The 47,397-nt window shown below is 37.2% G+C and carries 43 protein-coding genes (1 of these 43 cut by a window edge); 24 read left to right on the forward strand and 19 right to left on the reverse strand.

Translation table 11 applies throughout. From position 1 onward, the window contains the following. The 6 genes in view from ABXG98_RS16575 to pspF are tightly spaced (at most 2 nt apart) and all read right to left on the reverse strand, a layout consistent with a single transcriptional unit that may run on beyond the window. Window positions 1-572, reverse strand: partial view of a peptide ABC transporter ATP-binding protein gene (locus ABXG98_RS16575; protein ID WP_353539810.1) — the 5' portion only. 223 nt of this gene lie to the left of the window's left edge; 572 of the gene's 795 nt are visible here — the first part of the coding sequence; the start codon lies at window positions 570-572; its stop codon lies beyond the left edge, outside the window. Between the two features lies 1 nt (window position 573). Continuing rightward, window positions 574-1,614: a peptide ABC transporter ATP-binding protein gene (locus tag ABXG98_RS16580; protein WP_353539811.1), complete on the reverse strand. Its 1,041-nt coding sequence runs from the start codon at window positions 1,612-1,614 to the stop codon at window positions 574-576. Next, window positions 1,614-2,507 carry an ABC transporter permease subunit gene (locus tag ABXG98_RS16585; protein ID WP_353539812.1) on the reverse strand — a complete coding sequence of 298 codons (894 nt, stop codon included), beginning with the start codon at window positions 2,505-2,507 and terminating at the stop codon, window positions 1,614-1,616. The genes ABXG98_RS16580 and ABXG98_RS16585 overlap by 1 nt, the downstream gene beginning before the upstream one ends. A 1-nt stretch (window position 2,508) precedes the next feature. Next, the gene (locus tag ABXG98_RS16590) at window positions 2,509-3,525 is read right to left on the reverse strand and encodes an ABC transporter permease (protein WP_353539813.1); all 1,017 of its coding nucleotides are present in this window, start codon (window positions 3,523-3,525) and stop codon (window positions 2,509-2,511) included. Window positions 3,526-3,527: 2 nt separating this feature from the next. Further along, window positions 3,528-5,231, reverse strand: a complete 1,704-nt coding sequence (locus ABXG98_RS16595; protein ID WP_353539814.1) for an ABC transporter substrate-binding protein — start codon at window positions 5,229-5,231, stop codon at window positions 3,528-3,530. Beyond that, window positions 5,224-6,345, reverse strand: coding sequence for a phage shock protein operon transcriptional activator (gene pspF / locus ABXG98_RS16600; RefSeq protein WP_353539815.1), 1,122 nt, complete (start codon window positions 6,343-6,345; stop codon window positions 5,224-5,226). Before pspF ends, ABXG98_RS16595 begins: the two co-directional genes overlap by 8 nt. 257 nt (window positions 6,346-6,602) lie before the next feature. Between pspF and pspA the strand changes: the two genes are divergently transcribed. The 3 genes from pspA (at window position 6,603) to pspC (ending at window position 8,013) form a co-directional block, all read left to right on the forward strand. Next, entirely contained in the window at window positions 6,603-7,262 is a 660-nt protein-coding gene (pspA, locus tag ABXG98_RS16605; protein ID WP_353539816.1) for a phage shock protein PspA, read from the forward strand. A gap of 62 nt (window positions 7,263-7,324) precedes the next feature. Continuing rightward, entirely contained in the window at window positions 7,325-7,552 is a 228-nt protein-coding gene (gene pspB, locus ABXG98_RS16610) for an envelope stress response membrane protein PspB (RefSeq protein ID WP_353539817.1), read from the forward strand. Continuing rightward, the gene (pspC, locus tag ABXG98_RS16615) at window positions 7,549-8,013 is read left to right on the forward strand and encodes an envelope stress response membrane protein PspC (RefSeq protein WP_353539818.1); all 465 of its coding nucleotides are present in this window, start codon (window positions 7,549-7,551) and stop codon (window positions 8,011-8,013) included. The genes pspB and pspC overlap by 4 nt, the downstream gene beginning before the upstream one ends. A gap of 87 nt (window positions 8,014-8,100) precedes the next feature. Here pspC and ABXG98_RS16620 read toward each other — a convergent pair whose 3' ends face one another. Further along, window positions 8,101-9,129, reverse strand: coding sequence for a LacI family DNA-binding transcriptional regulator (locus tag ABXG98_RS16620; protein WP_353539819.1), 1,029 nt, complete (start codon window positions 9,127-9,129; stop codon window positions 8,101-8,103). A gap of 568 nt (window positions 9,130-9,697) precedes the next feature. On the opposite strand from ABXG98_RS16620, the gene pgi reads away from it, so the two are divergent. Continuing rightward, a complete protein-coding gene (gene pgi, locus ABXG98_RS16625) occupies window positions 9,698-11,338 on the forward strand; it encodes a glucose-6-phosphate isomerase (protein WP_353539820.1) in 1,641 nt (546 codons plus the stop codon). An 87-nt stretch (window positions 11,339-11,425) separates the two neighbouring features. On the opposite strand, the gene epd is transcribed toward pgi, so the two are convergent. Both epd and tkt read right to left on the reverse strand, forming a co-directional pair. Then, window positions 11,426-12,472, reverse strand: coding sequence for an erythrose-4-phosphate dehydrogenase (gene epd, locus ABXG98_RS16630; protein WP_353539821.1), 1,047 nt, complete (start codon window positions 12,470-12,472; stop codon window positions 11,426-11,428). Between the two features lie 96 nt (window positions 12,473-12,568). Next, window positions 12,569-14,557 (reverse strand): transketolase, encoded by a 1,989-nt coding sequence (gene tkt, locus ABXG98_RS16635; protein WP_353539822.1) that lies wholly within the window; start codon window positions 14,555-14,557, stop codon window positions 12,569-12,571. Between the two features lie 318 nt (window positions 14,558-14,875). Here tkt and ABXG98_RS16640 point away from each other — a divergent pair, with 318 nt between their 5' ends. The 5 genes from ABXG98_RS16640 (at window position 14,876) to ABXG98_RS16660 (ending at window position 19,915) form a co-directional block, all read left to right on the forward strand. After that, window positions 14,876-15,010: a hypothetical protein gene (locus ABXG98_RS16640; RefSeq protein ID WP_353539823.1), complete on the forward strand. Its 135-nt coding sequence runs from the start codon at window positions 14,876-14,878 to the stop codon at window positions 15,008-15,010. 222 nt (window positions 15,011-15,232) lie between these two features. Next, window positions 15,233-17,062, forward strand: a complete 1,830-nt coding sequence (locus tag ABXG98_RS16645; protein WP_353539824.1) for an SLC13 family permease — start codon at window positions 15,233-15,235, stop codon at window positions 17,060-17,062. A 353-nt stretch (window positions 17,063-17,415) separates the two neighbouring features. Continuing rightward, window positions 17,416-17,709 carry an ArsR/SmtB family transcription factor gene (locus ABXG98_RS16650; protein WP_353539825.1) on the forward strand — a complete coding sequence of 98 codons (294 nt, stop codon included), beginning with the start codon at window positions 17,416-17,418 and terminating at the stop codon, window positions 17,707-17,709. Between the two features lie 64 nt (window positions 17,710-17,773). Continuing rightward, window positions 17,774-18,721: a permease gene (locus ABXG98_RS16655; RefSeq protein WP_353539826.1), complete on the forward strand. Its 948-nt coding sequence runs from the start codon at window positions 17,774-17,776 to the stop codon at window positions 18,719-18,721. A 48-nt stretch (window positions 18,722-18,769) separates the two neighbouring features. Next, window positions 18,770-19,915: a M14 family metallopeptidase gene (locus tag ABXG98_RS16660; protein WP_353539827.1), complete on the forward strand. Its 1,146-nt coding sequence runs from the start codon at window positions 18,770-18,772 to the stop codon at window positions 19,913-19,915. A gap of 17 nt (window positions 19,916-19,932) precedes the next feature. Here the strand turns inward: ABXG98_RS16660 and ABXG98_RS16665 are convergent, their stop codons facing one another. Continuing rightward, window positions 19,933-20,802 carry a LysR family transcriptional regulator gene (locus ABXG98_RS16665; RefSeq protein WP_353539828.1) on the reverse strand — a complete coding sequence of 290 codons (870 nt, stop codon included), beginning with the start codon at window positions 20,800-20,802 and terminating at the stop codon, window positions 19,933-19,935. Between the two features lie 217 nt (window positions 20,803-21,019). Between ABXG98_RS16665 and ABXG98_RS16670 the strand changes: the two genes are divergently transcribed. The 3 genes from ABXG98_RS16670 (at window position 21,020) to ABXG98_RS16680 (ending at window position 21,942) form a co-directional block, all read left to right on the forward strand. Beyond that, window positions 21,020-21,442 (forward strand): rhodanese-like domain-containing protein, encoded by a 423-nt coding sequence (locus ABXG98_RS16670; protein WP_353539829.1) that lies wholly within the window; start codon window positions 21,020-21,022, stop codon window positions 21,440-21,442. A gap of 62 nt (window positions 21,443-21,504) precedes the next feature. Further along, a complete protein-coding gene (locus ABXG98_RS16675; RefSeq protein WP_353539830.1) occupies window positions 21,505-21,705 on the forward strand; it encodes a hypothetical protein in 201 nt (66 codons plus the stop codon). Window positions 21,706-21,720: 15 nt separating this feature from the next. Beyond that, a complete protein-coding gene (locus ABXG98_RS16680; RefSeq protein WP_353539831.1) occupies window positions 21,721-21,942 on the forward strand; it encodes a GNAT family N-acetyltransferase in 222 nt (73 codons plus the stop codon). Window positions 21,943-22,156: 214 nt separating this feature from the next. Here ABXG98_RS16680 and ABXG98_RS16685 read toward each other — a convergent pair whose 3' ends face one another. The 6 genes from ABXG98_RS16685 to ABXG98_RS16710 all read right to left on the reverse strand — a co-directional run bounded on the left by ABXG98_RS16685 (window position 22,157) and on the right by ABXG98_RS16710 (window position 29,120). Continuing rightward, window positions 22,157-23,206 carry an OmpA family protein gene (locus ABXG98_RS16685; protein ID WP_353539832.1) on the reverse strand — a complete coding sequence of 350 codons (1,050 nt, stop codon included), beginning with the start codon at window positions 23,204-23,206 and terminating at the stop codon, window positions 22,157-22,159. A 16-nt stretch (window positions 23,207-23,222) separates the two neighbouring features. Next, entirely contained in the window at window positions 23,223-24,605 is a 1,383-nt protein-coding gene (locus tag ABXG98_RS16690; protein WP_353539833.1) for an O-antigen ligase family protein, read from the reverse strand. 138 nt (window positions 24,606-24,743) lie between these two features. After that, the gene (locus ABXG98_RS16695; RefSeq protein ID WP_353539834.1) at window positions 24,744-25,196 is read right to left on the reverse strand and encodes a hypothetical protein; all 453 of its coding nucleotides are present in this window, start codon (window positions 25,194-25,196) and stop codon (window positions 24,744-24,746) included. Window positions 25,197-25,443: 247 nt separating this feature from the next. Further along, window positions 25,444-27,411 carry a bifunctional diguanylate cyclase/phosphodiesterase gene (locus tag ABXG98_RS16700; RefSeq protein WP_353539835.1) on the reverse strand — a complete coding sequence of 656 codons (1,968 nt, stop codon included), beginning with the start codon at window positions 27,409-27,411 and terminating at the stop codon, window positions 25,444-25,446. 36 nt (window positions 27,412-27,447) lie between these two features. Continuing rightward, window positions 27,448-28,065, reverse strand: coding sequence for a transglutaminase-like cysteine peptidase (locus ABXG98_RS16705; protein ID WP_353539836.1), 618 nt, complete (start codon window positions 28,063-28,065; stop codon window positions 27,448-27,450). Between the two features lie 377 nt (window positions 28,066-28,442). Further along, entirely contained in the window at window positions 28,443-29,120 is a 678-nt protein-coding gene (locus ABXG98_RS16710) for a PEP-CTERM sorting domain-containing protein (RefSeq protein ID WP_353539837.1), read from the reverse strand. A 454-nt stretch (window positions 29,121-29,574) separates the two neighbouring features. Between ABXG98_RS16710 and ABXG98_RS16715 the strand changes: the two genes are divergently transcribed. The 7 genes from ABXG98_RS16715 (at window position 29,575) to ABXG98_RS16745 (ending at window position 37,686) form a co-directional block, all read left to right on the forward strand. After that, window positions 29,575-30,975, forward strand: coding sequence for an MATE family efflux transporter (locus tag ABXG98_RS16715; protein WP_353539838.1), 1,401 nt, complete (start codon window positions 29,575-29,577; stop codon window positions 30,973-30,975). A 137-nt stretch (window positions 30,976-31,112) separates the two neighbouring features. Continuing rightward, on the forward strand, window positions 31,113-32,246 hold the full coding sequence (locus ABXG98_RS16720) for a glycosyltransferase (RefSeq protein ID WP_353539839.1): 1,134 nt from the start codon (window positions 31,113-31,115) through the stop codon (window positions 32,244-32,246). Continuing rightward, on the forward strand, window positions 32,243-33,466 hold the full coding sequence (locus ABXG98_RS16725) for a glycosyltransferase (RefSeq protein ID WP_353539840.1): 1,224 nt from the start codon (window positions 32,243-32,245) through the stop codon (window positions 33,464-33,466). Before ABXG98_RS16720 ends, ABXG98_RS16725 begins: the two co-directional genes overlap by 4 nt. Continuing rightward, entirely contained in the window at window positions 33,459-34,796 is a 1,338-nt protein-coding gene (locus tag ABXG98_RS16730; protein WP_353539841.1) for a hypothetical protein, read from the forward strand. Before ABXG98_RS16725 ends, ABXG98_RS16730 begins: the two co-directional genes overlap by 8 nt. Before the next feature lie 159 nt (window positions 34,797-34,955). Then, window positions 34,956-35,525 carry an LbetaH domain-containing protein gene (locus ABXG98_RS16735; RefSeq protein WP_353539842.1) on the forward strand — a complete coding sequence of 190 codons (570 nt, stop codon included), beginning with the start codon at window positions 34,956-34,958 and terminating at the stop codon, window positions 35,523-35,525. Further along, window positions 35,525-36,445: a glycosyltransferase family 2 protein gene (locus ABXG98_RS16740; protein ID WP_353539843.1), complete on the forward strand. Its 921-nt coding sequence runs from the start codon at window positions 35,525-35,527 to the stop codon at window positions 36,443-36,445. Before ABXG98_RS16735 ends, ABXG98_RS16740 begins: the two co-directional genes overlap by 1 nt. Continuing rightward, complete coding sequence (locus ABXG98_RS16745; RefSeq protein WP_353539844.1) at window positions 36,442-37,686, forward strand: WcaI family glycosyltransferase; 1,245 nt, start codon at window positions 36,442-36,444, stop codon at window positions 37,684-37,686. Before ABXG98_RS16740 ends, ABXG98_RS16745 begins: the two co-directional genes overlap by 4 nt. A 22-nt stretch (window positions 37,687-37,708) precedes the next feature. Here ABXG98_RS16745 and ABXG98_RS16750 read toward each other — a convergent pair whose 3' ends face one another. Beyond that, window positions 37,709-39,112: an undecaprenyl-phosphate glucose phosphotransferase gene (locus ABXG98_RS16750; protein WP_353539845.1), complete on the reverse strand. Its 1,404-nt coding sequence runs from the start codon at window positions 39,110-39,112 to the stop codon at window positions 37,709-37,711. Between the two features lie 258 nt (window positions 39,113-39,370). Between ABXG98_RS16750 and ABXG98_RS16755 the strand changes: the two genes are divergently transcribed. The 5 genes from ABXG98_RS16755 to ABXG98_RS16775 are packed head-to-tail and all read left to right on the forward strand — an operon-like array spanning window position 39,371 to window position 44,934. Further along, complete coding sequence (locus tag ABXG98_RS16755; protein ID WP_353539846.1) at window positions 39,371-40,654, forward strand: outer membrane beta-barrel protein; 1,284 nt, start codon at window positions 39,371-39,373, stop codon at window positions 40,652-40,654. A gap of 8 nt (window positions 40,655-40,662) precedes the next feature. Beyond that, window positions 40,663-41,205, forward strand: coding sequence for a polysaccharide biosynthesis/export family protein (locus ABXG98_RS16760; RefSeq protein ID WP_353539847.1), 543 nt, complete (start codon window positions 40,663-40,665; stop codon window positions 41,203-41,205). 12 nt (window positions 41,206-41,217) lie between these two features. Continuing rightward, window positions 41,218-43,470 (forward strand): GumC family protein, encoded by a 2,253-nt coding sequence (locus ABXG98_RS16765; RefSeq protein ID WP_353539848.1) that lies wholly within the window; start codon window positions 41,218-41,220, stop codon window positions 43,468-43,470. Continuing rightward, a complete protein-coding gene (locus ABXG98_RS16770) occupies window positions 43,467-44,201 on the forward strand; it encodes a tyrosine-protein phosphatase (RefSeq protein WP_353539849.1) in 735 nt (244 codons plus the stop codon). The genes ABXG98_RS16765 and ABXG98_RS16770 overlap by 4 nt, the downstream gene beginning before the upstream one ends. A 16-nt stretch (window positions 44,202-44,217) precedes the next feature. Beyond that, window positions 44,218-44,934 (forward strand): VpsP family polysaccharide biosynthesis protein, encoded by a 717-nt coding sequence (locus ABXG98_RS16775; protein ID WP_353539850.1) that lies wholly within the window; start codon window positions 44,218-44,220, stop codon window positions 44,932-44,934. Between the two features lie 18 nt (window positions 44,935-44,952). Here ABXG98_RS16775 and fcl read toward each other — a convergent pair whose 3' ends face one another. Together fcl and gmd are read right to left on the reverse strand one after the other, a co-directional pair. Beyond that, window positions 44,953-45,918, reverse strand: coding sequence for a GDP-L-fucose synthase (fcl, locus tag ABXG98_RS16780; protein WP_353539851.1), 966 nt, complete (start codon window positions 45,916-45,918; stop codon window positions 44,953-44,955). A 24-nt stretch (window positions 45,919-45,942) separates the two neighbouring features. After that, a complete protein-coding gene (gmd, locus tag ABXG98_RS16785; protein ID WP_353539852.1) occupies window positions 45,943-47,061 on the reverse strand; it encodes a GDP-mannose 4,6-dehydratase in 1,119 nt (372 codons plus the stop codon). Window positions 47,062-47,397: the final 336 nt, after the last annotated feature.

Below are 47,397 nucleotides of genomic sequence, written 5' to 3' on the forward strand. Positions count from 1 at the left end.
AAGTTGATCATTTGTGAACGAAGCGATGGATCTAAAGCGGCCAAGGCTTCATCTAAAATAATCACTTGTGGTTGCAATATTATTGCTCTTGCTAAAGAGATACGTTGTTTTTGACCACCAGAAAACATATGGGGATAAAAGTTCATATGATCGCCAAGCAAGCCGACCTTTTGTAATGTAGTTCTGATCAATTCTTTACGTTTGTTGACATCAAAAGACGTGTTTAACTTCAGCGGTTCATCTAATAACTGCAAAATCGTTAAGCTAGGATTGAGAGTCGTGCCAGAATCTTGAAAAATCATGCGAACATGCTGACACCTATGCTTAAAGCTGCCTTTTTTTAATAGCTGGTCATTGAGATAAATACTTCCGCCACTTGGACGCTCAGCGCCCACTAAAATTTTGGCAAGTGTTGATTTTCCCGATCCAGCTTCACCAATAATGGCTAAGGTTTTATGGGCTTCCACACTAAATGAGATGGGTGACAATACAGTGGTTGACTTGCGGTTTAACCAAAAGCCCTGTTGTCGATAGGATTTACTTAAGGCGTCTACTTTAAGGAGTGTTGTCATGTTAGCAAGCTCCCTTGACTGCTTTAGCAGATGATTTAACAGCCTTAGCGGACGATTTAATTGGCAGTAATGGGAAATGACAACTTACCTTATGACCATGGAAATTGGTGACAGTAGGCGCTATTACGCAAGCTTTTTGTGCTCTTGGGCAGCGTGGACCTAATCGACAACCAATAGGTAAGTGTTGCAAAATAGGAATACTTCCGGGTAGCGTCATTAATCTTGACTTTGCTGGTAAATGAAAGTTAGCACTGGGACTACTATCAACCAATGCTTTGGTGTAAGGATGTAAAGGTTTGTTAAATATTTGCTCAGTGGTGCCAGCTTCAACAAATTGTCCGCTGTACATCACAGTGATGGTATTAGTCCAATGAGTGATATTTTCAAGGTCATGGCTAATAAGTAATATCGACATTTTTTTTAACTGATTCAAGCTGGCTAGTAACCTAAAAATTTGACCTTGGTTAGTATTTTCCATTGCGGCTGTAGGCTCATCAGCGATTAATAACATAGGTCGCCTAGCTAGCGCTATTGCTATCATTACCCGTTGGCATAGGGTTTCTGTTAATTGATGTGGATAACTATCAAGACAAGTATCAGGTTTTTTTATTCCTACTTTATGTAGTAGTTTGACAGCAGCTTGGTTGCGTTGTTGTTTTTTTTGCCAAAAAAAGCCAGTTAATGATTGTTCGTCGATTGCCTCTGATAATTGTTCACCAATGGTTGTGGTTGGATCTAGGCAAGCCATCGGCTCTTGAAAAATCATTGCGATGTCACGAGAAAGAATAACTTTACGTTCTGCTATCGATAATCGTAATAAATCAACGCCGCGCCAATGAAACCTATCGGCATGCACATGCCATTTATCGTTTAACACACCTACAATAGCTTGTGCTAGTAGAGACTTTCCTGAGCCGGACTCACCTACTAATCCTCTTACCTCGCCTTCTTTCATTGATAAACTGACTTTATCAACAGCCAAAATCCTTTGTTCGTCATGTAGTAGCTCAATAGATAAATTTCTGATATCGAGTAAATTCATTATCTGTCCTTGCGTAGCTTTAATGCATGACGGATGCCTTCACCAACTAAGTTGGTGGCAACAACAGCGAATAAAATCGCTAATCCAGGTAAATATACTGTCCATGGGGCAATGTAAAATAAATCTAAGCCGTTCGCTAAGGTTGCTCCCCATTCAGGTAATGGAATTTGCGCACCTAAACCCAAAAAGCCTAAGGTAGCAATATCTAAAATAGCAGCCGATTGTGCTAGGGTGGCTTGACTCATGATCCGGTCGACAATATTAGGAAAAATAGAGTAGTACAGTATTCTAAATTTACTCGCGCCATCAAGGCGTGAAGCAAGCACATAATCTTTTCGAGACTCTTCTTTAACAGCATAACGAGTGATATGGATAAACTGTGGAATTAAAACCATAACGACTGCCCACACCGTATTATTAATACCAGGCCCCAAGATAGCCACAATAATAATAGCAAGCAGCAGTGATGGTATAGAAAGAATTACATCAAGAAAGTGGTTTAAAAAACTAGACTTTAACCCTGTGGTTAAGGCAGATAAAGAGCCTATAACCACACCAACAATAAGCGAGGTAATAACCACAACAAAACTTAAGCCAAAAGTTAGTGAAGTTCCATACATTAATCGAGAAAGCATATCTCGGCCTAGCTCATCTGTGCCGAGTAAATAACTAACGTTGCCGTCAGCATGCCATGCTGGAGGTAATAACAGCATATCCAATTGGCCTTCAACAGGGGAATGAGGTGCCAAAATGGGACCAAATATTGCTAACACTATAAGAAAGATAAAGCAGCTAAATCCAGCCATTGCCACTGGTGTTTTACGAAAGATTTGCCAGTGCTGCATAAATGGAGAAGGGAAAACCTCTTCTAGATAAATTTTATCACGAGCCATCTTATTTGCCTCTAGCGAGTGGGTTGAGTGCTGCATAAATAAAATCGGTAAAAATATGCACAACAAAGATAAAGCATGATAATACTAACAACCCACTTTGAATTGCTGTGTAATCACGATGATAGATACTTTCGATTAACCACCGACCAATGCCTGGCCAACTGAAAATTACCTCGGTTACCATGGCAATAGTGATTAAATTGGCAAATTGTAAACCAACATGGCGTATTATTTTTATTAAGGCATTTCGTATCGCATGACGAAAAATAATTTGTTGAAATGTCAAACCTTTAGCATTTGCTGCTTTAATATAGCTCGTTTCTAAAACCTCTATCATGGACGTTCTTGCTAATCGTATAAAGATAGTGGCGGGTGCCATAGCAACAACAAACGCAGGGAGAATTATATGAGCAGTGGCATCGCTGAAGGCTTGCCATTTATAGGGACTATCGCTTAACAATATGTCAATAAATTGGATACCTGTGATGAGTTCAATTTCAAATAATAAACTAATTTTTCCGGCAGAAGGGAACCAACCTAAAGTAATTGAAAAGGTTAATATTGCTAATAGACCTAACCAAAAAACAGGTATTGAATACCCTAGCATAGATACCGATAAAATAATGTTGTCTGTGGCTTTATTATGTTTAATGGCCGCTATAAAGCCTAAAGGTATTCCTATCAACATAGCAACGAATAGGGCGGCAAGACTTAGCTCAATAGTCGCGGGTAATAAACTTAGAATTTCTTTGCCGATATCTGACTGGCTTGCCATTGAAATGCCTAAATTACCATTGATTATGTGTTCAAGGTAGACGATATATTGCCAGAAAATATTGCTCTGTGTTTGATAACTTTGCTGTAGATTGGTTAGTTGAGCAGGGGTGGCATTTATCGCACCAGACATATTGACTAAGGCGTCGCCAGGAAATAGAAAGCTTAAACTAAATGATAATACCGTTAACAGTATCATAGTAAAAATAAATAAACTTAATCGACGGAGGGTAAAAATGAGCATATTTAGTTTTCACCTACTTCAGTGTCACTATCATTGTGGTGTTCAACCTCGTCAAAATCATCATCATCTGACTCAATGATTCTGTTGTTTTGTAGGACGCCGTTTTTTGCTACGGGATAAAAATTTATGCCACCAAACGGTGCTAATACTTGCCCAGTGACGTTATTTCCCCTAGCCTGATAACGTTTTGAGTGTGCAATAGGGATCAAAGGTACCTCTTGCGCTAGGATCTTCATTGCTTGGGCATAATGCTTTTTTCGAACCTTAGTGTTAGTCGTTTGCAATGCTTTTTGAATAATATCATCATATTCTTGATTACACCAAAAGGTTGTATTGCTGCCGGTCTGTGTTGCAGAGCAACTTAGCATAGGTGAGAAAAAATTATCGGGATCAGGATGATCGGCTGACCAGCCTAATAAAAAGCTTTGATGTTCGCCTAATTGCAGTCGGTGTAAAAAAGCATTCCATTCATAGCTGACAATTGTGACCTTGATACCAATATTTTTTAAATCGGCTTGAATAAGTTTAGCCATAGTGATGGCATTGGGGTTGTAAGGACGTTGCACGGGCATTGCCCATAAGTCCATGCTGAACCCTTGTGCATAACCAGCAACTTCAAGTAAACTTTTCGCTAAGATCGGGTTAAACTCTTGTTCTTGTACGTTTTCATTATATGCCCACGATGTTTTAGGCAATAAAGAATTAGCTAATTCAGCTTTGCCTTGGTATACAGCGTCAAGTAATACTTGCTTATTAATCGCATAACTGACGGCTTGTCTAACAAGTTTATTATCAAATGGCGGTTTGTTCACATTGAAGCCAAAATAACCAACATTAAGTGCTGTGACAGCTTCTAGCGTTAAGTCTTTATGTTGTGTTATTTTTTCATGGGCAATGGGGTAAGCGGTAACATCGCATTCTTTGGCTAATAGTTTAGTTAATCTGCCAGTATTACTGGGAGTGATATCGTAAACTAACTGTTCAATTTGTGCTGGTGGCTGCCAATATTGCTCATGGCGATAAAAGCGAATGAGCGAACCCACGCGATATTCTTTGAGTTTAAAAGGACCCGTGCCAATGGGAAAGGTATCAATATTAGCTTTCACCTTTTGCTGCATGAGTTGCTGTGCGTACTCGGCAGATAAAATAATGGCAAAATCGGTAGCAAGGTTTGCTAAAAAAGAGCTGTCTGCATGAGAGAGATGAAAGCGAACAGTGTACTCATTGATTTTTTCAACATCCTCTATAAGATCGTTCAACCCGATATTTTGAAAAAATGGGTAATTGCCACCAGAAACCCAGTGAAAGGGATGTTGAGAGTCTAAAATACGATTAAAACTAAACATAACATCATCAGCGTTGAGAAAGCGACTGGGAGTGAAATATTCGGTTTGGTGAAAGGCGACATTTTTGCGTAAGTAAAAGGTAACCTTTTTGCCATCTCGGGTAACATGCCAAGACTTTGCTAAAGCGGGCACAAGCTTGTTTTCTTTGCCTTTGTAGGCAATTAACCTATCGTATAGTTGATTTGAGGTCGCATCTATTGTGGTGCCCGAGGTCACTAATTGTGGATTAAAGGTTTCGGGAGAGCCCTCGGCGCAATATATCACACTGTGTTCACTTAACGACACAATGCTCTCGTTGTTACAACCAAGCAATAACAATGCGCCCAGGCAAGAAGATAGTAAGTTGGTGACGTTATTCATCGACTTCATTGCCATCGAGTAAATTATATTTTTTTAAGTAGCCTCTTAATTGATGATAAGTTAACTCTAACGCTTGCGCGGTTTTCTTTTGGTTATATTGGCAATGAGCCAGTGCTGATTTTATTAGATCTATTTCATAGGTTTGCGATAAAGACTTTAATGACTGTGGAAATTCAGTATGAGCAAAAGACGCTGAGCTAGAAGTTATAGGTGATTCTGTATCGGTATTGCGGTTTGGCTCATGGGCAGTTGACATAGGCGCGGCACTTTCCTCTTGCACTTTTTCTGAGACATGCACACGATCATGGGTTTTAATTCGCTGGCTTGGTCTAAAGGGCGATTCAAAGGGATCAACCACTAAATTATCTACCGGCAGGTGCGGATTGTTACATCGATAAACACTACGCTCAACCACATTTTTTAATTCACGTATATTACCAGGCCAATGATATTCAAGCATGGCGCGTTTTGCTTTTTCAGTAAAGCCACTAAAGAGTTCAAACTCTAATTCACGAGCCATATTCACAGCAAAGTGTTCAGCTAACATTAAAATATCATCTAGACGCTCTCGCAAAGGCGGTAATGTGATGACATCAAAAGCTAAACGATCGAGTAAATCTGCTCTAAATTGCCCTGAGGCGGCTAGAGAGGGCAAATCTTCATTAGTAGCTGCTACCAGTCGAACATCAGTTGTAATGGTACGAGAGCCACCAACACGTTCAAATTCACCGTATTCTACAACACGTAATAGCTTTTCTTGTATTAATCCTGAAGTATTGGCAATTTCATCTAAAAAGAGCGTACCGTTGTCGGCGCGTTCAAATCGACCTTCATGACGCTTACTTGCTCCAGTGAATGCTCCTGAGTCATAGCCAAATAGCTCAGTTTCAAGTAAATTTTCATTCAACGCCGCACAATTAAGTTTTAAATAGCTCTGTTCCCAGCGCTTAGATAAGTAGTGCAAGCGAGCGGCGACGAGTTCTTTACCTGTGCCTCGTTCGCCAATGATCAATACTGGTTTACTTAGCTGTGCAATTTGAGATATTTGCTCTAATACTTCGAGAAAACTGTTTGATTGTCCAAGAAGATTGTCTTGTTTATTAAACCGCGACATGCTCTGACCTAACTTTTGGTTTATTTCACTAACAAATAGTGTATTTCATTAATCGATTAGATGGTAGTACTTTTTAAGTATTTAATAAATTCTTTTATAACAGTGATTTATCATGTTTTGTCAAATTGGCGCAAATCATGAATATAACTTAGGTATAAATTTATATTTAAGTTTATGGCCGATTTCATACTCTTTAAACAAACTTCATTGTTTTTAGGGTAAATGAAAACGTTAATTATAGTCGAGAGGAAGTAGTTATGGGTATTTTTTCAAGGTTTACCGATATTATAAATTCTAATATCAATAGTATATTAGACAAAGCTGAAGATCCTGCCAAAATGGTACGATTAATTATTCAAGAAATGGAAGATACTTTAGTTGAGGTACGTTCAAGCTCTGCTAAAACCTTAGCAGATAAAAAAGAGTTAACGCGTCAGGTGACTCGCTTTGAAAACGAAGCACAGCAATGGCAAGACAAAGCTGAATTAGCGTTGAGCAAAGACCGTGAAGATTTAGCTCGTGCGGCTTTATTGGAAAAGAAAAAAAGTACTGAAAACTCACAAGCTTTAGTAGAAGAACTTGTTCATGTTGAATCGCACATAACGAAGCTTCAAGATGAAATTTCACAACTACAAGAAAAGCTTGCTGATGCAAAAGCTCGCCAAAAAGCCATTGTTATTCGTGAAAAAACAGTTAACTCTCGTTTAAAAGTTAAACAAAATATTGATAGCACAAAAGTCAATGATGCCCTCAACCGTTTTGATCACTATGAGCGAAAAATTGACGATCTAGAAGCGCAAGTTGAATCTCATGATTTGGGAAGCAAGTCATTGTCAGATGAAATTGCAGAGCTTGAATCAAATGAGAAAATAGATGATGAATTAGCGTCATTAAAAGCTAAAATGAAAAAGAAATAATATGTAATATGCGTTTAAAGTTTTAAGCAAGTAGTTGAAGGCATAAGTAAAGGAGAAGTATTTTGGAAGAGATTATTGTAGCACCGTTGATTATTTTTATGGGCTTGGTTGCACCTATTTGGTTAATATTACATTACCGTAGTAAAAGACAAGTAGGCCAAGGCTTAAGTGAAGAAGAATATACTCAGTTATCGCAATTGTCTGAAATGGCCGATAAAATGTCTGATCGCATTCAAACGCTTGAAGCCATTTTAGATGCAGAAACCCCGGATTGGAGAAGTAAATTATGAACACCAAACGAGGAGAGCTATACCGAAACTCTAGCCGAGGAAAAATAGCTGGTGTTTGTGCTGGCATTGCTGATTATTTTGGTTGGGAGGCATGGTTAGTTCGAATATTGGTGGTCTCAGGTGTTTTATTTGGTATGCCTTTCTTAATCTTAGGGTATGTTGCTGCATGGTTTATATTGGATAAAACCCCCGTTAATAAAGTTCATGCAAAATTTGGTCACGCTGACAGTACTAGCCAATATTCAAAAAGTAACAGTTCACATGTAACTGGAGAGCACTTTCAATCAGATAATGAGTCGATAAAAGTGAAGACTCGGGTTTGGCAGTCAGGAGAGCCGCCTAAACAAGCTTTTCACGATATTCGTAAAAAGTTCACCTTGTTAGAAAAGAAACTGCAAGGTATTGAGCAATACGTTACATCGTCTGAATTTACCGTAGCAAGAGAAATTAATAAACTTTAAAATTAGTTAGCTTTAAATTAGTCGGAAATTTTAATTTTATCAAAGGATTAGTGTTTAAAAATGCTAATCCTAAGCTTAATTACCCCTTCAGCTGTGTCGGCCAGTAGAGTCACGAACCATTAGTTGTGGTACATATTGGCTGGTTTCACTTTTTCCTTTTTGTTTTCTTATTTGGCTGATTAATAAACTCGCTGCATCATGTGCAATTTGTTTATTGGGCTGATCCGCCGTGGTAAGTTTAGGCCAAGTTTGACGAGAGAATGGGCTATTTTCAAATCCCGCGATGGCTAATTGCTCAGGAATATTTATATTCATGAGTCGCGCTGCAAATAAAGCGCCTGCAGCAATTTCATCATTACATGAAAAAATAGCAGTAGGACGATTTTCTGTTGTGACCTTTTCAGCGATCAATTTTTTTGCACCATTAACACCGGATTCAAATGAGTATTCACCTTCGATAATTAAATTGTGATTAAAAGCAATATTATTAGCTTTTAATGCTCGCCGGTAACCTTTATAACGCTCAATTGTTGACATGTGCGCTGCACCACCGGCAATGAACCCTATTTTTGTATGGCCTAGGTCAATTAAATGTTGTGTTATGGTTTGAGCGGCATCTCTATCGTTAACCATAACACAGGGGCTTAACTCATCAGGAGCAACATCTCCAGACATAATGCGCACTACTTTAATATCCTGGGCAAGAATTTGTTTAACAAATTCAGGACGTTCTGAAAATGGTGGGGTTAAAACCAAACCTGCCACGCGCGCATGCTTAATGGTATCGATAATGTCTTCGGTAATGTTTTCTTTTTGCGAATCACATGGATTGATTAATAACTCAAAACCTTGTTGACGACATGCCGATAAAATACCTTCTTGCATGTCAATAACATAATAAGCATTGGGGTTGTCGTAAACATAAGCAATAGTGAAGGATTTGGTGCCGGCTAAGTTTCGTGCAGCAAGGTTGGGTTGGTAATTTAGCTCTTTGACCGCTGCTTGTACCTTTTCACGCGTGAGCTGACGAACAGATGGCTCTTTGTTCATCACCCGTGAGACGGTTTTAATTGATACGCCAGAGAGTTTAGCGACATCATTAATTGTTGCTTTCATTTATCCTATCAGCCTTTTAGTACTTATTATGTATTGTTCAATGCAATTGTTACAACACCGCTAGAGTAGTGGTTCTTTTGCTTTGCAGCAATAACTAATGCTATTTTTATCTAATTAAATGAGCTAAAAGTAAATCTCGCCTGATTGACAGCGTTGTCATTATTTAATAGAGTAACAAATTCACTAGGGTCTGTTGACCTTTCATGTTTAAATTTTGTTCGAATTAAATGCTTTTTGATCGCGGCGCTAGGAATGTAGCATAGTTATTCTATTTAAATTCCTCGCAACAAAGAGCAAGAAGCATTTAAACGAATCCGTAGGACAGCGTTTATTAGCCATTTCTACTGCGTTATCGCTTATTAGAGTAGAGCAACTACACAACATAAGCTCTGCCTTGTATAAAAGGCTAATAAACTGCTGCAAAAATAATCAGCAAAGATCAACAGACCCTAACATAAATGAATAATTAATATTCTTATTAAAAGTGTCATCATAATGCAGTATTATTTGCGGGTATTTTAAGTAACCGCTTTTTTACTTCTTTCCCAAGGTATATACAGGAACCACTATGTCAGATCGCCAATCATTAGCGAGTTGGAAAAAACTACAACAGTTAGCTTTAGATAAAAAGTCTCAACACATGAACACTTTGTTTGCCAATGATAGTGAACGCTTCGATAAATACTCTATTGAATTACCCAACCTGCTGCTGGATTACTCAAAAAATTTAATTGATGGTGAAACTATCGACTGTTTATTAGATTTAGCTGAAGAAACGCAAGTAAAACAGTGGCGCACAAAAATGTTCTCTGGCGATAAAATTAATAAAACCGAAGAGCGTGCAGTATTGCATACCGCTTTAAGACGCCAAGAGAACGAGCCATTAATACTTGATGGTGAAAATATTACAGAGCAAGTACAAAACCAATTAGAGAAAATGGAAGGTTTTGTGAATAAGGTGCGCCAAGGCCACTGGTTGGGCTATTCAGGTAAACGTATAACAGACATTGTCAATATTGGCGTGGGTGGTTCAAATCTTGGCCCACAAATGGTCACTGAAGCCTTAAAACACTATAGCGATGGCAGTATGAATGTTCATTATGTGTCTAATGTAGATGGTGCACAAATTGTTGAAGTTTTACGTCCATTAGATCCGCAAAAAGTTTTGTTTATTGTTTCTAGTAAAACCTTTACAACCACAGAAACTATGACCAATGCAAAAACCGCAATGAAATGGCTAACCAGCTCATCGTTTGATGAAAAATCGGTAGCAAAACATTTTGTTGCGGTTACTGCCAATAAAGAAAATGCTATGAGCTTTGGAATTGAAGCGGAAAATATTTTTGGCATGTGGGACTGGGTTGGTGGTCGTTTCTCACTGTGGTCTGCTATCGGTTTAGCCATAGCCTTAGATTTAGGTTTTGATAAGTTTAAAGAATTACTTGAAGGAGCTAATGAAATGGACCAACATTTTATCAACGCTCCTTTAAGAGATAATATGCCAACGATTATGGCGTTGATCAGTGTTTGGAATACCACTTTTTTAGGTGCTCGCTCTCAGGCTATTTTACCTTATGATCAAACGTTGCATATGTTGTCAGCCTATTTACAGCAAGCCGAAATGGAAAGTAATGGCAAGTCAGTTTCTTGGGATGGAGATGATGTTGACTATGCAACCGTTCCGTCTATTTGGGGCGAGCTAGGCATTAATGGGCAGCATGCTTTTTATCAATACCTACATCAAAGCAATAACGTTGTGCCAGCTGATTTTATTGGCTCAGTTGAAAGTGTTACCCCGGTACAAGGACATCATGAAACACTGATGGCAAATTTCTTTGCACAAACTCAGGCCTTAATGGCTGGAGTTAATGAAGTGCAGGTTAGGGCGGATCTTAAAGCAAAAGGTCGTACTGCGGATTATATTGAAAAAGTCGCGCCTCATAAAGTACATAAAGGTAATCGACCAACAAATACTATCTTACTCAAGCGTATCGACCCAAAAACCCTCGGTAGCTTAATCGCTGCATATGAGCATAAAATATTTGTGCAAGGGATTATTTTACAAATATGTTCGTTTGATCAGTGGGGCGTTGAGCTGGGCAAAGGGTTAGCGGCTGAGATCCAAGAAGAGCTTGATAGCGGTCAAATTACCGATAAACATGACTGCTCAACGGCAAGTCTAATGAAGTTTTATCTTGATGCTAAATAACTTACATAGCTTGTAAGTTAGTACATAAAAAAGCAGCCAGATATTTGGCTGCCTTTATCACTTTATCAATAGAGTGAGGGATCTTTGTTAAGCCATTTGTTGTGCTGTATCTAGCATTCTATTGGCAAAGCCCCATTCATTGTCACTCCACACTAGCATTTTAACTAAACGTTTATGACTGACGCGGGTTTGGTTACCATCAACAATACAAGAGTGTGCATCATGATTAAAATCAACTGAGACTAACGGCTCCTCCGTGTAATCTAAAATACCTGCTAGGCCATGGTTGTTTAATGATTTGGCTCGTGCCTCTTTGATAACTTGATTAATATCATCAATAGTCACGTCTTTATTGACTGTTACACTTAAATCCATCGCCGTTACGTTAAGAGTAGGCACACGTACCGCAATGGCTTCAAATCGACCTTTAAACTTAGGCAAAATACGTTCAATGCCAAGGGCTAACTTAGTATCTACTGGAATAATAGATTGACTGGCGGCACGGCTTCGGCGCAAATCGGGGTGATAAGCATCGATGACTTGCTGATCGTGCATTGATGCATGAATAGTCGTAATGGTACCACTTTCAATACCAAAAGCATCATCTAGCACTTTTATTACCGGGACTATACAGTTTGTGGTGCAAGAGCCATTAGAAACAACAACATCATCTATGGTTAACTGCTGATGATTAATGCCATAGATAATAGTAGCATCAATATCTTGAGCACAAGGGTGTGAAAATAGCACCTTTTTTGCGCCTTGATTAATATGTGCCAAACCATCGGCTTTGCTGCCAAAAATACCGGTGCAATCAAGCACTATATCAACTTGGTGTTTATGCCATGGTAGCTCTTCAATGGTGTCAACGTGGTACAAAGCAATTTCGTCATATTGATTTGCATCTTTTTGGGTATGGCACTGAGATAAGTACAGGGTTTCGTTTTCTGCTTTAACACAAAAATCAAAACGACCATGAGTCGAGTCATATTTTAATAAATGAGCTATACCACTCGCAGGGGCAAGATCATTAATAGCAACAATCTTAAATTGATCAGTTTTCCCGCTTTCATAAAGCGCTCTAACTATACTGCGGCCGATGCGGCCAAAACCATTAATAGCAATGTTTATCATAGGCTGGTATGAGTAATCATATTCGAAGTGGAAGGGGTAAAGATGGGCAATTATTCTTGCCCATCAAAATCTTACTAACGGTTATTAAATTGCCAACTAAAGCGCATTAACCGTGTTAACTACATTGTCAACGGTGAAACCAAAGTGCTCTAGTAATACATTACCAGGTGCAGATTCTCCGAAAGTTGTCATCCCGACAACAGCGCCGTTTAAACCAACATATTTTGCCCAGAAATCGACATGAGCTGCTTCAATTGCCACACGCTTAGTGATGTTTGCAGGTAAAACAGATGCTTTGTAATCACTGGATTGTGCATCAAAAATGTTAGTCGATGGCATAGATACAACACGTACTTTTTTACCTTGCTCAGTTAAAGCTTTAGCTGAATTAATCGCTAAGGCAACTTCAGAGCCTGTTGCAATTAAAATAACCTCAGCGGTGCCATCACAATCTTGTAAAATATAACCGCCTTTTGCAATATCGCTCACTTGTGTTTGATTGCGGGCAATAGCTGGTAAACCTTGACGTGAAAATATTAATGCCGTAGGTGCTTTTTGATTTTGTACCGCAGCTTTCCATGCAACAGCTGATTCAGTTGCATCACAAGGGCGCCATGTCGTTAAGTTAGGCGTTGTACGCAAGTTAGTTAATTGTTCAATAGGTTGATGTGTCGGTCCATCTTCGCCTTGACCAATAGAGTCATGGGTGTAAACAAAAATATTTTGAATGCCCATTAGCGCTGACATACGTACTGCGTTGCGTGCATATTCCATAAACATCATGAAGGTAGCACCATAATTGATAAAGCCACCATGTAAAGACACGCCATTCATAATGCCGCTCATACCGAATTCACGTACACCGTAGAATATGTAGTTACCTGCAGCATCGTCTTGAATGCCTTTAGAGCCAGACCACAGTGTTAAATTTGAACCAGCTAAATCAGCAGAGCCACCTAACATTTCAGGTAACACTTTACCGAACGCTTCAATGGCGTTTTGCGACGCTTTACGCGAGGCAATATTATCAGCATTTTCATGGCACTGTTGAATAAAGGCATTGGCTTTATCTTCAAAATCTTGTGGGAGTTCACCTTTAATCACACGTCGTTCAAATTCACTTGCAAGCTCAGGGTAAGCGGCTTGGTATGCACTAAATTTTTCATTCCAGCTTATTTGACTGGCACTACCTTTTTCTTTTTGATCCCATTGTGCATAAACATTGTCAGGAATTTCAAATGGCGCATGCGACCAATTTAAAAATTCGCGGGTTGCTGCTATTTCATCATCACCTAGCGGCGCACCATGACAATCATGACTACCTGATTTATTTGGCGAACCAAAACCAATAATTGTTTTACAACAAATCATACTGGGTTTGTCAGTAACTGATTTTGCTTCAGCAATAGCGGCAGCAATTGCTTCGCTGTCATGTCCATCAACGTTAATAACATGCCAACCATAAGAGTCGAAACGTTGTGGTGTATTGTCAGTAAACCAACCTTCAACATGACCATCAATCGAAATTCCGTTGTCATCCCAAAACGCAATTAACTTTCCTAAACCTAATGTGCCTGCCAGTGAACAAGCTTCATGAGAGATCCCTTCCATTAAGCAACCGTCTCCTAAGAAACAATAGGTGTAATGGTCAACAATACTGTGATTGTCACGGTTAAATTGTGCGGCTAAGGTTTTTTCAGCAATAGCCATACCTACTGCATTAGATATACCTGCACCTAGAGGCCCTGTTGTTGTTTCTACACCGGGTGTATAGCCATATTCAGGGTGACCGGGTGTTTTAGAATGTAATTGGCGGAAATTTTTTAAATCTTCAATCGAGAGGTCATAGCCAGATAAATGTAATAATGAGTATATTAACATTGAACCATGACCATTAGATAAGATGAATCGGTCTCGATCTGGCCAGTTAGGATCGGTCGGGTTATGTTTTAAGAAATCGCGCCATAAAACCTCTGCGATATCTGCCATACCCATAGGGGCACCCGGGTGTCCTGATTTTGCTTTTTGTACGCCATCCATGCTTAAAACACGAATGGCATTGGCTAGTTCTTGACGCGATGACATATTAGCTCCAGATCTACTATAAATTAATGAGGGATAATTGAATTGCGCGTATTTTCCCCTACCACAAGGCATAGCGCAAATTAAATTGCGTTATTTATTATATTTTATTTGATTTCGCGTTAAGTGCTTAGTTGAAAAGTGAAATTAAAGCTAGAAAAATCAAGTATTCGCTTGAATTTTTGTTATAGATGGTTTACTTTTTAATCAGGTTGCAAATCGGTAATGGTAAACGACTCTTTTGTCGTACGATTATTGATAAAATAGTCGTTATTGAAATAACTGGCAATCGAATAAAAAAAATAAAATTAGGTAATTAAAATGCGTAAGTCATCCCCGAAAGGGTTAAAGCTGACTACGGTTATTTTTGCAGTATTTATTATGACCGTTTCAGCAATATTGAGTAATAACTCGGTAGCTGATGACATGGAAGTAAAAACAGCTCAATCAGAATAATGAAAACAAATTATTGATTAAAAATCACGTGTCAATAATGAAAATTTAAGCCCTGAACTCAGTAAGAGTTACAGGGCTTTTTTCTTTTTATCATGGGATTAGCTCTACTTTTGATGACCCAGTAGTAACAAGAAAAATGTATTACACTGTAGAATTATCCATATCATTGTATAAAGCTAGAGAGTAGGATAGAAGCTTACATTACGTAGCGTTAAGGTATTTATGAATTTTCCGGACTTACCCAATAACCACGCAATCATTGTTTTATTAATTACAGTATTTGCGCTTTATTTATTTCGTCGTGATGACTTCCCATTAGAAACATCGTCTTTGGTAGTTATTGCCATTTTATGCTTAATATTTGCGCTATTTCCCTTTTCAGTGGATGGCGTTCACTTTGAACCCAGTTCTTTATTTTTTGGCTTTGGCCATGAAGCGCTAATAACGGTTTGTGCTTTAATGATTATTGGTCAAGGTATTGTCAATACTGGAGCACTAGAGCCTATAGGGCGATACTTGGCTAAATTGTGGAAAATAAGCCCGTCGTTGTCATTGTTGTTAACCTTGGTGCTAGGGGCTACTCTGAGCGCTTTTGTAAACAATACCCCGATAGTGGTTTTATTATTACCTATTTTGATTAGTGTTTCACTGAGAAACAAAACTGACGCTTCACCGATGTTATTACCTATGGGCTTGGCTACCTTAGTTGGCGGTATGACAACCACTATCGGCACCTCAACAAACCTATTAGTGGTCAGTATTGCCAAAAATATGGGAGAAGTTGAGTTTGGCTTATTTGACTTCGCAAAACCTGCATTAATTGCTGCAATAATTGCTATTTTCTACCTGTGGTTAATCGCACCAAAATTATTACCTAAACGCGCTGCATTTATGACAGATACATCACCGCGTTTATTCAGTGCTTATTTGACTATTAATGAAGAAAGTGACGCGCTAGGTAAAACCATCGCACAAGCGATTGATATGACCGATGGTCAAATGAAAATAGAAGGCATTCAGCGAAGCCCTGATTATAGAAACGTGATGCTGTTACCTGATACTGAATTAATTATCGGGGATAGGTTAAAAATTCATGACTACCCTGATCGCTTAAAAGAATACGAAGCACTGTTAGGCGCTACGTTATTTTCAGGTAAGTCTAAGGTTGAAGATGAAGAAAAAAGTGAGCCAGAAACCGAAACATTAGCAGAGATAGTCATTATTGCAGGTTCAGGTGTTGAAGGCAGAACGTTAAAACAAGCAAACTTCATCAACAAACATAATATATCGGTGATAGCCTTGCATCGCGCCGGAAAAGCAATGGAAATTGGCAAAAGTAGTATAGGAAAAGTTACCTTACGTATTGGTGATATATTGTTGGTTCAAGGCGAAGTTAAGCAACTTGATGTTTTGAAAACTAAGCCGGGTTTATTGGTTATTGATGGTGCAGAGGCTTTACCGCAAACCAGCAAAGCCCCTATAGCTTTAGTGACCTTACTTACGGTGGTTCTATCATCAGCGTTGGGTGTTTTACCCATTGAAATCAGTTCATTATGTGGTGTTTTGGCCTTGCTAGTTACTAAGTGTTTAAGCTGGAATGAAGTATCATCTGCATTAAGTACTCCAGTGATTTTGATCGTGGTTGCATCATTAGCGCTAGGTGAAGCTTTAATGAAAACAGGTGGGGCAGAATATATTGCCCAAGTTTTTGTTGCCTCTTCGTTTAGTTTGCCTCCAACGGGAGTGTTATCCGCCTTAATGTTACTGCTTGCTATTCTAACCAATGTTGTTTCCAATAATGCTGCTGCGGTTATTGGTACACCCATTGCTATTTCGGTTGCCCATCAATTGAATTTACCTGCAGAGCCTTTTATTTTAGCGGTATTATTTGGCGCAAACTTAAGTTATGCAACCCCTATGGCCTATAAAACGAATTTGCTAGTGATGAATGCTGGAGGTTACCAATTCTCAGACTTTATGCGTATTGGCATACCTTTAGTGTTGCTGATGTGGGTAACCTTGTCTTTTTTACTGAGTTGGCTTTATTTTTAATTTATTAAACGGTAGGTTGTCTGGCTAACATTGAAAACTCATTACTTAATCGTTTGCCTATTAACGTGGGTAAAACGAATCACAGAGACTATCCATAAATCCAGGTATTATCGTTTTTTATGTTACTTAGATAATACTGTAAACTTTACTGTCTTTAACGTGCTTAATATCATTAATATGATTAAATTTCTTCCCAACTCAGAGCTATGCTCGATGTTCAATAACAAGGCTAATGTGTTTAGGTCTTGTCATGCTAAATCAAACGAATTTGGTTTAGGTTTAAACAGATAAAAATATATTTTTATAATTCTAGAAGTATTGATTCTTTTTGGTTTTTGTTTTATAGTCTGATAATGAAAATTGAATACGCAGCAGCACAATTGGCCGAGCTAGGCCACACCACTCGATTGGGCATATATAAAACATTGGTAAAAGCCGGTGTTGATGGCTTGCCAGTTGCCCATATTCAGCAAGTACTGAATGTACCTGGTTCAACTTTGTCGCATCATATTACGAGATTGGTACGCGTTGGTTTGCTTAAACAAATAAGGGAAGGACGTGTACTGCGCTGTTTTGCCCAATATCAAGAGTTGAATAAATTAATGAACTTTTTATCAGAAGAATGCTGTATTGATGAAAAGAGGTAATTTTTTTTATTACCTATATTTCGATTATACTAGAAATATAGGTTTATTTTTTGAGGGATAAATTATGTTTGATTTTAGTACATCGAAAGAGCTGGCTAAAGCGGTTGATTTTTTTATTGGCACATTTACAGAGCTGGCTTTACTTTTTGTTGGTATAAGTTTTATCGTGAGTTTTATCAATCAAAAGCTATCTGCCAATAAAGTGAAAAGCTTACTAAGCGGGAATCGTGGTTACAGTGTTGCTGTTTGTTTAGGTGCGGTCACACCGTTTTGTAGTTGTTCAACCTTGCCGATGACAATAGGTTTGATTAAAGCACGTGCTACTTTTGGCCCTATCATGGCGTTTTTATTTACCTCGCCGTTACTCAATCCATTTATTGTTGGTTTATTTTGGGTGAGTTTTGGCGCAAAAACCACCCTGATCTACGCTGTTTTTGTTATTACACTTGCTGTTTTAAGTGGTTATCTTTTGCAACAGCTAAAATTTGATCGTTATATTCGAAAAGAGCTTCTTGCCCCGCCTTGTTCAAACGAGGCTACTACCCTTGATTGCCAGAGTGATGAGGGTAACACACTTAGTGAAGAGGATAGGGGGAGCCTTGAAAAGCTAAAAGGGCTTGCTATGTTAAAAGACACGCTAAATCAGTTTATCTCATTTATGCCTTACATGATATTAGGTGTAGCGATTGGTGCTTTATTACATGGATATGTACCGACAAGCTTTTTTGGAAAACTCGCAAATATTGCCAGTTATTGGTTGATTCCTATAACAGCAATTATTGGTGTTTTTCTTTATGTAAGGGCTTCAACTATGGTGCCAATTGCTGCCGCTTTAGCTGCAAAAGGAATGAGTATGGGGGCAATTATATCACTTACTATAGGTGGGGCTGGTGCGAGTTTACCTGAAATGATCATGATGAAAAAAATGTTTCATTGGCCACTTTTACTTGCTTTCATCTTCTTGGTGTTCGCCACCGCTTGTTTAACTGGGTTTGCGATAGAGTACATGTAACCGCACACTGGAATCAATAATAAAAGATAAAATAGACCGGAGGTATTTATGAAAATTAGCAGTGAATTTGACAGTGGTAATATTGATGTTGTAAGTGTGGCTTCTCCAACAAATATACAGCTCAAGCTTAAAAAAGATAACAATGCCTGCACGCGACAGTGGTTTCATTTTTGTTTAGACACAAGTGCTAATGAAGTTCATAAAATCACTATTGTTAATGCTGGTGAAAGTAGTTTCAGTAACGCTTTAACTGGTTATAACGTGCTAGCATCATATAATAAAGAGAATTGGTTTCGAGTGGAAAGCTATTACGATGAACAAGCATTGATAATTCATCATACACCCACATCTAGCCGGATTTTTTACGCCTACTATGTGCCTTATTATTATGAAAGGCATCAAGCATTGATGTCAAAAATTATGTGTTTAGATTTTTTCGATAAAAAGAATTTAGGCACTAGTTTAGATAATCATCCTATAGAATTAGTTGTCATTGGCGAACAAGCCGCTCATAAGAAAAAGGTTTGGATTGTTGGCCGTCAACATCCTGGAGAAACTATGGCGCAATGGTTTATTGAGGGAATATTAACCCACTTTATAAATAAAGCCCCTTCTTCACTGCAATTATTATCCTCCGCAGTGTTTTATCTTGTGCCAAATATGAACCCCGATGGCAGTGTGCGAGGTAATCATCGTACCAACGCAGCGGGAATTAATTTGAATCGACAATGGCATCATCCATCAAAGTTGGAATGCCCTGAGGTTTATTATGTCCGAAGAGCTATGCATGAAATTGGCGTCGATTTGTTTTTAGATATACATGGTGAGGAAGAAATCCCATATGCCTTCATGATGGGAGGGAGTTCATCTTTAAAACTCAAGCAACAAGCTGATGAGTTTAAGGGTAGGTTTGCTCAAAGTAATACTAACTTTCAAACACTTTACGATTATGACAATTATCAATCAGGTTGTGGTGTAGGCTGTTGTGGTTCAACGTTTAATCAACCACATGAATTAGCAAAAGCAACTGACTATGTTGAACATAACTTTGGTTGTTTATCGTTACTACTAGAATTACCGTTTAAAACACCGTTGAGTGTGGAGGCAAAAACCGCTAATAATCCTCAGGAGCAATGTATCGCTTTGGGACAATCAATTTTAGACCCAATTGCACACTATATAGCATTAAAATAATAGGTTAGCGTTGAGGACTAATTTTTAATATTCCATAATATTTTAATCTCTTGCATTAAGGCTTTGATTAATGGTTCATTAACTCTACTTTTAGCAATAACAAAGTGTAATGATGTAGTGAAGTCTAGAAAAGGTAAAACGTTTACTTGCTTGTTGTTTTCAGCAATGATGGCCTCTTCTTTTTCTAAAAAGCTCAACCCTAAGCCATTTTTCACTAGCTCTAATCGAGTGCCATCATCACTCGTTTTCGTAACTGAAAGAACGTCACTACCCAGCTGCTCTTTCAAAAATATATCAAAAGGGCAATAATCACTCATCATAACCCATTGATGAAGGCAGAGATCAGACACACTCAATATTTTACTGGAATCAAATGTTATTGGTGCGATTGTTGTTATGGTTTGCTCCATCACCTTGATGGCGATAAAATCTTTGGGAATATCACCGAAAATATAACCACCACATATTTGATGTTCTCTAATTTCATTAATTGTTTTTCCAGTTGATTGCTGGTGGATATCTAAACTGATACCGGGACAGTTTTCTTGTAAGTTTTTTGCTAATTCAGTAAGTTTTAATTGCTCGGCAGTTAGATTAATGGCTAGGTGGAATGTACCCATAATTTCATATTGATTATCGGCAGCAAGGTTTACTATGTCGACAGCACTATCCAAGGTGTTTTGTGCTTTAGAAAGTAATATTTCACCTTTTTCGGTTAAAGATATACCTTTGCTAGAACGAATGAATAATAACGTAGAAAGTTCTTCTTCTAGTGTCTTTATGTGAGCACTTATTGCAGGTGGGGTTGTATATAGCCGTTTAGCTGCTTGAGTTAAATTTCCTGTTTGAGCAACCGCAACGAAAGAGCGTAAGTGATAAAATTCCAAGGTGTTGTCCTCAAATTAGTTTAATTAAATGCCCAGTGTTTTTTACTTTATTATATACCTTTTATGACTCTAACTTAACAATTTCACCATTCAGTTTTATCGAACTGAGACTTCAGTAATGATGAATATTCAAATATTTTTAATCGCGATAAATTAATGAAACCGGCAATGAACGATATTATTTTGTTCAAGATAACTCAAAATACGAGGAGTATTTATGCACAACACCACCAACGCATTTTATAACCAAGCGGCACCGGCTCAACAAGCACATAGTTTCTTTATGGCCAAACTTACATGTGAAACAGACTGCTCTGATGTTTATGCAGATATGAAAGAAGGAAAGAAACACTATATTTTATTAGATGTACGATCCAAAGAAGCTTTCGATAAAAGTCATGCTATAACGGCATTAAGTATGCCACACAGTGAAATAAATAGTGATTCATTTAAAAAGTACCCGCAAGACACATTGTTTGTGGTTTATTGCTGGGGCCCTGGGTGTAACGGTGCTACAAAGGCTGCAGGAAAAATATCTAGTTTAGGCTTTCAGGTGAAAGAAATGATCGGTGGTATACATTATTGGGAAGACTTTGAACGTTATCCTGTTAACCGTAGAGTAGCTGAAATTCAAAAATAACTTTTAGTGTTTTAAATATCTTGGTTATTCAACGTAACTTTTTAAGTACTTTAGGATATTAGATGGAATATTGTATTCGTGTTGCAACAGATAACGACAAAAAACCTTTATCATTACTGATGAAAGAGCATGCTCTTTATGAAGGAGGTGATATTGAAATCCACAAACATCAAAAAATGAACAATTTAAAGGCTCTGCCTGTAATCATTTACGTTGTCGAAAGGAAGGATAATCTTATAGGCTATATGTCGGTGATAAAATAGTTTTCAACATGGGGGATGAATTGGTACCTTTACCTTGATTGTTTATATTTGACTGAAGCAACTAGAGGGTATGGGATCGGCTTGAAATTAATGCAAAAATTAAAAGAGGTTGCAGAGTTTGAAAACATTAATGTTATTCAATGGCAAACCCCAGAGGATAATCACCAAGCGATTAAGTTTTATCACAAACTAGGTGCCATTAACAAAGTAAAACAACGTTTTTTTTGGTCGATTTAGCGGTTAAAGGGGAAGCTTTATATGATGGTGTTACTGAAAATAGACATTGTCAATATAAAGTCAAATAGAGGAAGTTAATATTAACTCCCTCTATTTGGTAACTGTTGCAGTGCTAGTAAAATGAATAGTGGCTTTCATAAGCAAGTAACAAGTCACAGATCCGCTAATAATATCCTTGAAGCGCCGTTAAAACTCAAGCATAGCTTGTGTTAAATTATCGTTTTACTGGGACTTTTTTTACTAATTCTACTGTAGCCATGATTCTGCGGTTTTGAGCATGAGCCATTGCAGAGTTCTCTGGATTGATTAACCTCTCTTCACCAAAACCTACAGCAGATAGTCTGTTTGATGATATACCATGTGTTGAGATCAACACCTTGACTACTTCGTTGGCTCGTTCTTGTGAAAGGGTTTGGTTATATTGCTTGCTGCCCAAACTTGAAGTATGTCCTTCAATGGTTAGTGTAAGACTAGGATTAGCTTTTAGAAAGCGTGCCATTGTTGCTATTTCATCATCAAACTCTGGTTTGATTTCTGTTTTGTTGTGATCGAAGTTAACTAATAATTGTTTTGAGATTGATTGCCCTTCAAATAGGGTACAACCATTAATATCGACTTTATCGATCATTGGTGTTCTTGGACATTTATCTTTCGTATCTATCACACCATCTTTGTCGGTATCTAGCGGAGCGATTACTTTAGGTTTAGCTGGTTTAGCACTCTCGCCAAAGAAATATACAAACCCTAGTTGGCTGGATAAATCATCATAACGCTCTGAGAACTGGTAATTGTATTTTGATTCGAAATAAAGTGCTGCTCTTTCACTAAAATAATGACGATAGCCTGCACCTAAATTACTTGAGGTTTGCGAGTTAACAATGTCTAAATTGTTAATTCCAGCTAACAAATAAAAGTTTTGTTCGGAAGGAAAAAATAACACATCTACCGATGTTGTTGCACCATTTGGTTCTTGAAATCCAGATTTCGCTGCATTGAGATCAAATCGACTATAAGACAACCTAAACTCTGTTGATGGTAGCCAGCGATAACCAATTTCACCACCAATACCTGTTCCATAGTCCATATAGGATGCTGGATCAGTTGTGGTTAATCGGTCGTTATCTGTTTGTATATAAAGGCCATGTATGCCGCCATACATTTTACTAACTAAATCTTCAGCTTTTGGTGGCTCAATAGCGAATGTCAAAGTACAAAATGATGACACTAGTAATGTAGCAGCACATTTAAATTGAAATTTGAACATGAGTAAATGGTCCTTTTTATTTTTTTTGTTGATATCTTAATAAATAGCGTGATTGCCATGCAAGCGTAATGATGAGAACAAAATAAACAGCATTAGCTGGTGCTTGTAAGTTAAAGTCAACACTGATATGAATTATCATCCCCGTAATTGCCATCATACAGCCAAAGGCGGTACCTTTCATCAAATTATTTCGCCGATGTCTCATGGTGTAGCCTGTTTGCCACAAGCTCCACAAGACAATGACCCCAAGTAACAACGTGCTTGGCAGGCCGTATTCTATCGCGAACTGTAAATAATCGTTGTGAGCGTGGTCATAGTAAATATATAGGTTTTCTTGTTGTACCATGGGGAAAACGGTGTAAAAACTACCTGCACCTGTGCCCGAAATAGGAAATTTTTTTATTAATTCAAGGCCGTAGATGTTAACTTCGTCACGTGTTTCTCTGCTGAAACTAGTTTCTTCCATTCGTTGTTTGACTTTATCAAGTCCAAACCAAGAGCCAAGTATGAAAGTATCAATAACAAAAAGGCTGATCAGCAAAAAAGACAAATTTTTGCTACGATTTTTGAAATAGATGAAAGCAAAAATTCCTGTCAAGGTCATAGCAATAAAAAAAGCGGCGTTACCCATACGAGAGCGCGACATTACTAAAGCTATCACCATAATAGCAAGCGCAATCCTAATGACCCCTTTACCATCAAGAAGTGAAGCCACTAACTGTCTGAGTTTTGCACGGCCAGTGGTCATTTTTTGCTTTGACAAATAGGTAACTAGCAGACCTATGCCGATAGCAATACAAAGTAATAAAAAGTTGGCGAAATGATTTTTATAGATAAAACCACCCGTGGCGATGTTGCTATTAGGCACCTCAAGTACCCATGATAAATTGTTACCAGAAAGCGCTTGTAAACTACCATATACCGCTTGAAAAGTACCCGACAATACCATGACCGTTAGCATTAATTTTAGCCTTTTTTCGTTGGTTATCAGAAAAATGGACAGCAACATTATACAAAAGTAAGCAAGCCCTTTTAATGAAGCTACTTTGGTTTGTGCGGGGTCTAACGAAAGGGTGGTTATTTTGTCAGGGAAATACCGATAAATATCGTGTAGATTTGGACTCATTGTGTATAAAATGGCATCAGGAAGGGGCAAATATTGTAAAACCAGCCATAATTGTACTGTTAAAAAGAGCAATAATAATGGTTTGTAATAATGAAGTTTATCGCTAAATTTTTCATTACTTTTGATGGAAGTCATTAAATAGATTGCCAACAAAGTAAAAGCAACAATTTCTATAATTGACCAAGCCCAAGGGCGATTAGACCCTAGAGGAATAGGCACCCAAAAAATAAGCGTAAGAAAGCAGTAAAACAGTGCGTTATTAAGTTTTTCCATAGAGTTGAGTCATTTTATGTTTGGTGCGCTATAGTTATAACACGTTGTGATGCAATGATAAGAGATTAAGCCACAATGATAAAGTTGTTATAAAAAAGGCCCTGAGAGGGCCTTTAAAATTTTGTATGTCATCAAGTTTTAATTATCAGATGCTGGCCCAGTACCACCATTACGACCACCAATTACTGGCGGTGCAGTTGCTGCTGAAACAGGGATGATAGAAAGGTTACCACCGGCAGTAGGCTCAGATAGTGTGGCAGGATTACCACCACCAGCTATAGCGGCAAGTAAAACATCAGTTGGCGCTATCAGACCTGTATCTGCGGCTGCTTGCATCAAATCTTGATGGTTATTTGCAGGTACTAAAGACACTGACTTTTCGATGATTTGGTCAGCAATAGCTGGGCAGCTTACAATCAATTGTGCAACACTTTCATTAAATACAGATGCTTGGGCTGAAGGTGTTTCAGACAAAATAGTATTAAAGTTAGTACAATTTATATCGGCAACAGGCGCATCAGCTTGTTCAACTGCTGATACCATATTAGTCAAACTCAGACCTAGGGCAATCCCTAATATTACTTTTTTCATTGTACTTCTCCTACCAAACTTAAGTTACTTAAACGTAACATAGACCACATTATACTAAGATTAATTTTGTGTATTATTTTGAAATTAAACTATTAACTTTTAAATTGAGGTTTGCTCAATTTATAAACACATGTTACCAGTATAACCCAAGGTTAAGCTTAACACCACAAGCATCTTTAATTTTGATTTTTTACCCTTGTTTTTACTCATTTGACTGACTCATTTGACTGACTCATTGATAAAGTTTTCAATCCTTGTGTATTAATGATGGTTTATCAATATAGAAGCCTTGAAAATAATCCACAAATAACTCTGCTAATTGAGTATGTTGTGCTTGAGTTTCTATCAGCTCAGCAATAACAGTAATTTGTAGACTGTGAGCGATATTAACTAGAGACTGCACGAATAATTGGTTTTCTCTCGATAGATCAATTCGTTGGCAATAACTGCCATCTATCTTTACATGATCAGGTTTTATTCTCATCAAGTGTGTAAAAGATGAGGTGCTAGCACCAAAATGCTCTAGGGTTATCTTACAACCAAGTTGTTTGATTTTATCTGTAAACATACATACATTATCAGCATATTGAATAAGCGCTTGTTCACTGATTTCAAAGGTCAGGTACTGGCAAAGCGGCTTAACTGTTTCGAGGAGATTAATTAACCATTGGCAAAATTGTGCTTGCCCTAAAGACGCGGGGCTCAAATTTAAGGCTATTGGTCTCGGAGCACTGTTTAGGTACTCTAGCGCTTTATTGATAACTAATGTATCAAACGCTTGGGTTAAATTATGTTGTTTAGCCACTAACATCAGTTGCGACATAGGAATAGGTGTAAGCGCTTTTATATGGCTAAAACGAGCAAAAAGTTCATGGTAAAGGACATCTCCTTTTTTATTATGTATTGCCTGTGCGGCAAAAACGACTCTGTCTTGTTGTAATAATTGATCTAATTCCTTTTTCCAAGTTATGTTACCTTGGTCGGGTAGTGTTTGATCAGACAAACACCAACCAAGCTCATTAGTTGAAGCTTCTAACAGCGCGTTGTCAGCCTGAACCAGTACTTGGCTCATTTCGCTATTTGTTGAATAGTTTGTTATGCCAATATGCGAAAACTTAGTTGCTATCTCCGGCGCTTGATTGTTATTTGATGTTGGAAAAGGCGTCTGGTTAAACTGAGCTAGTAACGAGATAACTATTTCCTGGCATTGCTGTTCACTGCATTCTTGTATGATAACTGCAAAATCTGCCCCTGCCAGCCGATATGTTTTATGATTGTGGTGACCTTTAATATCCTTAAAAACTTTATGAAGGGTTGCTACAGCTTCGGTAACATAAGCATCACCGGCGACATATCCTTGAGATTTATTTACAGAGTCCAAGCTAGATAATCGTATAATCACCAGAAAGCCTGTACCGTTATGTTCTTTATTTGCTAAAAGAGACTCAAATTCATTGTTAAATGCCCGCCTGTTGGCAATGCCCGTGAGTTCATCAATATAAGCAAAGCGCTGGTATTTAGATGTTTGTTGAGTCAATTCATCAAACATCTTTTGCAAGATGTTAGACATTCGATTCATGGCATTGACAAAAAGGTTTAATTCTATTGGTTTTGGAATATCAGTAACTTGAACAAAGTTACCTTGGCAAATTTCATCCGCCTGCTTTGCTGCTCTTTTTATTGGGTCAGTAATGGTTTTAAGTACTAAGTATACCATGGCACCGGCAACTAAAAATAAAGCTAAAATCATCCAAGTACTATTTTTGGCACTATCCCACAGTTTTGCATAGGCAAAGCCTGGGTGGCTGATGATCTCAAGTGTTTTTGGTTTTACCCATCCCGCATGAACTTCTGTTGTTCCAATGGGCGGCGATAAAGGAAAAAGTTTCATAAACCAAAGTGGTACGGCATCAATTGCTTTTGGGTTTACTTTCTCAATAATCACTTCACCCGTATTACTTTTTAATATCACTTGCTGGTAGTAACCATGATCGAAAATGGCATTGATCATACCATCGACCATAGGCAAATCATCAGGGTTTGCGATGAAAGGTTTAATTGAAAGCCCTAAAGAGGTTGCCGTATCTTGGGCATGGGAAGCAAGTTGTTTATTAATATAGTCACTCGTATTGACAACATTAATCCACAAGGTGGAAATAAATACCAAGGTTAATACAAAGATCAATCCCAAATATAATTGTTTAGATAAACTCATAAATATCTTCTTATTTTTACTTTGTTTTAAAATTAATTACTGGCCATGTTCAATTTTATTAATAATATTTTCCCATAAACTATGACCACCTTTATCTTGAATTTTTCTACCACGTCCTTGTGCTTTTGCTGCCCACAAACCATCACCATTAAAACTATAAATTGGTTGAAGATCGTTACGATAATTTGCAGGAAGTATTTTTTTATTGATGTTGTCGAGTACTAGCGGCATAGAATCTGGCTGTTCGAAGTAAGCCAATACCATATGAGATTGTTTAAGTCTTAATGCTCTGACATACATCAAGCGTAGTTTTTCTGAAGGTACACCCAAAGCTCGTAAGGTAAAATATTTAGCGATAGTGAAGTCTTCACAGTCGCCAGCGTTTCGTCCCAAAAACTCGACTGGAGTCGCCCAGTAGTCTTCCTGCTGCCAAACCCTGATATCATCAACAAAACGAATACGATTAAAAAAACGGTTTACCTGATGCAGTTTATCTTTTTCTGAACCCGATTGGTTTTCATTAACTAGTGTTTGCCAGTTCTTGACGCGTTTTCTAGCATCTTTACCGTATTCCTGTTCTACGCGGTCGAAAAGACCAGGGGGGAATATGTCAAGAGGGGAGTCGGCTTGAGCAAACAGAATAAAAGAGCACAAGAAAGAATACAGCATCAAGCATGATGTGAATGAGCATACACATTGTATTCGAATTAATATCCGTTGCTTCAATTACTTCAATTTCCAATGTTAATTGATCAGTTGTAGAGAAATTGTCAGTGTTAGATATCTTTGAATATATAAGAGATCTTCACAACATAGACTTCAGGAAGAGTTTTTATTTAAATATACGATAGAAGAGCGGTATAGGCAAGAAGGTTTAAACAATGGGAAAAATAGTGCCACAATGTAATATAAATCAATGGAACTAGGAGTGAAAGAATAAAGTTCTATCTAAAAATAAGTGAGGATAATCTGAGAGAATTAAAAAGCCGAGTACGAAATACCCGGCATAATATTGTTTCTAACTAGAAGAGTTATTTGATTTTTCTTAGTTTTCTCGAAGATAATCCTAATAGGCCAAGAGCTAATAAAGCAATAGAGCTAGGTTCTGGTACTTCAACTAAATTAGTACCAAATCCGACATAATCTAGAAAATTACCAATAGTGTTATCACCTGTAGCAGTGTTTATTGAGGTATAGGCAAAACGTAAAGTATTACCAGTCGCTGTTGCAACGTCATTACCAGTGTAAAGTTGCCACTCTAGACCTGTTCTATAGTTTTGTGAAAATAATATACTTCCAGTTACAACATCTGAGATGGATAGCTGCATTTCATCAAAAACAGAGTTTGGATCTACTTGACTATCCCAGTGAGCTCTAGCACGGTGAGCGAAGAAGAAATCTAGTAAACTCCCTGAAGCAATACCAGAAACATCTTGAAATAATGTTGAACTTTCATTTGCGTTTAATTCAACATGCTGCTTCCCGTTAAATGCGTTTACACCCTGAAAGCCATTATTCCAAACTTCAATTTTGTTGTCAGAAGCTGTTGTTTGCCAATCATCAACTAAAGATGCATCTACAGAGAGAAACTGGCTTGGTCCTATGTCTTGGGCTTCAAATGAGCCATTTAGAAGTAAACCTGCGTTGGAATTGGCAGAGCTTATAAGTAATAACAGCGAACTAAATACTGTGATAGCAAACTTTTTCATTCTAAGTTCCTTAATAATAGCTAATATTTAGCTAAAAAATACAATAACAAAACTGATTGTATACATGCAATAAAAAGGCCATGTCTTTAACTTGTTGTTTTTGCTTGTTATTTTTTTAAAAGATGTTTAACTCTGTAAAAATATCTGACATAAACAAACTAACGTTTATTTATGCTGGCTGGTTATTTTCAAATTTAAGCATCACATCCTACAATTATGAGCTGAAAATACCCACTAGTCAAATTTCATTAACTATTAGATATGAATAATTTTAATAAAAACAACTTAAATTTTAAGTTGTTGTGTCAATAAGGTATGCTCTTGCTACTATTGTTGTGAAGGATTAACTCATGATGAAAAAAATTCTTAAATTGTCTGTGCATTGATCCTCAGATCGTTTGTTTAAATTACCTTAATGTTTACAACCTCTATCGTTGAATAAGAGCATATATAAATGAGTTTTATTGGAAAAACAAAATCTTTGGTCACCCTTATTTGCTCAAAACCCTATGACATATCTACAAAGGAAGGTCAAAGGAATGAAAGGGCTAGAAGAATTGCACAAACTGCTGCAATGGGAACCCTTGCCAAAATTATAAATGTATTAGCGGGCTTAATCACTGTACCGTTAACATTACCTTATTTTGGGGCTGAAAAATTTGGGATTTGGATGGCATTAACCGGGTTTGTGGTTTTTCTGTCTTTTGCAGATTTTGGTATGTCAATTGGTCTTCAATCATCACTAACAAAATGTTTTGGGAGTAACAACAAAGCAAAACCTTCCTACTATATATCTTCTTCCTTATTCCTTATTACGCTAATATCTTGTGTCATAATGATAATTTCATATTTAATTATACAAGCGATTGATATTTCGTCCTTGATTGATGTTAGTAAAGATTTAGCAAGCACAGCTAATGCGACAGCTGTTACTATTTTACTCGTTTTCATTCTTGGCGTTCCTGCAGGGTTATTTCTCAGAGTCTTTATAGCTTACCAAGAAGGAGTTACAGCAAATGCAACTCTTGTTATAGGTCGATTGCTTGGGCTTGTTTCTGTATTTTTCTGCGTTTATCTAGAACAATCTTTGCCTGTTATGGTTTTTCTTTATACGATTATGCCAAGTGTCATTGTATATATTGCTGCATTTAGGTTTATTAAACAAAAAGCTTACCTCGCTCCCCGTTTTACAAAAATTTCTTTTGAGTATGTTAAAGATATGTCAAAAGTTGGTTTTCAAGGATTAAGGGCTCAAATAGGCGCAACTGTGATGACTAATGGCCCGCTCATGGTGTTGGCTGTATCTTTTGGCGCAAAAGCAATTGTGCCTTTTGTTTTGTCTCAACGTATTCTAAGTGTCCTTATAATGGCAATAGGGGTGTTTTTAGAGCCGCTTTGGCCTGCTTATGGTGAAGCAATTGAAAGGAACGATGTTGAGTGGATTAAAAATACGCTTCGTAAGTCTTTATTATTAGCACTACTGTTATCAGTACCTTTTGCTTTTCTTTTTGTGTTCAGTGGACAACAGTTGGTAAGTTGGTGGGCTAATAGTGTCGACGCTATACCCTCAAAGGAGCTCTTGATTGTATGTGGTATTTGGGGAGTTTTACAGTCGTTTAATAGTGCCTTTAGTATGTTTCTAAATGGGTTGAATTGTTTTTTGGGGCAAGCCTATTATGGGTTGATATTTCCTCTGTTAGGTGTGTTTTTTGGCTTGTGGTTATCAGACTCTTACTCTCTACCTTTTTGCTTTTTAGTTATGGTTGTTTTAGGTGATGGATTAAAAGTTATGATGCTAAGCATAGAGTCTTATCTTAAAATACGGCATTTAACTAAGAATCATGCACTAGTTTGATATGGAAATAATAAAGGCTGTTTTGAGAATAGTATGTATAATGAAAAAGTGTATTTCGACGTAGATCTATGCTTTTCATATTAAAAAATACTTGATTGAAATTAATTGTATATAAAAACCATTTAAATAAGATAATCATGGTACATAAAAAAAGAGTCGTTTTTGTAGCGGCATACTCCCCAGAAGAAAATTTAGCGGGTGCAAAAAAAATTGAGACAATCATTCAACTGTTTACTGAGAGCGGAAAACGCGTACTCTTAGTCAATACTAGCCATATAAATTCAAAGTTTGCTAGAACCAAAATTACTAAATCAAAAGTGGGCGATGCTAAAGTTGTTGAGATCACACCATTTACAACGCCATATCGTAGGTTAGGTAAAGCAATTAACCCTATCTTCTGTTTTTTTACACGCATTACTTCGCGCTGTTTTAAAAGTTCAATTGTTTGGCTTTATAACGGTTATTGGTTTGAAAATGTATTCGCATTAGCAAACAAGAATAATGCTTCCTTAGTATATGAAATCGAAGATTTACCCTTTTCTAGAGATAGAGGTGGGCTCAATCTAAAAGATATGCTGGATGGTCTTTCGTTTAAATTTGCGATGAAAAAAGCATCAGCGTTTACTTTTGTCAATGCTGAAATACAGGGTAGGTTATGTGTTGCTGATGATAAAGCAAAATTTATACTACCCACATTGCTTAATGATCGTATTACACAAGTGAATATTCAAACACCATTTCAAAATAGTAATTCTATCAGGGTTGGTTATTTTGGTGGTTTGGATGCAGAAAAAGGAGGTACGGCCCTTCTTGAGCTTATTGAGAATATGCCTGAAGGCTGCCGATTAACGATTTCTGGTAAAGGGAGCATGGCTGATAAGATTTATAATGCAGCAAAACAACATCCAGATGTTCGTTATTTAGGGCTAATCGATGAAGAGACACTCTATAGAGAAATGAATGAATCAGATGTATTGCTTAATCCCCATAAGCCAATTAAGAGTAGTAATAATGGTATATTTCCTTTCAAAGTGTGTGAATATCTTTATCTGAGAAAATTGGTCATTTCTACCGAGCTACCTGTAATAAATGAGTTAGTGTCAAATACTGTTGAGATTTATTCAGGAGATAATAAAGAACTGAGTAAATTAATTCTTAAATCAAAAGACATTTATTTATCTAAACAGCAATTAATAAAAGAAGCCAGCCAATACATAGAAATAAATTATTCTAGGTCAGCGCTTCGTGACTTCATTGTAGAAAAAATATGAAAATTTTGAGAGTTTTATCAAGTGTCGACCCAAGAGGTGGTGGGCCAATAGAGAGTGTTATAAGAAGCTCAATGATTTTAGAAAAAGACTTTGGTTGCTCGGTAGAATTAGCAAGTTTGGATAATGAGAACTCTGATTTCATCAAAAACATTCCTCTCAAAACATTTGCTAGAGGTAAAGGTTTTGGGACTTTTGGATTGAATTTCAACTTTCTCAGTTGGCTTTATAAAAAGGTTCACGATTATGATATCGTCATTATTGAGGGATTATGGCAATTTCATGGTTATGCTGCTCGAAAAGCTTGCTTGAGAGCGAAAAAACCATATGTTGTCTACGTCCATGGAATGCTGGCTAGCTGGTTTCGAAAGCAACACCCGCTAAAACATTTAAAAAAAAGTGTTTATTGGTTGTTATCAGAAAGGATCACGCTTAAAAAAGCGCGTTATGTGATTTTTACAAATCCTGAGGAAAAAGAAGATGCTAAAAGAAGTTTTTGGCCATATGAATTAGAAGATATTGTCCTTAATTTTGGGACAACACAAAACAATGGGAATGCATATAATCAACAAAAATTATTTCTTGATTCTTTTCCTATGCTTAAAAATCGACGGGTTGTGCTCTTTATGGGCAGAATAGACCCAATTAAAGGTATTGATATTTTATGTGATGCATTTATTAAAAATAAGCATAATATTGATCCTTCTTTATGTTTGGTGATTGCTGGACCTGACACTAAAAATTATAAAGCAAAAATTTTAAATAAAATACCGAGTGTAGGGCTAACTGATAAGATTATTTGGACAGGAATGCTCAAAGATGACTTAAAATGGGGGGCCATTAAGTCTGCAGAGGTTTTTTTATTACCTTCTCATCAAGAAAGTTTTGGTGTTGTAGTGGCAGAGGCATTATCTTGCTCTGTCCCTGTTTTGATTTCCAATAAAGTAAACATACATGGTATCGTGAGCAGCTATGGTGCAGGTTTAGTGGCTGAAGATACCTTAGCGGGTATTAGTAAATTATTGTTAAACTGGCAACAATTGCAGCAATCAGATAAAGAGCTAATGTCGTTAAGAGCAAAAAAGTGTTTTGATGAACAATTTGATATTCGTATTGCCGCAGAAGAGCTTTACAATGTACTTGTACAAAATGTAATCGAAGCCAAAAATATCGATAATACAAAGGTAAGTGTTATTACTAATCGAGACCTGAGAAATGACTAATCACTTAAATCTGTCTATTTCATTTGTCACTAGCAGTATTATTTTATTTATCGTTTTAGGTTTTGTGCAATATGTTCCTGTCACTCTAGATATTATTCTAAGAGGCGATGTTGTGATGTGGACACTGGGTCGTTCTTTAATGGAAGAGTCAGGCTATATTAAATACCTTAAAGATATTTTTCTGGTTGCTTATGGAGTGTACTGGCCGGTTAAACTAACTTTTACCACATCAAACGCTACTGCAATTCTCGCCATGAAAGCCTATTTCATTTGGTTGTTCCTAGTTTTTATCTTTGGCGTCGTAGGTTTTTTTTTAGATCTCAGCCCTTTGTTCTTTCTATTGGCGGGAGTCCGTTGGCTGCTGCTCCTACATGTAGCTTTTGGCTTTTTTATACTAGCACTCGTTTCCGGGACTCACATCAGAGAAGATAACCTTATTTTCAATGTGTTGTTATTTACTTTAAGTGTTAATGTTCTTCTTATTTTTTTTCAGTTAAGGTTGGTTGGGATTGAACATGGTCTGAGTATAGGAAGCTCTAGATTAACGGGGGTTTTCTCTAATGCAGGTTTAGCTGGATTCTTTTCGGTGTCAGTTGCGTTACTTTCCGTAGTTTATCTTGATATATCACAGAATAAAAAAACGCTTTTGCTTTTTCTTTGTCTAATTGTAGCACTAGCATCAGGCACCCGTTTTGCTATGATATGTGTGTTTCTATGCTTTTCTTTTGTTTTATTTGATATATTGAAAGCTCGGTTAGATCGAAAGCTATTGATTGTTATTTTTGTCTTTGCTCTTCCTGTTGCCACAGTTATTTTTTATAGCACTATGATTGATGTTGTTGGTCGAGGTGACATCTTCGAAACATCCCTAGCTAGCGGTGGTCGAATTGATAATTTTATTCGCTATAGTTCAATATTGTTGCATGCGGAACCAGTGGAATTTTTTTTCGGAAGAGGGCTCGGAATTGGTACTAATACGGCATTTTCTTTAGTCAATGCAGTAGGGGGACTACCAGAGTCATATAGATTTAATTGGTTAGTTGACAATACGTTACTTACAGTTTTTTTTCAACTTGGGCTTATTGGCTCTATTGTTTTTTGGACAGGTGTATTGAGTGTTTTCATACTATCGTATTTTATATGCTCATCAAAAGTATCGAAGTACTTTAAATTATTAATAGCCATTTTTATTTTATCATTATTTACAAGTAATCTATTTGAACAATACTATCTGATAATCACCTACATGTTTGTGTTAGGTGTTATCTGTAATAAAAGTCAGCGATTATTTGATCAAAATAATAATGATGTTAGTAATACAAATACTTAGCAATTTCTAGCTTACATTTAATAGAGTCTTAAATAAAGAAGGCTTATGTGTTGTTCTGGTAATGATAAAGCACATAAACAATTTTTAAACTCCGACTACTATGTCTATTAATTAAAAAATGTACATGAGAGATGATAATGCGCGGGGGGTTAAATAAAAATGAGTTTCACACAAAATAGGGCAAGTCGAACGGCACCAAGTTTCTCTATTGGAAATAGAATCAAAAGACTGATTTGGGGCATAACATATCAAATCCTGATTCGTTTTAGTCCGACATTTTTGAAGAGGTACCGAGTGTTAATATACAGGTTTTTTGGGGCTACCGTAGCTGATACTGCCAATATATATCCCAAAGCAAGAGTATGGGCTCCATGGAATCTTGTTTTGGGGGAGCACAGTTGTCTTGCAAATGATGTAAATATCTATAATCAAGCAAAAGTGCAATTATTAAATCATGCTCTGATTTCACAGGGCGCCCATATTTGTACAGGTACTCACGATTATGAATCAGTTCAATTTAACCTAATTGCAAGACCAATTTTAATTGGTAGGCATGTTTGGGTTGCCTCGGAAGCCTTTATAGGTCCTGGAGTGACAATTAATCAAGGTGCCGTTGTTGGTGCAAGAGCAGTTGTATTTAAAGATCTTGAAGAATGGACTGTGTACTCTGGAAACCCAGCAAAAAAAATAAAAAAACGTGCAAAAGAGGATTCTTGGAAGGAAGAATAATGACCAATATTTTATCAGTACTCATCCTCACTCATAATGAGGGAAAACACATTAGAAGGTGTATTGAATCTTTGCTGCCGGTGGTAGATAACGTTTTTATTGTAGACAGTTATTCAACAGATAATACAGTGGAAATTTGTGAATCACTAGGGGCTATAGTCTACCAGCGTACTTGGCAAAACTATGCGGATCAATTTCAGTGGGGATTGGATCATTGTCCCATTAATACCCAGTGGATAATGAGAATGGATGCAGATGAGTATATTGAAACAGACTTGATTCAAGAAATTCCTAAAGTACTTGCCAATGTTGAGAATCATGTTGCTGGGTTTTATATTAGGCGGAAATACTTTTTTTTGGGAAAATGGATTAAATGGGGAGCAGTTTATCCTTTGGACTTGCTCAGGATTTGGCGACATGGAAAAGGACGAATAGAAAACCGTTGGATGGATGAACATATTTCCCTTGATGAGAATACTGCAACTGATCGGTTACATGGTCATATTGTAGATGATAACTTAAATAACACTCGGTGGTGGACCGATAAGCATAACAAATATGCTGATAGAGAAATGCTAGATATATTAAATCGAAAGTATCAGTTGTTTACTACAGATGAAGCGATTAAAAATAATGCTGAAAGCTCTCAAGCAAAAATAAAAAGAATGATAAAGGAAAGCCTTTACAATAGATTGCCGATTTTCGTGAGACCTTTGTTATATTTTTTATATCGTTACTTTCTTCGTCTAGGTTTCCTTGATGGAAAAAAAGGTTTCGCATTTCATTTTTTCCAAGGATATTGGTATCGTTCCCTGGTCGATTTGAGGGTTTACGAAGCAGAAAAAATATTAGAAGGAGTAGAATCTAGCGAAGATAGAATCTCTAAGCTCGAAGATTTAACAGGGTTGAAGATACGTTGAAATTTCTATTATATAGTCTGAATTATTCACCAGAACTAACGGGTATTGGGAAATACAATGGCGAAATGATTTCAGCCTTGTCTGAAATGGGGGTCGAAGCACACGTATTGACCGCGCAGCCTTATTATCCAGAATGGAAAATCCATAAAAATTTCAAAAATAAATGGACTAAAAGTTTAGACGAAAATACAACTGTCTACCGATGCCCTCTTTACGTACCTAATAAAATCAGTTTTTTAAAACGAATATTACATTTAGTCAGTTTTTCACTTAGTTCTGCTATGCGCTTATGTACCTTATTCAAACTAAAACCAGATGTACTGTTTATTGTGCAGCCAACGTTGTTTTGCGTTCCTGCGGCGCTTCTATATTGTAAAATCATAGGGGCAAAGTCGATAATGCACATACAAGATTATGAGCTTGATGCAATGTTTGGTTTAGGGCTCTTAGGCGAAAAAAATGCTCAAAAGGGTTTTTTAGCCAGCTTTGCAAAGAAAATTGAAAGCTGGCTTATGGCGAAGTTTGATGCTATTTCAACTATTTCATATAGTATGATTGATATTGCAAAAGAGAAAGGCGTGGCGGAAGAAAAATTAATTTTTTTTCCTAATTGGTCTGATACGCAGTTCGTAACACCTAATACTTGCGGCAACACTTTAAAAAAAGACTGGGGATTTGAAGATAGCGATAAAATTGTTTTGTATGCTGGAAATATAGGAAAAAAACAAGGATTAGAAATAGTACTGACTGCAGCAAAACAGTATATGGCAAATACACGTATTAAATTTGTATTGGTTGGTGATGGTGTACATTTAGCTAGTTTACAAAACCTAGCTCGTCAGTTGCAATTAGATAATCTGTATTTTAAACCCTTGCTGCCATGGTCAAGAGTACCAGAGATGCTTGCCTTGGCTGATGTTCATTTAGTTATTCAGAATAAGGGCGTGGCAGATGCCGTATTACCCTCAAAACTTACCAATATTTTATCTGCAGGTGGGCATGCGTTAGTGGCTGCTGAGCAGAACACAGAGTTAGGAAAACTGGCCGTTAAACATGTTGGCATATATACCTTGATCGAGCCGGAAGATATATCAGCTCTTAAAATCGCTTTAGATAAGCTATTAAGCATGGATACAACTATACATAACTCAATAGCCCGCAAATTTGCCGAGCAACATTTAGGCAAAGACAAAATCTTGAGCAAATTTTATGAAGATTTAAAGCAGTTAGTGAACAAATAGTTAAATATTGCTTGTTATCAAATTAATAAGCATTTTTATTAACAAAGCCTTTAAATATCGTCATAAAAATAATTTTAATATCGAAAAGCAGCGACCATCGCTGAATATAAGTGAGGTCAAATTCGATACGCTTTTCCATTTTATCCAAGGTATCTGTTTCTCCGCGCCAGCCGTTAACCTGAGCCCAGCCAGTTATACCAGGCTTTACCTTGTGTCTTAACATATAACCATGCACTAACTTTCGATATTCTTCATTGTGCTCTACCGCATGGGGACGGGGCCCAACAATAGACATGTTACCTTGTAATACATTGATAAACTGAGGTAACTCATCTAAAGAGGTTCGTCGTAAAAATGCCCCTACAGGGGTAATTCGCGCATCAAATTTGGTTGCTTGTACCACTTTGTCTATCGTTTTTGGCACCAAAGCCATTGATCTAAACTTGTATATCTCTATTTCCTTCCCATCTAGACCATAACGTTGTTGTTTGAAAATTATTGGGCCTTTTGATGTTAACTTCACAGCTAATGCAATGAAAATCATTGGAATAGTGATCATAATTAAAATCAAACTACCAAGTACCAAATCCTCGATTCGTTTTAATGTTTGGTTAAAACCTTCAAAAGGAGAATCAAAAATACTTAACGTTTGTATATTTCCAATATATTGCCATCTTGCATGCAAAATATTGTAAATGAAAAAGTCAGGAATAATGTGCACCGTTGCTGTGGTGTCACTACATTGATTGAGTATATGTGTGATTCGTTCTTCTGCTTTCATTGGCATGGCAATGTAGACATCACTTATATTGGGATTTTCTTTAACTAATTTAATGCCTTCTTCAATAGTGCCCATGAGTGCATTATTTGCAAGGTTAGGAAGTCTGTGAAGAGGTCTGTCGTCGTAAAAACCAGTTATTTCTAGACCCAGTTGAGGATTATTATCAATTTGGTTTGCTAAATTTATACCCGTAGGGGTCGCTCCTATTATTATTACTTGCTTTGTGTTAATGCCAGAGCGACGAAATTGAAATAGCATAGCTCTGAACATTAATCGCCATAAATTCAAGAAAATAGCCGTGGATACAAACCAAGTACCTATAACTAAGCGTGAATAATAGGTCCCTGTTTTACTAAAGTAGGCTAACGTTATTAATATGGTACAGCCTATAACCCAAGTGAAGGTTGTGTAACTTATCATGGTTATTGTTGAAGCGGTTCGCCATGATCTATAAAGTTCTAAAGTTTGTGAAAAGAATAAAAAACAAGCAATATTGATTAAAAGTACCAATTGATATTGAATGGTAAACTGAACGTCATGTAAGTACAATGCAACCAAAAATAATAGGCTTATTATGACAATATCTACGGTGCGATATAATGCAGAATAACTACTTTGAATGGTGTTCAGTAAATCGTTTGACATTGTTGTTAGCTTCCTCGATATGCTTATACTTGTCGCAGTGTAACTATTTATAGTGATTGAAAAAAGAAAATAGTGGGCGCTACATGCTATAATTGTAAATATTTATATTTTTTAAACAATTAACATTGTCAAAATGGTATAATTAATTGTCGTTTCAATTTTGATATATGGTAAGTTACCATTATTTACTTTGACTATGTTATACAGGTTTATGCAGAAAAAGTATTTTTCAATTAAGGGAATTGCAGAGATTTAACTATGAAAATAATAAAACAAACATTGATTTGTGGAGCGCTAATACCATTGGTTTGTAACGCCTCTTCATTTGACGAAAATAGTTGGGACGATCAGAGTATACCTGTTGGTGGTTTTTTGCTCACGCCATTAGTTAAGTTCCAACAGCGTCATGATAGTAATGTTGCTAGTGAAAAAGTTGATGATATTGACTCATGGGTCACTATCTTTCAGCCCAGTGTCAAATTAACACGAGAATTTGGAGAGTTTGGTAAACATAATGTTGAGTTAGATTGGATGTTTACTCATGGTGCTTATCATGCCAGCGGTGATGACAGTTATAATGATCATGATGTGTCAGGTAAATTGAATTATGAAATAAATAACCGAAATCGTTTGATGGTGCAAGGTGGCTATATCTTTTCTCATGAAGAGAGAGGAACTCGTTTTTCAATTGGAACCACTGAACAGCAACATGAGCCTGATACTTTTGAACAAGTATTTGGCGGTATCCAATATACTTATGGCGCCATAACAGCTGATGCTCGCTTAGAATTAGAGTTAGGTTATTTGGATAATAATTATCGCGGTGTTTATATAGTAAACCCATCGACGAACGATATTTATGATTATACCGCAACCCGAGATCGTAAGAATACAGAAATAGGTGGCACCTTTTATTATAAAATAGGGGCTGCAACAGATATCACTATAGAGGCATGGAATACTGATATTAATTATGATTACACCGCTAGACCTTCTGAAGAGCTATCTAGCATAGAGCAAAATGTAATGTTAGGTTTAAAGTGGGAAGCTACAGCACTTACCACGGGGTTTGCTAAAGTTGGCTACGTGCAGAAGGACTTCGATTTAGCTGAACGTCAGAATTTTGATGGCATTAATTGGGAAGCTGAAGTCATTTGGAAACCTAAAACCTACACCACGTTTACCATTAGTTCTAGCAGGGAGCCTCATGAAACAAATGGTGAGGGATTCTTTGAAATAGAAACAGATGGTCTTGGTTATTTAATCAATAACACCCAACATGAAATTGAATGGCGTCATGAATGGAAAGATCGACTAAGTACTAAATTTAATTACGCTATTAGTAAAGATACTTACACTGGCGATATTGGTAAAATACGCGAAGATAATAACACTGGTATTACTGCAGGTGTTTTTTACGATATGAATTATTGGTTAAGTTTCTCCCTTGATTATGTATACAATGACAGAGAAAGCACGCGAACTAATTTAGAATACGATAGAAATTTGATATCCTTAGGCGCACGTATTGCATTGTTTTAGAGGTAAACATGTTTACAGTTAACAAAAAATTACACTATCTATTATTAATGTTTTTTTTTACTGTTATCTCAGGTGTTAATGCCCAATCAAGTTCTGATTACCGCTTAGGGGCAGGAGATAAGATAAGAATTACTGTATTTGGCCAGCAAGATTTGTCGATTGAAAGTATTCTTAATGATAAAGGTACTATAGATTACCCTTTTTTAGGGCAAGTACAGGCGGCAGGAAAAACGGCTGCCGAGTTTCAAAATTTGATACATGTTGGCTTGAAAGGGGATTACCTGATAAACCCGACTGTTTCAGTGAGTATCATTGAATATCGGCCTTTTTTTATCGATGGAGAAGTCGAAAAACCAGGCGCTTATCCATTTCAACCCGGCTTAACTATAAGTAAAGCATCAGCATTAGCTGGAGGTTACACAGAAAGGGCCTCCTTAAGTAAAATTTTTATTATTCGCAGTAATGATCCCCAGCAGAAATCAGTCAATGTTGATAGCAATGCATTGTTGCAACCGGGTGATATTGTCACTGTTAAACAAAGTTATTTTTAAGAGTTTGTATTAATGAGCCTCACTCCATTAGATTCGATAGAAAAGACAGGAATGAAAGGAACTGAACACCTAGATTTGAAATACTATATACAGGTTATTCAACGATTTAAATGGCGAATTATTAGTCTGGCAAGTGTTATCACTTTATTAGCGGCAGTTATTGTTTTTTCTATTACCCCACAATATAAAGCTACCGCTACTTTATTGATACAAGCAGAACAAGCAAATGTTGTCTCTATCGAAGAAGTGTATGGGTTTGATTCTAGTCGACAAGACTACTTATTCACCCAGTTCGAAATTTTAAAATCAAAAGAAATTGCTCGTCGTGTAGTCGAAAAGCTTAATATTGTTGATCACCCAGAATTTGATCCTGATAAACAACCTCAGCAGTTTAGCTTAATGAATAAGCTAAAAGCGTTATTACCTTTTTTGCCGCAACAATTAGAGCTGCTATCTGAACAAGACAAATTACGCATAAGAAAAAGAAAAGTGATTGAGGAGTTTATTTCCCGTCTAACTATTTCGCCCATTCGCAAAACTCAACTTGTTAATATTTCATTCGTGTCTGCCTCTCCAGTTTTAGCTGCGGATGTGAGTAATCTATTGGCGGAAGTCTATATAGAAAATCACCTTGAAGCTAAATTGAATATGACTGAAAAAGCGTCAAGTTGGTTAAATGAGCGATTAAGTATTTTAAAAGATAAACTTGAGCGCTCTGAAGCTCAATTACAAGCTTATCAAAATAAAGAGCAATTGGTTGATATAGACGGCATTAAGGGGCTTGAGGCTAAAGAATTACAGGATCTCACCCGTCAACTTTCAGAAGCTAGACAACGATTAAAGCAAAGTGAACAACTCTATAGTTTAGTCCAAAGTAAAGGTAATGATATTGGTTTACTCATTGCTCTACCTGAAGTGTTAAATCATAAATTAATTCAAAATGTCAATGAAGCTGCTCAAATCGCACGAACAAAAGTGTCAGAATTACAAGGAATCTTTGGTCCTAAACATCCGGTGATGATTGCTGCTCAATCTGAATTAAAATCTGCTAATGAAAACCTTAGCAGTCAAGTCAAGCTCCTACTCTCGGGAATTAGTAATGAATATGAGAGTGCTAAAACTAATGAAATGAGTTTAGCCAAAGCAGTTAATGAAAAAAGACAATACTTTCGTGCCTTATCGAGCATAGATAGTAAGCAGAAAGAACTTAAACGCGAAGTTGAAACGAATCAACAGTTGTACAGTGCGTTTTTTACACGATTAAAAGAAACTAAAGAAGTAGGGGAGTTTCAATCAGCTAATGCTCGTCTAGTGGATGCGGCTTTGCCGCCGTTACGTCCCTCTAGCCCTAAAAAGAAAGTTATTATCGGTCTTGCTTTTATTGTCAGTCTAGGTCTGGGTATATTATTAGCGTTTATATTTGAATTATTAAATGATGGTATCCGCTCGGTTGATGATGTCGAAAATAAGCTTAAGCAACGCATGTTAGGCTTGCTGCCTCTGCAGAAGGTCGCTCGAAGTCAAAGCTTGCCTTTAAGGTTGTTTTTTGATGCTAAAGAGCACGGCTTCGGTGAATCGATTAGAACCTTGAGAACCAGCCTTTTACTACTCAATATTGAGCATGAGGCTAAGGTGATTTCAGTCACTTCTTCGGTTCCCGCAGAAGGTAAAACCAGTGTATCTATTAATCTGTCTTTTGCCTTAGCTCAACTAGAAAATGTGTTGCTTATAGATGCTGATATGCGCAGACCTTCCATTGCTAAAACCTTTGAATTACCTGCTTATCAACCAGGTTTGTCTAATATTATTTCAGGGACACATGATATCAGCGAATGTATTGTTAAAGATGAGCAATCGGGTATAGATATTATAACTGCTGGTTCTTTGCCGCCGAACCCCCAGGAATTATTGGCTTCCAATCAATTTAATCAGTTTATAGACGCTATCAAACATCAGTACGATAGAATTGTAATAGATACTGCACCTACCCAAGCAGTAAGCGATGCCGTAGTTGTTGCCAAGCAAAGTGATTCATTAATTTATATCGTTAAAGCCGATAGTACGCGCGAAAAAATGATTAAAGCGGGTTTAAGCCGTTTGATACAAGCAGGTGTTCGTATCGACGGTATAGTATTAAATCAAGTGGACCTTAAAGCGGCAGCTAAATACGGTGAATATACCGGGTACTATGATCAATATGGTTATAATTCTCAAACGGATTTAGATAGAGAAGAAAAAACCAGTAAGGTAGCAAAAGACATATGATAGATCTGCATTGCCATGTATTACCTGGTATTGATGATGGTGCAAAAACTATGGATGAAAGCTTGAGTTTAATTCAAGCCGCGATAGATGATGGTATCACGCGTATAATTTGTACTCCTCATATTCAACCAGGCATTTACGATAATACTTTAGCAAGTATTACGGATGTCTTTTCCCAGTTAAAAGAGCAAGTAACGCATCACTCACTCAATATCGAGCTAGCTTTTGCTGCAGAAGTTAGACTTTGCCCTGAAATTATGGTGTTAGCTAAACAAAATAAATTACCTTTCATCGGGCTTTGGCAGGAACAACAGGTGTTATTGTTAGAGTTGCCTCACAGCCACGTCCCTGCAGGTACAGAGCAACTGATCAACTGGTTAAAAAAGAACGGCATTATCGCTATGATTGCACATCCAGAGCGTAATCGAGACATTTTGGCAGATTTTAGTAAATTTAAACAATTAGCTAGGACTGGCTGTTTATTTCAAATAACTGCAGCCTCTGTTTGTGGTGATTTTGGAGAAAAGATTCAACAATTAAGTTATAAGCTACTTTTAGATGATTTGGTATCGATTATAGCAACGGATGCTCACAGCATTAAACGTAGACCACCGAAACTTTCACAGGCAAAAGCTAAGGTAGCAGAGCTGGTTGGTCTAGAAAAGGCGCATCAACTTGTTTATGAGATTCCAAAACTGATCAGTGAAAGCAAATTTTCTGCGTTCACTTAGCAAGCGTCGAAATTACATGATTAACCTCCCTGTTCTAGTTAAAAAAGCCACCTTGATAGCGATAATTTTTATGTTGCTTTTTTTTTGCTGGCAAGCAATAAAAATGGGAAAGGCGAATTTGAACTTTTACTCAACACATCAATTAACCGAGTTTTGGCTTGAACATGAGTTAACAGAGCGGAATCAGTATCATGTTGCGTTACAAGCAATTGAACGCGCTAATAATGAGCACCCCCAAAACCCTCAATACATGGTTACCCAAGGTTTAGTATATGAGTGGGGAGCAATCACCAGTTTATTTGCAGGTGAACAGCAAAAACAACAACGGCTAATACAAGCAAAGTCCTATTATCTTGATGCAATAGCATTGCGTCCAACATGGCCAGTAACATGGGCTACCCTTGCAATACTAAAATGGCGTTTAGGTGAAATTGACCAAGAGCTTATTGACTATTTAAAACAGGCAGATAAATATGGCCCTTATGTGATGGAAGTGCATCAAGCTTGGTTAGAAATAGGCTTTTATTTGTATCAAAATAAGAGTCAATACACAGTACAAGTGATCAAGGGATTGAGAATACATTTAAAAGAAATGCTAAAGCAGGCAAATTCACCATTTGCCCATTCAGCCATTACTATTATTAAAAGACATAAAGTCGAACAACTAGCTTGTCGTTGGTTGAACAGTTATGATTTTGATACACAACAACAAAAAAGTATGCTTTGTTTGTAAAATAAATTCAGAGAAACACTATTGTCTAAAGCTATCTTGGTTGTCTAGAAACCATTGATAACTTAACTTTAGTCCTTCTTCTAATGGCGTTTTAAACTGCCAACCTAATGCCGTTAAACGACTGGTGTCCATTAATTTTCTTGGAGCACCATCGGGTTTACTAGTATCAAAGGTTATATCGCCTTTAAAACCAACCACTTTTGCCACTGTTTCGACTAGTTCCCGAATTGTACAATCAATGCCAGTCCCGACATTTATATGACTTAACATAGGTTGGGTATTGGCCAAATAAGCTGATTTCTCTAATGCCATTACATGCATAGAAGCAGAAGCCATATCATCGACATAAAGAAACTCACGCATTGGCTTGCCAGATCCCCAAGCTATAACCTCATCATCATTATTTTGTTTTGCTTGATGAAACCGACGAATAAGCGCAGGAATAACATGACTGTTTTCTGGGTGGAAATTATCGTTTTGCCCATATAAGTTTGTTGGCATTACCGAGCGATAATCTCTGTCATATTGTCTGTTATAACTTTCACAGAGCTTGATACCGGCAATTTTTGCAACCGCATAAGGTTCGTTAGTAGCCTCTAATAAACCCGTTAATAATGCGCTTTCAGCCATAGGTTGTTGCGCTTGTTTAGGGTAAATACAAGATGAGCCTAAAAAGAGTAGTTTTTGAATACCTGCCAAGTGAGCGCTATGAATAATATTGCACTCTATCATTAAGTTTTGGTAAATGAATTCAGCAGGGTAATTATTATTAGCGGCAATTCCACCTACCTTTGCTGCAGCTAAATAGACTTCATCAATCTGTTCTGCTTGAAAAAAATCTGCAACGGCTTGTTGATTTAACAAGTCCAGTGATTGACGATCACGTAGGACAAGCGCTACATTTTTTTCTTCTAATTGACGGACAATAGCAGAGCCAACCATGCCTTGATGTCCTGCCACAAAAACCCGCTTAGTATGCTTCATTACGTTTTTCCTAATTAACCTTGTTTAACTCTCTTTTACTACTGCAGTGTTATAGCCATGAGATTTCAATAAGGCTTGGCGCTTTGCAATATCTAAATCATTGTCCATCATTTCTGCGCACATTTGTTCAACTGTTATCTCAGGAGTCCAACCTAAAAGTTTTTTAGCTTTAGACGGATCGCCTAATAAGGTTTCTACTTCTGCGGGACGGAAATACCTTGGATTAACACGGACAATGACATCACCAACGTTTACCGAATTGGCATTATTACCATTTATTTTTACTACAGTGGCAATTTCATCAATGCCAGAACCAGTAAATTCGAGTTCTAGCCCAGCTTGTTTGGCAGACAAACGAACGAAATCTCGAACGCTAATTTGTTTACCCGTCGCGATCACGAAATCTTCAGGTTTTTCTTGTTGTAACATCATCCATTGCATTCGGACATAGTCTTTAGCATGTCCCCAGTCCCGTAAAGCATCCATATTGCCCAAATGTAAACAGGATTCTAACCCCTGCGCTATATTGGCAATAGAACGAGTGATTTTTCTGGTAACAAATGTTTCGCCTCGCCTTGGTGATTCATGATTAAAAAGTATGCCGTTACAGGCATATATCCCATAAGACTCTCGATAGTTAACTGTTATCCAGTATGCATACATTTTAGCTACTGCATAGGGAGAGCGAGGGTAGAAGGGCGTTGTTTCTTTTTGTGGGGTCTCTTGCACTAAACCGTACAATTCAGATGTAGAAGCCTGGTAGAAACGGGTTTTGTTTTCTAAGCCTAAAAATCGAATTGCTTCAAGCAGCCTTAATGTACCGATAGCATCAACATCAGCGGTATATTCGGGCGTTTCAAAAGAAACCGCCACATGTGATTGTGCCCCTAAATTATATACTTCATCTGGTTGAACTTCATTCAAAATACGTATCAAGTTCGACGAATCAGTTAGATCACCGTAGTGTAAGTGGAACTTAGGTGACTCTTCATGAGGATCTTGATAAATGTGATCAACTCGTTGAGTATTAAAAGAAGAAGCCCGTCGTTTAATACCATGAACCTCATAACCTTTTTCCAGTAACAACTCAGCCAAATAAGAACCGTCTTGGCCGGTAACCCCGGTGATCAGTGCAACTTTCATTTAGTGTCAACCTTATTATTTTTTGTTTGGCTATTAATACACGAACACTGTCACTTTCTTCATACATAGTAACAGCGTTTTGTATCTTCTATTTCTATGAATCATAACATTATTTAATTAGGTTTTACTCTAGAAAATAGTTAGTTTGTATGGATTTTAAATTGATGGTTGAAATACATGCTAGCTTATAAAGCACCTGAAACTGTAGTCATTTAACTGGTATAAGGGTTAAAGCATAGAATGCTTAAACCTTTTAGGTTTTATCTGGAAGTGTAGAAAGTGTTCTTTGGAAAGAAGCGCATCACAGGCAAGTTTTTTTAGGCAAAAAAAATCGAC

It is taken from the genome of Colwellia sp. KU-HH00111, from assembly GCF_040362745.1.
GTDB lineage: Bacteria > Pseudomonadota > Gammaproteobacteria > Enterobacterales > Alteromonadaceae > Colwellia.

Bases quoted from the DNA above. Each gene is read 5' to 3' on its own strand.
- ABXG98_RS16580 (WP_353539811.1), bottom strand. From the start codon at position 1,614: ATGAATTTACTCGATATCAGAAATTTATCTATTGAGCTACTACATGAC.
- ABXG98_RS16585 (WP_353539812.1), bottom strand. From the start codon at position 2,507: ATGGCTCGTGATAAAATTTATCTAGAAGAGGTTTTCCCTTCTCCATTT.
- ABXG98_RS16590 (WP_353539813.1), bottom strand. From the start codon at position 3,525: ATGCTCATTTTTACCCTCCGTCGATTAAGTTTATTTATTTTTACTATG.
- ABXG98_RS16595 (WP_353539814.1), bottom strand. From the start codon at position 5,231: ATGAATAACGTCACCAACTTACTATCTTCTTGCCTGGGCGCATTGTTA.
- pspF (WP_353539815.1), bottom strand. From the start codon at position 6,345: ATGTCGCGGTTTAATAAACAAGACAATCTTCTTGGACAATCAAACAGT.
- pspA (WP_353539816.1), top strand. From the start codon at position 6,603: ATGGGTATTTTTTCAAGGTTTACCGATATTATAAATTCTAATATCAAT.
- pspC (WP_353539818.1), top strand. From the start codon at position 7,549: ATGAACACCAAACGAGGAGAGCTATACCGAAACTCTAGCCGAGGAAAA.
- ABXG98_RS16620 (WP_353539819.1), bottom strand. From the start codon at position 9,129: ATGAAAGCAACAATTAATGATGTCGCTAAACTCTCTGGCGTATCAATT.
- pgi (WP_353539820.1), top strand. From the start codon at position 9,698: ATGTCAGATCGCCAATCATTAGCGAGTTGGAAAAAACTACAACAGTTA.
- epd (WP_353539821.1), bottom strand. From the start codon at position 12,472: ATGATAAACATTGCTATTAATGGTTTTGGCCGCATCGGCCGCAGTATA.
- tkt (WP_353539822.1), bottom strand. From the start codon at position 14,557: ATGTCATCGCGTCAAGAACTAGCCAATGCCATTCGTGTTTTAAGCATG.
- ABXG98_RS16640 (WP_353539823.1), top strand. From the start codon at position 14,876: ATGCGTAAGTCATCCCCGAAAGGGTTAAAGCTGACTACGGTTATTTTT.
- ABXG98_RS16645 (WP_353539824.1), top strand. From the start codon at position 15,233: ATGAATTTTCCGGACTTACCCAATAACCACGCAATCATTGTTTTATTA.
- ABXG98_RS16650 (WP_353539825.1), top strand. From the start codon at position 17,416: ATGAAAATTGAATACGCAGCAGCACAATTGGCCGAGCTAGGCCACACC.
- ABXG98_RS16655 (WP_353539826.1), top strand. From the start codon at position 17,774: ATGTTTGATTTTAGTACATCGAAAGAGCTGGCTAAAGCGGTTGATTTT.
- ABXG98_RS16660 (WP_353539827.1), top strand. From the start codon at position 18,770: ATGAAAATTAGCAGTGAATTTGACAGTGGTAATATTGATGTTGTAAGT.
- ABXG98_RS16670 (WP_353539829.1), top strand. From the start codon at position 21,020: ATGCACAACACCACCAACGCATTTTATAACCAAGCGGCACCGGCTCAA.
- ABXG98_RS16675 (WP_353539830.1), top strand. From the start codon at position 21,505: ATGGAATATTGTATTCGTGTTGCAACAGATAACGACAAAAAACCTTTA.
- ABXG98_RS16680 (WP_353539831.1), top strand. From the start codon at position 21,721: ATGAATTGGTACCTTTACCTTGATTGTTTATATTTGACTGAAGCAACT.
- ABXG98_RS16685 (WP_353539832.1), bottom strand. From the start codon at position 23,206: ATGTTCAAATTTCAATTTAAATGTGCTGCTACATTACTAGTGTCATCA.
- ABXG98_RS16690 (WP_353539833.1), bottom strand. From the start codon at position 24,605: ATGGAAAAACTTAATAACGCACTGTTTTACTGCTTTCTTACGCTTATT.
- ABXG98_RS16695 (WP_353539834.1), bottom strand. From the start codon at position 25,196: ATGAAAAAAGTAATATTAGGGATTGCCCTAGGTCTGAGTTTGACTAAT.
- ABXG98_RS16700 (WP_353539835.1), bottom strand. From the start codon at position 27,411: ATGAGTTTATCTAAACAATTATATTTGGGATTGATCTTTGTATTAACC.
- ABXG98_RS16710 (WP_353539837.1), bottom strand. From the start codon at position 29,120: ATGAAAAAGTTTGCTATCACAGTATTTAGTTCGCTGTTATTACTTATA.
- ABXG98_RS16715 (WP_353539838.1), top strand. From the start codon at position 29,575: ATGAGTTTTATTGGAAAAACAAAATCTTTGGTCACCCTTATTTGCTCA.
- ABXG98_RS16720 (WP_353539839.1), top strand. From the start codon at position 31,113: ATGGTACATAAAAAAAGAGTCGTTTTTGTAGCGGCATACTCCCCAGAA.
- ABXG98_RS16725 (WP_353539840.1), top strand. From the start codon at position 32,243: ATGAAAATTTTGAGAGTTTTATCAAGTGTCGACCCAAGAGGTGGTGGG.
- ABXG98_RS16730 (WP_353539841.1), top strand. From the start codon at position 33,459: ATGACTAATCACTTAAATCTGTCTATTTCATTTGTCACTAGCAGTATT.
- ABXG98_RS16735 (WP_353539842.1), top strand. From the start codon at position 34,956: ATGAGTTTCACACAAAATAGGGCAAGTCGAACGGCACCAAGTTTCTCT.
- ABXG98_RS16740 (WP_353539843.1), top strand. From the start codon at position 35,525: ATGACCAATATTTTATCAGTACTCATCCTCACTCATAATGAGGGAAAA.
- ABXG98_RS16750 (WP_353539845.1), bottom strand. From the start codon at position 39,112: ATGTCAAACGATTTACTGAACACCATTCAAAGTAGTTATTCTGCATTA.
- ABXG98_RS16755 (WP_353539846.1), top strand. From the start codon at position 39,371: ATGAAAATAATAAAACAAACATTGATTTGTGGAGCGCTAATACCATTG.
- ABXG98_RS16760 (WP_353539847.1), top strand. From the start codon at position 40,663: ATGTTTACAGTTAACAAAAAATTACACTATCTATTATTAATGTTTTTT.
- ABXG98_RS16765 (WP_353539848.1), top strand. From the start codon at position 41,218: ATGAGCCTCACTCCATTAGATTCGATAGAAAAGACAGGAATGAAAGGA.
- ABXG98_RS16770 (WP_353539849.1), top strand. From the start codon at position 43,467: ATGATAGATCTGCATTGCCATGTATTACCTGGTATTGATGATGGTGCA.
- ABXG98_RS16775 (WP_353539850.1), top strand. From the start codon at position 44,218: ATGATTAACCTCCCTGTTCTAGTTAAAAAAGCCACCTTGATAGCGATA.
- fcl (WP_353539851.1), bottom strand. From the start codon at position 45,918: ATGAAGCATACTAAGCGGGTTTTTGTGGCAGGACATCAAGGCATGGTT.
- gmd (WP_353539852.1), bottom strand. From the start codon at position 47,061: ATGAAAGTTGCACTGATCACCGGGGTTACCGGCCAAGACGGTTCTTAT.